At 45.0% G+C, this 52646-nt stretch carries 41 protein-coding genes; 18 read left to right on the top strand and 23 right to left on the bottom strand.

Annotation, left to right across the window (positions count from 1 at the left end):
• Positions 1-529: 529 nt before the first annotated feature.
• Positions 530-1744 (top strand): serine/threonine transporter SstT, encoded by a 1215-nt coding sequence (gene sstT / locus AB6E78_RS13545; RefSeq protein WP_017068938.1) that lies wholly within the window; start codon positions 530-532, stop codon positions 1742-1744.
• 198 nt (positions 1745-1942) lie between these two features.
• Here the strand turns inward: sstT and AB6E78_RS13540 are convergent, their stop codons facing one another.
• The 3 genes from AB6E78_RS13540 to AB6E78_RS13530 form a co-directional block, all read right to left on the bottom strand.
• Entirely contained in the window at positions 1943-3154 is a 1212-nt protein-coding gene (locus AB6E78_RS13540; RefSeq protein ID WP_102320670.1) for a tetratricopeptide repeat protein, read from the bottom strand.
• A gap of 352 nt (positions 3155-3506) precedes the next feature.
• A complete protein-coding gene (locus AB6E78_RS13535) occupies positions 3507-4109 on the bottom strand; it encodes a response regulator transcription factor (RefSeq protein WP_372133787.1) in 603 nt (200 codons plus the stop codon).
• A gap of 11 nt (positions 4110-4120) precedes the next feature.
• The gene (locus tag AB6E78_RS13530) at positions 4121-5992 is read right to left on the bottom strand and encodes a PhnD/SsuA/transferrin family substrate-binding protein (protein WP_372133788.1); all 1872 of its coding nucleotides are present in this window, start codon (positions 5990-5992) and stop codon (positions 4121-4123) included.
• A 221-nt stretch (positions 5993-6213) separates the two neighbouring features.
• On the opposite strand from AB6E78_RS13530, the gene dsrO reads away from it, so the two are divergent.
• The 5 genes from dsrO to AB6E78_RS13505 all read left to right on the top strand — a co-directional run bounded on the left by dsrO (position 6214) and on the right by AB6E78_RS13505 (position 13424).
• Positions 6214-7050 carry a sulfate reduction electron transfer complex DsrMKJOP subunit DsrO gene (gene dsrO, locus AB6E78_RS13525; RefSeq protein WP_136973651.1) on the top strand — a complete coding sequence of 279 codons (837 nt, stop codon included), beginning with the start codon at positions 6214-6216 and terminating at the stop codon, positions 7048-7050.
• Positions 7047-8195, top strand: a complete 1149-nt coding sequence (nrfD, locus tag AB6E78_RS13520) for an NrfD/PsrC family molybdoenzyme membrane anchor subunit (RefSeq protein WP_372133789.1) — start codon at positions 7047-7049, stop codon at positions 8193-8195. The genes dsrO and nrfD overlap by 4 nt, the downstream gene beginning before the upstream one ends.
• A gap of 14 nt (positions 8196-8209) precedes the next feature.
• Positions 8210-11302, top strand: a complete 3093-nt coding sequence (locus AB6E78_RS13515) for a tetrathionate reductase subunit A (protein ID WP_372133790.1) — start codon at positions 8210-8212, stop codon at positions 11300-11302.
• Positions 11303-11711: 409 nt separating this feature from the next.
• Positions 11712-12353 carry a cytochrome c gene (locus tag AB6E78_RS13510; protein WP_372133791.1) on the top strand — a complete coding sequence of 214 codons (642 nt, stop codon included), beginning with the start codon at positions 11712-11714 and terminating at the stop codon, positions 12351-12353.
• 9 nt (positions 12354-12362) lie between these two features.
• Entirely contained in the window at positions 12363-13424 is a 1062-nt protein-coding gene (locus tag AB6E78_RS13505) for a c-type cytochrome (protein ID WP_372133792.1), read from the top strand.
• 141 nt (positions 13425-13565) lie between these two features.
• Here AB6E78_RS13505 and AB6E78_RS13500 read toward each other — a convergent pair whose 3' ends face one another.
• Together AB6E78_RS13500 and AB6E78_RS13495 are read right to left on the bottom strand one after the other, a co-directional pair.
• The gene (locus AB6E78_RS13500; protein WP_372133793.1) at positions 13566-14495 is read right to left on the bottom strand and encodes a LysR family transcriptional regulator; all 930 of its coding nucleotides are present in this window, start codon (positions 14493-14495) and stop codon (positions 13566-13568) included.
• Between the two features lie 26 nt (positions 14496-14521).
• Positions 14522-14962, bottom strand: coding sequence for an Lrp/AsnC family transcriptional regulator (locus AB6E78_RS13495; protein ID WP_009845852.1), 441 nt, complete (start codon positions 14960-14962; stop codon positions 14522-14524).
• A 141-nt stretch (positions 14963-15103) separates the two neighbouring features.
• Between AB6E78_RS13495 and AB6E78_RS13490 the strand changes: the two genes are divergently transcribed.
• On the top strand, positions 15104-15688 hold the full coding sequence (locus AB6E78_RS13490) for a LysE family translocator (RefSeq protein WP_017058847.1): 585 nt from the start codon (positions 15104-15106) through the stop codon (positions 15686-15688).
• A gap of 52 nt (positions 15689-15740) precedes the next feature.
• Here AB6E78_RS13490 and AB6E78_RS13485 read toward each other — a convergent pair whose 3' ends face one another.
• Positions 15741-16130 (bottom strand): DUF1294 domain-containing protein, encoded by a 390-nt coding sequence (locus AB6E78_RS13485; RefSeq protein ID WP_372133794.1) that lies wholly within the window; start codon positions 16128-16130, stop codon positions 15741-15743.
• 156 nt (positions 16131-16286) lie between these two features.
• Here AB6E78_RS13485 and AB6E78_RS13480 point away from each other — a divergent pair, with 156 nt between their 5' ends.
• The 3 genes from AB6E78_RS13480 to AB6E78_RS13470 all read left to right on the top strand — a co-directional run bounded on the left by AB6E78_RS13480 (position 16287) and on the right by AB6E78_RS13470 (position 22873).
• Positions 16287-18059: an alpha-amylase family glycosyl hydrolase gene (locus AB6E78_RS13480; protein WP_372133795.1), complete on the top strand. Its 1773-nt coding sequence runs from the start codon at positions 16287-16289 to the stop codon at positions 18057-18059.
• A gap of 353 nt (positions 18060-18412) precedes the next feature.
• Positions 18413-22111, top strand: coding sequence for a pullulanase-type alpha-1,6-glucosidase (gene pulA / locus AB6E78_RS13475; RefSeq protein ID WP_372133796.1), 3699 nt, complete (start codon positions 18413-18415; stop codon positions 22109-22111).
• Positions 22112-22543: 432 nt separating this feature from the next.
• Entirely contained in the window at positions 22544-22873 is a 330-nt protein-coding gene (locus tag AB6E78_RS13470; protein ID WP_017058851.1) for a hypothetical protein, read from the top strand.
• A 102-nt stretch (positions 22874-22975) separates the two neighbouring features.
• Here AB6E78_RS13470 and AB6E78_RS13465 read toward each other — a convergent pair whose 3' ends face one another.
• On the bottom strand, positions 22976-23803 hold the full coding sequence (locus AB6E78_RS13465; RefSeq protein ID WP_372133797.1) for a MalM family protein: 828 nt from the start codon (positions 23801-23803) through the stop codon (positions 22976-22978).
• A gap of 165 nt (positions 23804-23968) precedes the next feature.
• A complete protein-coding gene (gene lamB / locus AB6E78_RS13460) occupies positions 23969-25189 on the bottom strand; it encodes a maltoporin LamB (protein WP_017058853.1) in 1221 nt (406 codons plus the stop codon).
• A gap of 433 nt (positions 25190-25622) precedes the next feature.
• Here lamB and glgX point away from each other — a divergent pair, with 433 nt between their 5' ends.
• The 3 genes from glgX to AB6E78_RS13445 all read left to right on the top strand — a co-directional run bounded on the left by glgX (position 25623) and on the right by AB6E78_RS13445 (position 30451).
• Complete coding sequence (gene glgX, locus AB6E78_RS13455; protein WP_372133798.1) at positions 25623-27608, top strand: glycogen debranching protein GlgX; 1986 nt, start codon at positions 25623-25625, stop codon at positions 27606-27608.
• A gap of 240 nt (positions 27609-27848) precedes the next feature.
• Positions 27849-29591: a diguanylate cyclase gene (locus tag AB6E78_RS13450; RefSeq protein ID WP_372133799.1), complete on the top strand. Its 1743-nt coding sequence runs from the start codon at positions 27849-27851 to the stop codon at positions 29589-29591.
• Between the two features lie 131 nt (positions 29592-29722).
• Positions 29723-30451, top strand: a complete 729-nt coding sequence (locus tag AB6E78_RS13445; RefSeq protein WP_017069730.1) for a tRNA (adenine(22)-N(1))-methyltransferase TrmK — start codon at positions 29723-29725, stop codon at positions 30449-30451.
• A 105-nt stretch (positions 30452-30556) separates the two neighbouring features.
• Here the strand turns inward: AB6E78_RS13445 and AB6E78_RS13440 are convergent, their stop codons facing one another.
• On the bottom strand, positions 30557-31501 hold the full coding sequence (locus AB6E78_RS13440; RefSeq protein ID WP_372133800.1) for an acyltransferase: 945 nt from the start codon (positions 31499-31501) through the stop codon (positions 30557-30559).
• Positions 31502-31833: 332 nt separating this feature from the next.
• Between AB6E78_RS13440 and AB6E78_RS13435 the strand changes: the two genes are divergently transcribed.
• Together AB6E78_RS13435 and AB6E78_RS13430 are read left to right on the top strand one after the other, a co-directional pair.
• Positions 31834-32634 carry a ferredoxin--NADP reductase gene (locus AB6E78_RS13435; RefSeq protein WP_017072290.1) on the top strand — a complete coding sequence of 267 codons (801 nt, stop codon included), beginning with the start codon at positions 31834-31836 and terminating at the stop codon, positions 32632-32634.
• A gap of 347 nt (positions 32635-32981) precedes the next feature.
• Positions 32982-33974, top strand: a complete 993-nt coding sequence (locus tag AB6E78_RS13430) for a 2-hydroxyacid dehydrogenase (protein ID WP_017063995.1) — start codon at positions 32982-32984, stop codon at positions 33972-33974.
• Positions 33975-34094: 120 nt separating this feature from the next.
• On the opposite strand, the gene AB6E78_RS13425 is transcribed toward AB6E78_RS13430, so the two are convergent.
• The 8 genes from AB6E78_RS13425 to ltnD all read right to left on the bottom strand — a co-directional run bounded on the left by AB6E78_RS13425 (position 34095) and on the right by ltnD (position 43362).
• Positions 34095-34967 carry a patatin family protein gene (locus AB6E78_RS13425; RefSeq protein ID WP_065583767.1) on the bottom strand — a complete coding sequence of 291 codons (873 nt, stop codon included), beginning with the start codon at positions 34965-34967 and terminating at the stop codon, positions 34095-34097.
• Between the two features lie 217 nt (positions 34968-35184).
• Positions 35185-36636, bottom strand: coding sequence for a catalase (locus tag AB6E78_RS13420; RefSeq protein ID WP_372133801.1), 1452 nt, complete (start codon positions 36634-36636; stop codon positions 35185-35187).
• A gap of 199 nt (positions 36637-36835) precedes the next feature.
• Complete coding sequence (locus AB6E78_RS13415) at positions 36836-38005, bottom strand: glycerate kinase (protein WP_372133802.1); 1170 nt, start codon at positions 38003-38005, stop codon at positions 36836-36838.
• A 113-nt stretch (positions 38006-38118) separates the two neighbouring features.
• Positions 38119-39573, bottom strand: coding sequence for a GntP family permease (locus tag AB6E78_RS13410; RefSeq protein ID WP_050620404.1), 1455 nt, complete (start codon positions 39571-39573; stop codon positions 38119-38121).
• A 180-nt stretch (positions 39574-39753) separates the two neighbouring features.
• Positions 39754-40530: a 2-oxo-tetronate isomerase gene (gene otnI, locus AB6E78_RS13405; protein ID WP_137001417.1), complete on the bottom strand. Its 777-nt coding sequence runs from the start codon at positions 40528-40530 to the stop codon at positions 39754-39756.
• Positions 40530-41177, bottom strand: a complete 648-nt coding sequence (locus AB6E78_RS13400; protein WP_372131717.1) for an aldolase — start codon at positions 41175-41177, stop codon at positions 40530-40532. Before AB6E78_RS13400 ends, otnI begins: the two co-directional genes overlap by 1 nt.
• Before the next feature lie 11 nt (positions 41178-41188).
• Complete coding sequence (gene otnK, locus AB6E78_RS13395; RefSeq protein WP_137001416.1) at positions 41189-42445, bottom strand: 3-oxo-tetronate kinase; 1257 nt, start codon at positions 42443-42445, stop codon at positions 41189-41191.
• A gap of 2 nt (positions 42446-42447) precedes the next feature.
• The gene (gene ltnD, locus AB6E78_RS13390; RefSeq protein WP_137001415.1) at positions 42448-43362 is read right to left on the bottom strand and encodes an L-threonate dehydrogenase; all 915 of its coding nucleotides are present in this window, start codon (positions 43360-43362) and stop codon (positions 42448-42450) included.
• A gap of 280 nt (positions 43363-43642) precedes the next feature.
• Between ltnD and AB6E78_RS13385 the strand changes: the two genes are divergently transcribed.
• Entirely contained in the window at positions 43643-44401 is a 759-nt protein-coding gene (locus AB6E78_RS13385) for a DeoR family transcriptional regulator (protein WP_372131713.1), read from the top strand.
• Between the two features lie 180 nt (positions 44402-44581).
• Entirely contained in the window at positions 44582-45043 is a 462-nt protein-coding gene (locus AB6E78_RS13380) for a hypothetical protein (protein WP_017060924.1), read from the top strand.
• A gap of 43 nt (positions 45044-45086) precedes the next feature.
• On the opposite strand, the gene AB6E78_RS13375 is transcribed toward AB6E78_RS13380, so the two are convergent.
• The 4 genes from AB6E78_RS13375 to AB6E78_RS13360 all read right to left on the bottom strand — a co-directional run bounded on the left by AB6E78_RS13375 (position 45087) and on the right by AB6E78_RS13360 (position 49589).
• On the bottom strand, positions 45087-47318 hold the full coding sequence (locus AB6E78_RS13375) for a hypothetical protein (protein WP_372125818.1): 2232 nt from the start codon (positions 47316-47318) through the stop codon (positions 45087-45089).
• Positions 47319-47749: 431 nt separating this feature from the next.
• A complete protein-coding gene (locus tag AB6E78_RS13370) occupies positions 47750-48088 on the bottom strand; it encodes a hypothetical protein (protein ID WP_017060926.1) in 339 nt (112 codons plus the stop codon).
• Positions 48089-48287: 199 nt separating this feature from the next.
• Entirely contained in the window at positions 48288-49262 is a 975-nt protein-coding gene (locus AB6E78_RS13365) for a Gfo/Idh/MocA family protein (RefSeq protein ID WP_372125816.1), read from the bottom strand.
• 3 nt (positions 49263-49265) lie between these two features.
• On the bottom strand, positions 49266-49589 hold the full coding sequence (locus tag AB6E78_RS13360; protein ID WP_372125813.1) for a putative quinol monooxygenase: 324 nt from the start codon (positions 49587-49589) through the stop codon (positions 49266-49268).
• A gap of 106 nt (positions 49590-49695) precedes the next feature.
• Between AB6E78_RS13360 and AB6E78_RS13355 the strand changes: the two genes are divergently transcribed.
• A complete protein-coding gene (locus AB6E78_RS13355) occupies positions 49696-50553 on the top strand; it encodes a LysR substrate-binding domain-containing protein (RefSeq protein ID WP_017064010.1) in 858 nt (285 codons plus the stop codon).
• Positions 50554-50581: 28 nt separating this feature from the next.
• On the opposite strand, the gene AB6E78_RS13350 is transcribed toward AB6E78_RS13355, so the two are convergent.
• Together AB6E78_RS13350 and AB6E78_RS13345 are read right to left on the bottom strand one after the other, a co-directional pair.
• Positions 50582-51790 carry a winged helix-turn-helix domain-containing protein gene (locus AB6E78_RS13350; protein ID WP_372125810.1) on the bottom strand — a complete coding sequence of 403 codons (1209 nt, stop codon included), beginning with the start codon at positions 51788-51790 and terminating at the stop codon, positions 50582-50584.
• Between the two features lie 34 nt (positions 51791-51824).
• A complete protein-coding gene (locus tag AB6E78_RS13345) occupies positions 51825-52472 on the bottom strand; it encodes a DsbA family oxidoreductase (RefSeq protein WP_017060931.1) in 648 nt (215 codons plus the stop codon).
• Positions 52473-52646: the final 174 nt, after the last annotated feature.

The following is a 52646-nucleotide window of genomic DNA, read 5'->3' as shown; positions in this document are numbered from 1 at the left end:
ATGTGTTACCGGTTTTATTGTTAATTTATAGACTCATCTAAGCGGAGAAGAGCCACGCTATTAAGGAGAGCTGATGAGATTCACAGCTAACGCTGCTTAAGTAGGTGGGAATGCCGATAGAAAGATTAGATAACGACAAAACATGGCAAGTCATGCACCAACGTAGAACAAGCAAAGTAGGTGATGTCTATGATGTCTGTTGAAGTGGCTTTTTTACCTATACAAGTTTAGGCAGCTATTTCCGAACACAATGTTTTTATCAGTAATGGTTTACACACCATAAGTACTAGAACATTAAGCCAATGGAACATTATTCAGCAGACTTACACCTCAACAAAAGCACAAAAATTTAACATTTAGCTCTAAAAACACCACGCAACGCAAACAATCACCCTAAAAGTAAACTATTCCTAGACACCCTCTTAGATCCCGCTAATATGACCGCCCATTCCACTAGTGTATAGTTGGATTTGGTACAACTTTATAAAAAAACACATCACTATAATAAATTAACAATTGCAGGTATTTTATGCAAAATCACAACATGCTCGCCCGCATCGCTCGTGGAAATCTCGTTCTACAGATCCTTGCTGGTATTGTTTTCGGTGTCGTTCTCGCCATGGTTTCTCCTTCAGCAGCTCAAGATGCAGGCCTATTAGGTAGTCTGTTTGTTGGTGCTCTGAAAGCTGTTGCCCCAATTTTAGTATTCATTCTTGTTGCAGCTTCTATCGCAAACCAAAAGAAAGGTCAGCATACTCATATGCGTCCAATCATTGTGCTTTACCTGATTGGTACGTTCTCTGCAGCACTAACTGCTGTAGTACTGAGCTTCATGTTCCCAACCACTTTGACACTGGTTGCTGGCGCTGAAGGTGCTAACCCTCCTCAAGGTATTGCAGAAGTTCTTCATACGCTTCTATTCAAGCTTGTAGATAACCCAGTTAGCGCACTAATGAACGCTAACTACATCGGTATTCTTGCTTGGGCTATCGGTCTTGGTCTTGCACTGCACCACGCATCTGCAACAACCAAAGCGGTTTTCGAAGACCTTAGCCACAGTGTTTCACACATTGTTCGCTTCATTATTCGTCTTGCGCCATTCGGTATCTTCGGTCTTGTTTCGGCTACATTCGCAACAACGGGCTTCGATGCACTAGCAAGCTACGGTCAACTGCTAGCGGTTCTACTAAGCTCAATGCTTATCATTGCTCTTGTCGTTAACCCACTGCTTGTCTTTGTAAAGACAAAACAGAACCCATACCCACTTGTACTGCAATGTATTCGTGAGTCTGGTGTAACGGCATTCTTCACTCGTTCAAGCGCTGCAAACATCCCAGTGAACATGAACCTTTGTAAGAAGCTAGAGCTAGATGAAGATACTTACTCTGTATCAATCCCTCTAGGCGCAACCATCAACATGGCAGGTGCTGCAATCACCATCACTGTGTTAACGCTTGCAGCTGTACACACAATGGGTATTGAGATTGATATCTTCACTGCGATTCTACTAAGCCTTGTTGCTGCAATTTCAGCATGTGGTGCATCAGGCGTTGCCGGTGGCTCACTGCTACTGATTCCTCTAGCTTGTGGCCTATTCGGTATCTCAAACGATGTAGCGATGCAGGTTGTAGCGGTTGGTTTCATCATTGGTGTGATTCAAGATTCGGCTGAAACAGCACTTAACAGCTCAACTGACGTAGTGTTCACTGCGGCTGTATGTAAAGCTGAGCAAAACAAAGCTTAACAGCTCTTGGGTATTAGGCTTTAGCTCTAAGCTCTAAGCTCTAAGCTCTAAGCTCTAAAAGCAAATAGCACACAAATAAAAAGGGAAGCATTCGCTTCCCTTTTTTGTTGTCTTGGTTTTCTAGATTACGGTTAGAAGCTATATAGATTTATAGCTTCAGTCATTTTTGTCTAACTCATCAAAGCTAACCAACACGTTTTAGTGGTTGCTTTTCCAGCTTGGATCCACGGCTGCCTGACTGAAGTCTAGAGGGTCACTATTTGGGGTCGCTTGTCTCTCTGTTGATGCTTGCTCGGAATTAGGTTGTTGGCTGTAATCAACATTCGTATCTTGAGCACTCGCCGTTTGAGTATCTAGATGGCTGGTCTCTACACTTAATGGCTCAGCCTCTTCATCAGACGCTTCTTTCACTTTCTTTGGAATCGGTATATTGCGTTTGTAAAGCTTGTTGAGCGCCTTAATAATTGAGTGCTTGGTGATTGCTTGTTGGGTCAGCTTGGTCATGATCGGTTTAGTCAGTGCTTGTAAGCCCACAACCGCATCGACACCTAGCTCACCGCCCACTTTATCTCTCTGCTGCTTAGCTTCTGAGTAGCCAAAATGAGCAGATAGGAATAGCCAGATATAAGCAATTGCATTACCGTGTTCACCATGGTCGATCCACGCTTCACCCGCTCTAAACATTGCCTCTGCACTGTTCTTTTCTGCTGCTGTCTCAAACCAGTACACAGCCTCACCATGGTTCGGCTCTACGCCAACACCATTTAAGTAACTCATACCCAGTTTGATCTTGCCGTCTAGGTTGTTTTTCTCTGCCGCTTTGCGATACCAATCAACAGAGCTTTCTGCAGAGTAGTCTGGATTTTCTTTGTCTAGGCACCAGTCACCCATGAATAGCATCGCTTCGGTATTACCACCAGCGGCAGACTCTTCAATATAGGTGTAGCCTTTGGGGATGTTCTTCACGGTCCCACGTCCATGAACCAGGGCTTTACCCATCTCAAATTTCGCCGACATATCGTTATCTAAGGCAGAGATCGCAAGCTGCCAAAAGTTGGCTTGTTCTCTCAAGATCAGATCTTCTTTGCGCTTCATACTTAAGCGAACAATGCCGTACATGCCGTTGACGTTATCCAAATGCGCCGCTTTATCGTACCAATATAACGCTTCCTTGATATTGTTACGTTCAGCCTCTTTCGCTAAATATAGAATCGACGGGACATGCCCTGTTTCTGCTTTAAAGTGGCGCTCTTTTTGCTCTTGTATGCGCGCTTTTTCAATCGCTTTTCGGTAAGCGACAGCACGAGCCTTACGTTCTTGTTCCAAGCGCTGCTTTCTTAGCGATAAAGAGATCAGCCACACGGCGACAAGTATTAACGAAAGAGCCGTCGCACCAATTGCGATTCCCATTGTACTCATAAAATATTTAACCTAACTCGGCAGATACAAGACTCGACGTTGAGAGTGTGTTCTACCCATAGTGAATGTTATGTTTCGAATTACAGGGTAAAGTGCAGTTACTGGCACGTTCCGCCTTAAAATGAACTTAGTTCAGTATCTCAGGATTACATTGCGATAAGAAGCCTAGGAGGTTCAATCCGTATGCAGTCCATAGACGATGTGATCTTGCTTCAATATAGATAAATTATGAAGGCTGCCTTTCATCAGGAAAGTCCTAAAGCTTGGTGACGAAATTGATGTTTTTCCCATCAACAATTTCGTGCAACTGCCGTACAACTCTCTTACAGGAATAGCTCTATACCTAGGTCAATTGACCGTATATGTAAGCCAACTCGGCAACCGTCTTCGCTGAGAATTTCTTCATCAAGCTTGCTCGGTGTACTTCCACTGTTCTCATGGCAATGCACAATTCATCGGCTATTTTCTGGTTACGCTTACCGTCGATAATTTGTTTGAGGATGTCTATCTCACGCTCGGTTAACGACGCGTACGCTTGGCGATACACATTCATGTGTAAGTGCTTTTCTGAAGCGTCCAAACCTTGCTTGATCGCCTCAGCTAACTCATTGCCTTTAACTGGCTTTTGAAAGAAATTCACCGCGCCGGCTTGTAAGGCTTCAACCGCCATTGGCACATCACCGTGCCCCGTCAGGTAAATCACCGACAGTGGGCTCTGCGCTTTTGCCATCAACTCATGAACTTGCTGCCCTCTCATCTCTGGCATTCGGCTGTCTAAAACCACACAACCCGGCGCACTCAAGTCCACTGAGTCTAAAAAACTGGGGCCATCTTCAAAAGCTGACACAGTGAAATCATGCTCTTCTAATAAGAACACCAACGAATCGCGCATCGACTCATCGTCATCAACCACATAGACAGGAAGCCTTTGATGAAGTTCAGACATAACAAGATTCCTTATGAATCATTTGAAAGAGAAAAAGGTAACGTCACTGCAACGTGACAGCCATGAGGAATCAGTGACTTAATGGTCATTTGACCGCTGTGGTCTTCAATCACGTCCTGGCAAATCGCAAGCCCTAACCCCAAACCGTTTTCTTTGCTACTCACAAAGGCTTGAGTGACTTTCTGCTCAGTAAAATCTAAGCCCGTACCGTTATCGATAACCGACAACATCATTTTATCCGGTTGATACTCGGTAATCACTTTAATTGTCGATGGTTCGTTGTTTTTGTTACCAATATCAGACGTAGCGCTTTGTTCGCGATGCATCTGAGCATTACACGCATCAGTCGCATTGTTGATCAAATTTACAACTACCTGCTGCAATCCGACAGGGTCAACATGTAGCGTGATAGGTTTACCCACGACATAACGTTCAATGGTTATCTTGTGTTTCTGTAATCGAAATTGCAGTAGCTCGATGGTATCTGTAAGAAGAGCTTCTATATCAGTTTGAGATTTATCTGATGAGCGTTTTTTGATCATGTTTCTTAAGCGCTGGATGATCGCATCAGCACGGTCCACTTGCGACTGGATCTTCTCAAATACAGGCTCTATGTCAGTCAGCGGTTTGTTCTTCGAAATCCGCAGTAAACCACCTTCGCTATAATTCCGAATAGCTGCCAAAGGCTGATTAATCTCGTGTGCCAAGCTACTTCCCAGTTCACCAACTACCGCGATTCGTTGTGAGTGCTCTAGCTGTTCACTCTTACTTTTCAGCTTATAAAGCGTCGCTTCTAGTTGCTTTTTGCTGCGACTGAATTTGTATTCTAGCCAGAAGTGGTAAGCATTCAGAGACACGACAAGAATAAAGAACGCCCATGCCCACTGTTGATTGTACTTGAGCCAGATTAACGCTTCTTTCCACCAAGGTTGTTGCAGTGGATGCATGTCGAGTTGTTGATATAGCTTGTCGATCGCCAGCAAGCTTGTCGTTGACGTCCAACCCGATGCATTCGCTGCAATGGCTGGTGCACTGCTCTTTGGCATCGAAAACAGCACCTGACTCATTTGTTTAGCCAGTGCCGAAGAGGCTCGTTCTGTTTTGGCAAACGACCAATTAGAATACAGAGGTGTAGACACTTGGCATCGGAAGCCTTCAGGCGCTTGATTACCGATGATTCGATATTGCCCAGCCACCAGCAAACCTTCACTGATCATGTTCTCAACTAAACAGCTTGGTACGACAGCCGCTTCAATGTGCCCTTCACGTAGTTGATACAAGCTGGCGTCGATCGGGAAACCTAAAAATTGGGTGTTAGAGAAAAAGTGGTTGGGATTAAGCCCTTGTTGCATCACTTGGTAACGCATAGTGAGGTAACCACCAAAAGCATTTTCAGATACTGCCGCAATCGGCTTACCGCTGAGTTGTTCGAGAGAGATATAAGGCGACATTCTTCTCACCACCAAGGCGGAACCAATGCTGCGTGTATTACTAGTGTCTTGAGCTTCAAAGTTATGACTGGTCATGGTCGCCATCCAAGAGAGCGCGTATTGACGTCCTAATCGAACCGCCTGACCGGGGTTGGTGATGACAAAGTCGACCTCAACACCTTTTACCGCATCAGCCATCTCTTCTAAGTTGAAAGGCTTGAGAACAAAGTGTTTGCCGGGAATGCGCTCAGACAGCCAATCCATTGTCGGCTGCCAACGCTGCTGAGCGGAAAGCTTACCTCGAGTCGCCAACACGCCAACTTCTATGATTTGCTCAGACTCAACAGTGCTTGTCGTTGCAATCTCTTGCTCCGATTGAGCCGCCAAACACGCGCCTGCGGTTAGGCTCAACCAACAAAGGCCAACGATTGTCATTAGGTTTCTGACTGTCACTAGAATCTCTTTCTCCACACTGATGGCATGTTCACACTCGAATAACGCATTGACGACACGTTAAATAGAGCCTTTAAACAAAGCATAACAGCTAGATTGGTAAAACCACATTTGTTCTAGATCAACTTTGATCTGGGTATGTGGAAATCCACAATACCCCGCGTACGCCCAAAATCTGACAATGAGCCCAACAGATAGAATACCCATTTATAGGTACCAACATGGACTCATTGAAAAGACGGTTTCTCAGCCAATTCGGCAAGGTTTCCGCTGGTGCTGCGCTCATTCCCATCACCGGAATCAACACCGTAGTCGCAAGCACAGCCATTCGCAATAACAACCAACCTGACCGCAAAGGCGAAGTAGGTAAACGCTACGCCATGGCGGTTGATTTACGTAAATGCGTTGGCTGTCAGGCGTGCACCGTTGGCTGTAGCGTTGAAAACCAAGCGCCAATTGGCCAGTTCAGAACCACCGTAAAACAGTATGAAGTCTCCCTTGATGATGGTTCGACTACTCAACAAGAGGTGAAGTCATTCATGTTGCCTCGTCTGTGTAACCACTGCGACGATGCTCCGTGCATTAAGGTTTGTCCTGTTCAAGCGACCTTCCAACGTGAAGACGGCATTGTAATGGTCGACAACGAACGCTGCGTAGCCTGTGCTTACTGTGTTCAAGCTTGCCCTTACGACGCTCGATTCATCAACAACGACACCCTTACCGCAGACAAATGCACCTTCTGTGCACACCGCCTTGAAGACGGTTTACTGCCCGCTTGTGTCGAAACCTGTGTTGGTGGTGCTCGTGTGATTGGTGACCTCAAAGACCCAAACAGCGAAATTAACCGCCTGCTCAATGAAAACAAAGACGACATAAAAGTGCTTAAACCAGAGCAGAATACCAACCCACATGTTTTCTATATCGGCATGAATGAGCGATTCGTTAGCCACATTGAAGGCCAACCTGCGATTTATGATCCAGCCGCCATCGATAACTCATCCTCTAGCAAACAAGAATTGGCAATCGCGACACAAGGCAAACAAGGAGAGACAGCATGAATATCACTGAGGTGTTAGTTCCCGCTCAAGAGATCGCTTGGCTACCGTGGGCGGTTCAATATTTCTTCTACATTGGTTCGGCTTACGCGGCCGCTATTCTGTTTTTGATTGCACTGATATTCAAGAACTCAACCAGCCACCAATTCCGTTCTGCCCTTGTGCTTGTGATGGCCATTGGCGCGATTGTTGGACCATTAGCATTAACCGGTGACTTGCACCAACCCGGACGTGCGTGGCACTTCTATGCTCATATTACGCCTTGGTCATGGATGTCATTGGGCTCTTTGTTTCTACCTTTGTTTTCTGGTCTGGCTGTTGCGACTGCTTGGGTTTACCTGCGTGATGACATCGCACAGCTCAAAGAGAGTGAAAACCCACTTCTAAAACGTTTGTCTTGGCTGACGCTAGGTCAATGGCAAATATCATCAAAGCTGATGATTGCACTGGCTGCTGTGACGGCTATTTCGGGCCTAAGCATCGCGCTTTATACAGGCGCAGAGATTGCGATTTTGGCGAGCCGACCGCTTTGGCATCAACCGGCTTCTCCACTACTTTGGTTCACGACCGCATTCTTTGCTGCTACAGGTTTAACGCTGTTGATTTGGGCTCTGCTGCCTTCAAGCAAACCAAGCTTAAAACCAACAGACCTCGCTCTAGTACAAAGAACCATTACGTTAACAGGTGGCCTTGCCATCATTCTTACGTCGATTTGGGCATCTAACCATGGTCACTTCAATCTGTATGAGAACGACGCTTGGGGCATCAATTTAGGCATCATGACCACCAGCATTTTGCTGTGCATGATCTTGGTTCTACCACTGCAACGCCTATCGCAAAGTAAGCTAGGAATTATCTGTGTTGCGCTTGCGACCATAGTTTCTGCATGGGCGGTACGTTGGGTCACCATGATGGAAGTTCAAACCATTCCACGTTTCGATGTTGGCCCATTCCCTTATGAACTGCCGATGGGTAGCGCAGGATTACTCGGCATTGTTGGTATGTGTGGTCTTTGGTTAGCACTTGCGTTGTTCGCCTCTGAGATCGTGTCTACTGGTTCTACACGAACAACTGGTTCTGCACCAAAGACAACATCGAAGCCAAACCAAAATACACCTTCACCACTTAACCGCTCACATAGCTTGTAGTCTGAGGAATCATCATGGATAACAAACGTCGTCAATTTTTGAAAACAGGCCTTGCTGCCGGTGGTGCTGGAGCTTTTACTGCAGGTTATGCGACAACCACAAAACACATGGTTCACGGTGCTATCGATGGCACCGCGGGTAAGAAAACCAACCACATCCATCACGGTAATTCGCTAGAGACGGAATACAGTGTCGATGAGCAAGGTAAGATCTCGCCGAATCCAAACCAACGCGTTGCACCATCAATGTGTTTTGGTTGCTGGACACTGTGTGGCTTGCGTGTACGTATCGATAATCGCAATGACGAGATCTTGCATATCTCAGGTAATCCGTATCACCCACTATCAAGTGATCAGCAGATCCCGTTCAAAACACCGGTAAAAGACGCCTACATTGGCTTGTCTGGTGAGTCAGGCATCAATAACCGCTCGACAGCCTGTGCCCGTGGTAACGGCATGTTGGAGATTCAAAACAGCCCATACCGAATCACTCAACCGTTAAAACGTGTTGGTAAACGAGGTGAAGGCAAGTGGGAACCGATCAGCTACGAGCAACTAATCACTGAGATCACCGAAGGTGGTGACTTGTTCGGTGAAGGCGAAGTGGAAGGCTTACGATCGATTCGCGATATCGAAACACCACTTGATCCAAACAACCCTGAATACGGTCCCAAAGCCAACCAATTGTTGGTGACGAATGCTGGTAATGAAGGCCGTGATGACATCTTGAAGCGCTTTGCATTCAACAGCTATGGTACACGAAACTTCGGTCACCACGGCTCTTACTGTGGCTACGCATTCCGTGCAGGTTCTGGCGCGATCATGAACGATCTAGACAAGTTCTCGCACCTAAAACCCGACTTCAACAACGCAGAGTTCATTCTTTTCATCGGCATGTCTCCAGCTCAAGCGGGTAACCCGTTTAAGCGCCAAGCGAGACAATTGGCTGAGGCTCGTACCAACGGAAAACTGAGCTACACCATTGTGACTCCAAGCCTTCCGGCAGGATCGTCAAGCCTTGCGGCGGGCGATCGCAACAACTGGCTACCGATCAAACCGGGCACCGATTCAGCATTAGTTCTGGGCATGATCCAATGGATCATCGACAACCAGCGCTACAATCACGACTTCTTGTCTCGCCCAAGTGCGCAAGCGATGAAGCAAGCAGGCACCACACACTGGTGTAATGCATCTCACCTTGTGATCAGTGACGAGTCGCACCCACAAAATGGGCGTATGCTTCGTGCATCGGATATAGGGTTGCTAGAAACAGGCGAACCGATGTCTGACGATGACGGATTTATTGCACTTGATGTGACAACGTCACTATTAGCATCACATCTTCAGGTGAATGAAGCGGCTCTGTTCGTCGATCAAGACGTAGAAGTTGATGGTCAGACTGTTCGTGTTAAGTCTTCTCTACAAAGATTGAAGGAAGAAGCCTTCAAATATGACCTTGCATACTACAGTGAGCAGTGTGAGATCCCGCAGGACCAAATTATTGCGCTAGCGAAACGCTTTACCAGTTACGGGACGAAAGCAGTCGTGGATACTCACGGTGGCAACATGCACACCAACGGCTTCTACAACTCGTTCTCTATTCTGATGCTGAACGCGCTGATCGGTAACATCAACGCGAAAGGCGGTGCGATGGCGAAAGCGGGTGGCTACCCGACTTCGGTTGCAGGTCCTCGTTACGACTTTACAAAGTTTAAAGGCAAGACCAAGCCACAGGGCGTGTTCTTATCTCGCAGCAAATTCCCATATCACAAGACCAGCGAATACAAACGTCGCGTTGCGGCAGGTGAATCACCTTACCCAACACGCGCGCCTTGGTACCCAATCTCTGCACCGCTGTTAACCGAGCATTTATCAGCGGCGATTGATGGCTACCCTTACCGCGCGAAAGCGTGGATCAACCACATGGCGAATCCACTTTATGGTGTTCCGGGTTTAGACAACTTGCTGGGTGAAAAGCTTAAGGATCCAAAACAGCTTGGTTTGATCGTGTCTATCGATGCCTTCATCAATGAGACCACAGCCTTATCGGATTACCTAGTGCCAGACACAGTGACCTACGAAAGCTGGGGCATGGCAACACCTTGGCATGGCGTCGCGACTAAAGCGATAACCGCTCGTTGGCCGATTGTTGAGCCTAAAACTTCCCGCACTCAAGACGGACGTGCCATCAACCTAGAGAACTTCTTTATTGATGTGGCAAAAACACTGGGCTTAGGTGGCTTCGGCGACAACGTAATCAAAGACAATCAAGGCAACTGGCACGGTATTCATAGCGCTGAAGATTTCTACCTGCGCTCGGCTGCTAACTTGGCGTTCGTAAAAGGTGGTGTGCCGAATGTAGACGCTGAAGATATCGTTTGGTCTGGTCTAGAGCGCCTAGTGCCTGTGATGAACAAAACGCTTAAGCCAGAAGAGATGCTCAAAGTGGCGTATATCTTTGCGCGTGGCGGTCGTTTTGAAGACGCAACCAATGCCTACACCAATGAAACTATGAAGTACAAATGGACCAAACCTTTGGCTATCTGGAATGAAAAGCTGGGTACCTCTCGCAACACCATCAGTGGCGAACAGTACATGGGTTGCCCGACATGGTATCCACAAAAACTGGCAGACGGCACGCCTTTGGCAGAGCAGTTCCCAGCAAAAGAGTGGCCGTTCACCCTGACCAACTTTAAGTCCAACATTCACAGTGCGGTGTCCAACTTGTCACCACGCTTGGAGTCTATCAAAGGCGTGAACCCGGTTTACATTCACCCACAAGACGCCTCTTCTGCAGGCATCAAAACCGGTGACGTATTTGCCATTGAAACACCGAGTTCAACCACACACGCGTTGGCGATGGTGATTGATGGCATCAAACCGGGAACATTAGGCTTTGAACACGGCTTTGGTCATAAAGAGCTCGGTGAGCGTGCGCACTGGATCGGTGACACACAACAACCTGTAAAGATGAAGTCGAACGATGGCGTTAACATCAATGATATTGGCTTAATTGACCCGACGAGAGAAGGCAAAGGCGTCATGTTGGATTGGGTTGTGGGCGCAGCAGCAAGACAAGCGCTTCCGGCTAAAATCTACAAAGTCTAGGCGTTCAAACCTCCCCTATTTCAGTCAAATCAAGACTGGGCAGAGTAGAGCAACTTCGTCATTCGAGGTTGCTCTTCTTTTTAAGCTATTCAACGCCAAACCATCAATTCTTAACATCACTTCCCTGCAAGTTTCTCTCCTAGCCCCATCAAGCGTCTATGCTTATACAATCGGTGCCATAAAGAGCCTTAACAAGCAGTCACACCGAGGCGAACATGGCAGTTCCCTTGCACTTCGTTAACGGCAGCTGGATTCGCCTATTGAAATCCACACTAATACCATTGTGATGATTGAGGTTATTAATGTGAGACTTACCTCAAGTTCCAAGTGAATTAATGTGGAAATCCACAATAGCGCGAACAACCAATTATGTCGAAAATGCGTGCATTACAACCAATAGCGACGCCTCATGATTAAGCTGACCATTAAAACTCAAACTCTAACGCTTTGCATCGCTGCTCTAGGAAGCCTTTCTTTATCCGGTTTTGCACAAGCAGCGCCTAATCCAATGCCAGAAGCTGCAGAAACCTGTAGTGGCTGCCACCAAGCCGACGGGAAAGGCATGCCCAACATCGCCCCTATGCTTGCAGGGCTCAATGCTGACTACCTAGAACATCAACTGGTTCTGTTCTCAAGTGGCGAGCGTCAAAGCGCGATCATGAAAGGTATGGCTGATGGTGTGTCTGATCCTGCGATTCGTCGTGAAGTTGCAGAATACTTCGCTTCACTGCCTTCATATGACTTCACCGATTTAGAACAGCGCGGCTCACAAGCCGATATCGATAATCCCTATCGTAAACTTGTATTCCAAGGCGATTGGGATCGAAATATTCCTGCTTGTGCAACCTGTCATGGACCAAGCGGGATGGGTGTCGACAAATTCCCTCGCCTAGCGAGTCAGCACGCCGACTACATTCAGACTCAGCTCAACGCTTGGAAAAACGGCACTCGTAAGGGTGATGATTTAAACATGATGGGCAATATCGCCGGCAAGTTAACCGACGATGAGATCAAAAACCTCTCTTACTACTTCGCATCTTTCCGATACTAAAGGGCTCGCATGAAAACATTACTTCTAATTACCGCAACCCTTGCCTCTGGAATCACTTATGCCGAAGCTGAGTTGCCCGATCGCCAAACCGAACTGCCCGCCGTTGAAAAACCACAAGATAATAAATATCTGGTGCCACGAGACTTGGTTGATATCCCTGCTGGGGAATTTGGTGACAAAGTAAAACTGGGCTATTCCCTGTTTGTCGATTCACAACAGATGCGTGGTACGTTCGTCGGCAATGAACAAAACTGTGTCAACTGCCACATGCAAGCGGGCATGAAGCCTAACGCTGCCCCTCTTTGGGGGGCGTACATGGCCTACCCTGCGTATCGTTCTAAGAATGACAAGGTAAACAGCTACGCAGAACGTATCCAAGGTTGCTTCACCTACTCAATGAATGGTCTGCCACCGGCTGAGGGTTCAAAAGAGATGGTCGCACTGACGGCGTATTCATACTGGCTGGCGATGGGCGGCATCTTAGACAAGAGCGGCATGCAAGATACACCCGTTCCTGAGATTAGCGATGCCGACTTACAAGTCGGTGGTAAAGCGGAAAGCTTCCCTCTCCCTGAAGAGCTGTTAAGCAAATACCCAATCGATGGCCGCAGTAAGTTGGCAGGGCGTGGCTATCCTAAGATTGATAATCCTGAACAAGAGCCATCGATAGCGCGTGGTGAAAAGGTTTACCAAACCAACTGCCAAACCTGTCATGGTCAAAATGGTGAAGGTATTAAAGGGGCTGACGGACGTTCATACTTTCCACCATTGTGGGGCGAAAACGCGTATAACTGGGGCGCGGGTATGCACCGGGTGAACACCGCTGCCTATTTCATCTATGAAAACATGCCGCTTGGAAAGAGCCAGCAACTTTCGATTCAAGATGCATGGGATGTGGCTGCATTTGTGAATAGTCATGAACGCCCACAAGATCCTCGATACAAGGGTGATGTTGCTAGCAATGCTAAGCGCTACCACAATCACCAAGGTTACTATGGCAAAGAAGTTGATGGTCATGTACTAGGTACCAAAGCTTATCCGAGTGGTAAAGAAGTGATTCATGAGCATTAATAGGTATTAGTGAATATGAGCCGTTCACGCCAGCTATAGCTAAGCTTTACATTGTAAATCAGTGATAGCCGGAACAATTAAAAAGGAGCCAGATCGTGTGACGATCTGGCTCCTTTTTAGTTTGAACTATTAGAAACACAACTAACCTTGCTGCATCTTCTCCCAAATGGTCGGAGAGCCAATATAATCTTGAACTGTAGTAATAAACTCTTTGACCAGCTTGGTCTGTTTACGGTGCGGATACACAGCGTAGATTGCAGTATCAATCGTTGAAATCGGGTAATCTGGAAGCAACGTAACCAAGCCCAGATCTTTCATTGAGGCATACAGGTTTGATTGATCAAGGAAGCCATATCCTAAGCCATCTTTCACACAAGACACCATGGTACGAACATCACTGACCTTATAGTTGCCACGAATCGTTAGGCTTTGGAAGGTATTACCGCGCGGCTCTTCACTAATGCGCAGATGGTCGACCGTCATATCACCATTGGTATAAATCACCGCAGGTAGAGCGAGTAGATCTTGTGGCGTTTTCGGTTCACCGTGCTGCTTCACAAAATCGTTTGACGCGACCAACATGAAATTACTGTCGGCAATCTTCTTCGCAATCAAATTCGATTCAACAAGCTTACTGAAGCGAAACGCGATATCAAACTGCCCTGCAATGATGTTGGCGATCTTATCGTCTAGTGAAAGTACGATCTGAACATCTGGGTACTTTCTCATGAACTGAGTGATGATAGGTTGCAAATATTGCTGCCCAAAATAGATCGGTGAAGTAATTCGTAGCACACCTTTGGGTTCAGACTGGTATGAATCTGCAATTCCTTGGATCTGATTGATAGTGTCTTTCAGCACATAGGTTTGTGCGAGAATATCTTCCCCGGCCGACGTCAACGAAAACGAGCGTGTAGAGCGGTTAAGCAGCTGAACACCTAAATCTTGCTCGAGCTTTTTGATCTGTTTAGAGAGTGATGAGTTGTCCATATCGTGCAAGGTTGCCGCTTTGGTAAACGACCCTTGTTGAACCACATCTAAGAACAATAACAACTGATTGGTATTTGGCACTGCGCCTCTCCTGAAATAAAACTCGACTAGCGTTCGTCTTTAGGGGTATCCATCACAACCATAGTCGTAATAGATTGCACCTGAGCACATTCCCCAAGCACATCGGCATGAAACTTCTTATAGCCCGGTAGATCTTTGGTTTCTACCCTTAGCAAGTACTCGTTGGCACCGGTAATGTTGTGGCACTCCACCACCTCTTTTTCCATACTGACATGCTGTTCAAACTCTAGTTGAGCCGCTTTGCTGTGGCTTGATAAACCAATCGAAACGTAAGCAATAAAGCCAACGCCCATCAGGCCATTATCCAGAACTGCACGGTAACCTTGAATGATCCCTTTACGCTCGAGATCTTGTACTCGCCTTAAGGTCGCTGAAGCCGACAAACCAATTCGTTCAGAAAGCTCAATATTGGAGATTCTGCCGTCCAATTTAAGCTCTTGCAATATCCTTTCGTCAAATCTATCCATAAGTACTTATTATTGTGCATTAAGTGATAATTGAGGAAATAAAAGCACATAATTGCCTCACTTTCCACCTACTATGTTTCTCAACACGTGAAAGTCATGACCGGTCAGTCACTTCGTTCATTTTACTGCTGGAGAACCATAATGCCTTTAGAACAACTTAGCGCACTTGCCTTGTTTGCGTTTGTCTCGACCTTCACACCAGGTCCAAATAACATCATGCTCATGACATCAGGAGCAAATGTTGGCTTTGCCCGTACTATTCCGCACATGCTTGGCATTGCTCTAGGGTTTGCAGCCATGTTGCTGTTGGTTGGCTTCGGTTTAATGGGCATTTTCAACGCTTATCCGGTTACTCACCAAATCTTGAAATACCTAAGCCTTGCTTACCTCGTGTACCTTGCAATTAAGATAGCATTGAGCGGCAAAGCCAAAAGCACCGAGGCTTATAAGCCAATGACCTTCATCGGCGCGGCAAGTTTTCAGTGGGTGAACCCGAAAGGTTGGTCGATGGCGCTGACGGCAATTTCAGTCTATAGCAGCGGCAGTTCATGGTGGGAGCTTGCGATCATCGCAGGTATCTTCACGCTCGCCAACTTACCATCCGTGACATTCTGGACAGCGGCAGGTAAACAACTGCAACACTGGTTAACCACACCCGTCCGTATCAAAAGCTTCAACTACGGTATGGCAGGCTTGCTGTTAGCCTCAACGATTCCGATGTTATAACAAAATAGATTTCCTATGATGGTTAGTAAGTGATTACTAGCCATCAATTTCATTACAAGTATCCAATAACCTCGCTAAGCCAACGTCCAAACGTCGCCTGCCCGCTCGGGGTTAGTGTCCACACAAACGCCGCAACATTCACTGCCACTGTCACCCAATATATGGCTCTGAACGGCTGCTTCTGCGTTTTATGACGCAGCTTATCTTGAGCAATCAACGCCCCTAGCCAGCCACCAGCAACAGAAAAAATATGCAGAGTTTTCTCTGGCACACGCCAATTGCCATTGATCGCTGCTCGCTTGTCCTTCGCGTACACAAAAAACGTCACGAAACCGATAACCAAATACCACACCAACAGCGCTTTAGAACTTTCCGCAAACAACACAGACACCGCCAACAGAACCAAATAGGTGATAACGATTTGAATAGATGAAGACAACATGACTCCTTTTGAGCAACAGCTCACATACTGTAGCGATTACGCCCTGTAGATTTTGATAAGGATGAGCAAGGCATATTGTAATTCGGTTAGCCTGCAAAGAATAAACAAGCCCTTTCATCCCTACATAACATGATGGAAGTTAAAGGAATTATAAATATGTACAACCAAAAGTACGCCATCTACCAAGTTTTTACGCGTTTATTTGGCAATAAAAACACCCAACATGTTCCATGGGGCACAATCGAGCAAAATGGCGTCGGTAAGTTCAGTGATTTTACCGACAAAGCGCTGTCTGAAATCCGCAAACTCGGTATGACTCATATTTGGTATACCGGAGTGCCACATCACGCCATCATCAATGATTACAAACACATCGGGATTTCAGACGATCACCCGAGCGTGGTAAAAGGCCGTGCAGGATCACCTTATGCGGTAAAAGATTACTACTCAGTCAATCCAGACCTCGCTGAGAATCCTGATCGCCGTTTGGAAGAGTTCGAGGCACTCATCAAAAGAAGTCACGACAATGGTTTAAAAGTGATTATCGATATCGTACCGAATCACGTTGCGCGTCATTATAAAGGCTTAAACAACCCAGAAGGTGTCAGTGACTTCGGCGCTCAAGATGACACAACGCTGGAATACCACAAAGACAATAACTTCTACTACATTCCCAACAGCACCTTTGAATTGCCAGACATAGAGCCCGCCTTTACGCCGCTAGGTGGTGAACAGCATCCCAACCTAAACTCCCCGTTTATAGAGACGCCCGCCAAATGGACAGGTAACGGCTCACGTTTAGCCAAGCCTAGTTTCGATGATTGGTATGAAACGGTGAAAATCAATTATGGCATGCGACCAGACGATTCAAAAGACTTCCCTGAACTACCGAGTGACTATGCTCAACGCAATTACATGGATCATTTCCGTTTCTGGGAATCTGTTTATGTGCCTAACTCTTGGGCTAAATTCAGAGATATCGCCTTGTTTTGGTTGAATAAAGGTGTTGATGGGTTTCGCTACGATATGGCTGAGATGGTTCCAGTCGAATTTTGGAGCTACCTTAATTCATCTATAAAGATGAAAAACCAAGATGCCTTTTTAATGGCTGAGGTGTACCAACCGGACTTATATCGCGACTATATCCACTTAGGCAAAATGGACTACCTCTATGACAAAGTAGATCTGTACGACGGTCTAAAAGACATCATGCTAGGCAATACTTCCACGGCTATCATCCCCAAAATCCAACATCAAATGATGGATATTGAACATCACATGCTGCACTTCTTGGATAACCATGATGAACAACGCATCGCGTCTCCTGAATTTGTAGGTGACCCAAATATAGCGAAGCCTGCAATGCTAGTCAGCGCGTTATTGAGTAGTTCTCCAACCATGATCTACTTTGGGCAAGAAGTCGGCGAACCGGGCGCGGAGAATGCAGGCTTTGGACAGCCCTCACGAACTTCCATATTTGACTACATCGGAGTCCCACAACACCAAAAGTGGATGAACCACGGCGCATTCGATGGCGGGCTATTAGACGAAAACGAAAAGCAGCTGCGTCACTTCTATCAAAAGGTAATGAACTTTTCGCTAGAGCACTCATCGATAACAGGTGATTACCAAGACTTACACCAGTGCTGTAACTTAAGTGATTCAGTCTACGCATTTCTGCGCTCTGACCACCAAGAGCTAACCATTGTTGCAGCTAATTTCAGCCAACATACCACTGAAAATATTCACTTAAAGATTCCAAGTGATGTAATCCAAAAACTCAAATTAGTTGATGGTCGTTACATACTCAATGAATATATTGAAGGCATAGCGCAACAAGTGCTCGACATTGAGAACAGTGTTGGCAGTTTTAATATTGAATTGAAACCGCTGGCGTCTTTGGCTTGGGTGTTATCCTTAAATGGATGATATACCTATCAATATAAATTACCGAACAGCTCGCTTTTAGCTAATTGATAAATAACTTAATTTCCACATTAAATTAACACTCTCTCAATTCGATATATTACTCACAATAATAAGGATGAGCTCTCATCCTTATTAACTACGCCTAGCCTCTACGCCTTACATTATTGATATTATGCAAATGAGTCATTGATCCAATTAATTTAACAATAACCAAATACAAAGCGTGATATTGACACTAGGTTTCCTATATTTACGAATTTAAAATAACTTTATACATTGCCATCACAAATAGTTGACCTTGGTTAAAGCTAGGATATTCATCTTCATAAAAAGTGAAATATGGATATCAAAACGTGAACAACATAAATATTAATAAAATTATCTCTCTACGAAATACCTTCAACAATACCAAAAAGAAGAGCTTCAAACGCTCTACATTGGCCAAAGCAATGTTACCGCTCTTCACCGCTACTTTGATCGCGGGTTGTGGTAGTGATAATGATAGCGACAACGGTACAGCCCCTGGCAACAGTGGTTTATACCCTGCAGCTGAAAACGAAGTCGTTATTTACTACAAACGCGATGTTGCCGCTGCCAGCTCATCTGGCTCAACTTACGACGGTTGGGGGCTGCACCTTTGGAATGGTGAAGGCTGTACCAGCACAGATTTAGTCGGCATGGGATTAAGTGAAACCGGAACCGACTGGAACAGCCCTTACGAATATGATGGTATCAGCGATACTTACGGTGCCTATTATGTGTTGAAAGTTGACCCAGATGCCTCTGACCCACACAAATGCATGAACTTCATCTTGCACAATGGTGATGAGAAAGCATTTGGCAGTGCCAATTCTAAAGTCGAGTTAACTAAGCTTGGAGATTCACAAGGCGTATTTGGTTTCCATGGCAGCAGCGAGCTGTACTACGACCCTATTTCAGAGCGACCAGTCAATATTGATGGTCAAAAAGCACACTGGCTAGATGCAACCACAATTGGTTGGGAAGCGGCTAGCAATGCAGACTCTGTGAAGCTTTTCTATGCACTAGACAACAGCATCACAATGAACGATGACAAAGAGATTGTCGGTGGAACTGCAATTGAACTAAGCAAAGACGGAGAACTATCTTCTGAATTGAAAGAGCGTTTCCGACACCTTGCAAGCTTACCTGCCCTAGCTATCGATGTTGACGACAGCACACTTCGCACTATTTTAAAATCTCAGATAATTTTTGTTGCCTACAATGCCAATGGCGATGTTATCTCTTCAACTGAGGTTCAAAAACCTGGTGTGCTTGATGCGGTATTTGCTAGCGAAGATGCTGGTAATGCAATGGCTGAAGAACTAGGCGCAATTGTTGAAGGCAGTGCGGCGACCTTCAAGCTTTGGGCACCAACCGCGCAAGATGTAGAACTCGTTCTATACAGTGAAGATCTGCTAAGTTCACAAGTAATCCCGATGACGGAAAACACTGAGACAGGCATTTGGGCGACTGATGCCGTGTCTAATGCAGTGAACAGTTATTACCGTTACCAAGTGAAGGTTTATCACCCAACCACAGGCAATATCGAAACTCGCCTTGTGACAGACCCATACTCTCTCAGTTTGTCAAAGAACTCAGCATACTCTCAAGTGATTGACCTAAATGATTCAACCTTGAAACCAGCGAACTGGGACAACTACCAACGACCAACCGTAGAAAAAGACGAAGACCACGTACTTTACGAATCACACCTACGTGACTTTAGCTTCAGCGATAAGCTCGGCACAGCTAGCCTAAATGGCAAGTACCTCGCTCTTACAGAAGCCGATCGTGAGTCGGTCAAACACCTACAAGCTCTCCAAGAAGCAGGTTTAACTACGCTGCATATCTTACCAGCATTTGATATCGCTACCGTCGATGAAGATGCCGCGAGCCGTGTTGATATCACCGACACCGTAGGAAAACTGTGTGATGTAAAACCGACAGCTACCTTATGTGGAAGCGAAGACGAAAACAAAGTCATCGAAGACGTACTCGATGGTTATGACCCTTCAACGGGTGACGCACAAGCATTAATGAATGACCTTCGTATGCTTGATAGCTTCAACTGGGGCTACGACCCATTCCATTACACAGTTCCTGAGGGAAGTTACGCGACCGATCCTAATGGTTCTCAACGTACTCTCGAATTCCGTCAGATGGTCAAAGCTACGCACGACATGGATCTTAAGCTGATCATGGACGTGGTATACAACCACACCAATGCGTCTGGTGTGAACGATAAGTCGGTACTGGATAAGATTGTCCCTGGGTACTACCACCGTCTTAACGTCAACACTGGTGGCGTAGAAAACTCGACTTGTTGTGACAACACTGCGACCGAAAACCTGATGATGGGTAAATTGATGGTCGACTCACTTAAGGTGTGGGCTGACGACTACAAAGTGGATGGTTTCCGTTTTGACTTGATGGGCCACCAGCCAAAAGATGTAATGGTCGAAGCATTGGAAGAAGTGCGTAAAATCGACCCGAATACTCTATTCTACGGGGAAGGCTGGGACTTTGGTGAAGTCGCCAACAACGCCCGCTTCGATCAAGCAAACCAAATCAATATGGCAGGTACTGAGATCGGTACATTCTCAGACCGTTTGCGTGACGCCGTTCGTGGTGGTAGTCCGTTCGACGGTGGCGTCGATTCAGCAGGCAACCACCCACTTCGCTTTAACCAAGGCTTTGGTAACGCAGCGATTGCCAATGAAGAAACCAAAGTTGATCAAGATTCGATCAATGGTCGTTTACATAACCAAGACCTTGTTCGTTTGGGGATGGCAGGTAACCTCGCAGAATACGTACTGATTGATTACAAAGGCGATACCAAATTGGGTAAAAACGTTGATTACAACGGCGCGCCAGCTGGTTACACCAAGATGCCTTCAGAGAACATTTCTTACGTATCGAAGCATGATAACCAAACGCTTTGGGATAACAACGCTTACAAAATCGCCACTGGTACTAGCTCTGCAGAGCGTGCTCGCATGCAGTCTGTATCACTCTCTACCGTGATGTTAGGCCAAGGCATACCATTCATCCATATGGGGTCTGAACTGCTACGATCTAAGTCTATGCAGCGCGATTCTTACGATTCTGGTGACTGGTATAACCGCGTCATGTTTGACGGTACTGACAACAACTGGAATGTTGGCTTACCACGTGAAGATAAAGATGGTGCGAACTGGGATCTGATCAAAACTATCATTGCTGACAGCACTGCTAAACCAGACGCAGACGACATTGAACTGACTAAGCAGCAATTCCTAGAACTACTAAAAATCCGTAGCTCAAGTGAACTGTTCCGCTTAGATACAGCAGACGAAGTCATGAAGCGTGTCGACTTCCGTAACGTTGGCGAAGATCAAGTCGAAGGCCTGATTGTCATGTCGATCGATGATGGCGTGTCTGCGGGCGACGATCTTGACCCTGCAAATGATGCGATTGTGGCAGTTGTAAACTCAACTAATAAATCTCAATCATTCAAAATCACAGGAGCAACCGGCTTTACACTTCATGACGTTCAACAAAACTCGGCTGACGACACAGTGAAAGGCGCAAGCTTTGCCGCTGAAACCTTCACAGTCCCTGCGCTAACTACCGCTGTATTTGTACAAGCTCAAGGTGATGCACAAGGTGCTGGCCTGCCAGTTGATAACTCTGGCAAGGATGTATCGAGCATTCCGCCATACGGCCAAACAACCGTGTATGTTCGTGGGGATATGAATGGTTGGAACCCTGTTGATGATTGGGCGATGAGCTTTGTTGCTAATGGGGTTTATTCTGTAACAGGCAATTTGGAAGCAGGTAACTATGGCTTCAAGTTTGCAGATGCTGATTGGAAAACACCTAACTTTGGTTGCGATTCTGTAGAGCTTGCAAGCGTGTCAATCGATATTGGCACAGGTGGCAATTGCCAATTGAGCGTAACGGAAGCGGGCAGCTACACCTTCACCTTGAATGCCATTCACGAGCTTGACGACAATGTAGACAAAGCTGTGGTATCTGTCACTAAGAATTAAGCTCCAAGCTTAGGTTCAAGTAACAGATAATAAAACAAGCGAAAGCTAGCCTTTGGGAGACGTCAGTCTCCCTTTTTTACAACTATTGAGCCCAGCAGATTTAAGCAAATAATAAACAACTGCATCGCCCATTAAAATTCGGGGCATTTCCAACCATACTTTATAGCCCCTACATTCGATTACATGGCTGAAAACTTAGAACTAAAGGGAAAGGATATTCCTTAGAACCGTTAAAACCAAATCTTAACGATATATCATAGTAGGAATGCCGCTCTCCCTTAAGTGAACAGAATTAATCCTGGCAGCCTTTTTTGAAGGGTTACGCCCTACAATTACGATTAAAATACATTCAATTCTCGATGTAATATTCTATCAACAGCAAAACACCGCAGTTGTTTGCGGTGTCGTTAAATTTTGATTAGGAAAACTTCCATGAACCGTAAACATATCATCAAAACCATCCAAATGGGCATCGTGACTACAGCATTGATGGGCGGGATGGCTTTGGCTAATACCACTGATCTTGTAGAATCTACCGACGCTGCTCGCGCCCTGGCACATACTCCTAGCACTGCAACAACGCAACAAATACAAGCTGAAAATGCCGCGCACAAACAGGCACTGCAAACACTTGAAAGCAACGGTAATGTTGATCAATATATGGAAACGGATAAAGCAGGGGAAACGACTACTGGTCACGTATCAAAATGCGAAAATACAGAAGTCCCTTTAGGCGAGAAAGTTGCTGAACATTGCAAATAAAAAGCATATACATTAAAGCGGTATTCGATAGGGTTCCTTAGAAGATGCTAACCGATGCTTAAATTACAAGCATTGCACTTTTAAAGGAACCCTTTATCTATATTACTTGGCGTTGACGGCTCGCACAAAGGCTTCTTGTGCACCTTCAATACCAAGGGCTTTTGCTTCATCTAATAAGCTAAGTGCTTTGGGAATATTGTCTGCGTCTACTGCTGCTTGAATGGCATTATGGTAGTAAGTTTGTGTTTCTGGTTGAATAGTCTCAACCTTAGCTGCTGCCGCTGGTTTAGCGTTAGATTCACTGCTAGAGCCAAATGAGAAGAAGCCCACTCTATCAATAGTCACTTCAATCTTACCGACATTCGCGTTTGGAACGGGGATGTCTTCTACTTCTGGCAGGTAGTTACCGCGGCCTTCCGCATCTAAACGTGCAGGGTGAATGACATCAGTAAAACCACCAAGATCTTCTTGCTCTGTATAGATAACTAAGTAAACAGATTCAGCAGTTGTCGGTGGGTAAAAATCATTTTCTACAACAAGACGGTTGCCCAAATGCAACCTAGGCTTCGCGTATTCGAAGCTCTCTTTGCCATAACGCTCTAACTCGCGACCGTTTTTATCGTAAATCACGGCATTCGGCACAAATGCTGTATCACCGAGCATGCTGGTGATCTTAATAGAGTATTCACCGCGATCCGCTGGTAGCTCGATCGCTACTACAGGGCTGTTTATACCCTGATAGTTTAAAATTTGACTGTCTGGTGTTACATCGAAAATTGCCGAGCTTGGAAGCTTCATCGGGGCAAATTGAAGACCAGCAATAGAGTTAACTTGTTCAGCCTGTGCCACTTGCACTTGCTCGACTACTTGTGCAGATTGACAACCGGCCAACGCAACACAACCACTCAACATTAGAGCTTTAAAATACATAACCCTTCCTTCTTGTTATTTTTTTAAGAAATTTACTAACTTTAATTACCACAAAGAGAACTATTCACCTAGGGAACGATCAACTTAATCGTACATTCCTTAAAAAAATAGCCGACGCGAGCCGGCTATGAATTAGGACAGTTTAGGATTTGTTAAGCTAAGTGTTTACCACCAAGCTTCAGCTTGGATACCGAACACGTACTCAGTATCGTCGCCGTTGAATGCATCTTTGTTTTCAGTATCTAGGATGTAAGAACCGTAAACACGAATTTCAGGACGAGCCCAGAAGCTGTCACCCATAGCCCAAGCTTGAGCTACTGTGAACTTAGCGTTACCGAAATCTTCTTTAGCTAAACCGCTGTCTGAAATTTTCTCACCAGCATTGTAACCTGCTTCGAAGATAGTACGCATAGTGTCGTTCCACTTGAACATTGGACGAGCAACTACAGAGTACTGGTCGATATCAAAGTTTTTGTTTGTGTAAACGCCTGCAGCTTGACCACCGATGTCGCTACCAGATAGGTATGCTAGTTGGTGACCCATTTCCCAAGATTCGCCTAGGTTCATTACACCCCAGTTGATCAAACGGAAACCAGATGCATCGTTGAATGCTTCAGTACCACGAGCGTAGTATGTACCTGAACCCCAGAAGTTAGCCGCCTGAACACCGTAACCGTTAGTACCGTATTGAAGGATAGTTTGGTGGAAACCGTTATCCATACCTTGGTGAATGATCGCAGAAGCTAGTAGGCCATCATCCGCTTCTTCACTCTTATCATCAGAGTCAGTTGCAAAGTTGTACGCTAATGCTAGCTCTAGAGATGCATCTTGCCATAGGCCAATGTTCGCTAGACGAGCATCAAAAATGTAACCTGTAGACTCGTCGTGGTCACCGTCTTGAATCAGCGCAACAGAAAGCTTCTGGTCACCAATAGATAAGTTTTCAATACCACCACCGGTACCTGACGTGTTTAGGAAGTAAAAGTCAGTGATGTGGATATCTTTACGTTGGTAGTATGTTTTACCAGCCCAAAGCGTTGCTTCTTTGTCTGAAGCGATCACGCCTTTAGCTTTAACAGCAAATTGTGCAACGTTGAAATCACCGTCTTCCCAACCATTAGAACCGTTGTTGCCTTGAGCAATCATAGATTCTACGCGCCACGTTTGCTCGCCAGTTTTTAGTTCTTCAGCTAGACCAAACTCGTAGTAGTTGTCATTTTCGTTACCTAGACGACCAATACCGTTTTTATTTACTGATACGTCGCCGTTACCGTTACCGCTAATACCAGTACCAGCACGCATGTAGCCATTAAAATCTACAGCGAACGCAGAGCCAGCAGCTAATGTAGTTGCCACTGCAACAGCAATCAAACTTACTTTTTTCATTCTTAACTCCATTAAGGACGATTTATTTTAGGTTTTTATATTTTTGCTCTCTTGCGGCAACCAAAGGCAGTAATGGTAGTCGTAAGATAGAGAGGTTTAGGGTTTCCCCTGATTCGTTTCAACGGGGTCAATATTAAGAGGGGATGACAAGTTTGACTTCCTCCGCCCCTAAGTTAATTAAGGGGGACTAGAGGGGAGTAGAAAATATACAGAATGGTGTTTTAAAGAGGTAGATCACTTAATATAGGAGGAGTAGACAGCACACAGATCTAATTATTCAACATAAGTGAGATCTAGCTCAAATATATAATTTGAACTTCATCGATGAATTATTTTTTTACCGTAATTAATCTGTGAAGTTGCTTGACCTTACTGTGACAAAGCCTTTTACTAATAGTTCACTGATGTTGATAAACGAACAAGAAATCAAGCAATGACTAGAACGCTCGCTCGCCCTTATCCGCTAGGCGCAACGCTAGGTAACACTGGCTGCAACTTCTCTATTTATTCTCCTGACTGTAAATCTCTTTCACTCGCTCTTTTTGACGAGAACGACGAATTCACCACTTATAAATTGGAAAATGAATACGCTGATATCAGATATGTCTTTATTGATGGTATTAAAGCGGGGCAAAAATACGGCTTCATTGCCGAAACGGACAATGGCCCTATCCTGCTTTCAGACCCGTATGCCAAAGCAATAAGCGAACCGCTCGATTACGTCACGCCATATACCAATGAAAAAAGCTTTGCTATGGCGAAATGTGTCGTTGTTGATGACACCTTCGATTGGCAAGATGTAGAAAAGCCACGCATTAGCCGCGAAGATACCGTTCTTTTTGAAACGCATGTAAAAGGTCTATCTCAACTGCACCCAGAAGTGGCTGCCAATACTAAAGGTCGTTACTTAGGGTTAGTGAGCCCTGAAATGCTTGCGTTCTACAAACAACAAAATATCAACTCGCTACAGCTTCTACCCGTTGCTGCGTGCATGCATGAACCTCATCTATTGGACATGGATAAAGTGAACTATTGGGGTTACAACCCATACTTGTTCATGGTGCCAGACCCACGCTACGCAGAAAAAGACGCTGTTAATGAACTCAAAACCGCCATTCGTGAACTTCACCGAAATGGCATCGAAGTCATTCTAGACGTGGTGTACAACCACACAGCAGAAGGTGGCGAAGGTGGTACAACCTTCAACCTCAAAGCGCTAGATAGCCGCTACTACATTAAACATGGCTGCCATTACGCGAACTTTACTGGTTGTGGTAACACCGTTGATCTCACCCACCAGCCAGCACTCAACTTAGTGATGGATACGCTTCGCTATTGGGTAAGTGAGTTCCAAGTCGACGGCTTCCGTTTTGATTTGGCTGCAACACTGGGGCGCGAAGGTGACAACTACAACCCTGAGGCTGCATTCTTTAAAGCTGTGGCTCAAGACCCTGTACTTAAAGAAACCAAGCTCATTGCAGAACCTTGGGACATCGGTCCGAATGGCTACCAAGTGGGTAATTTCCCGCTAGGCTGGAATGAGTGTAACGACAAACTACGAGACATCACACGTAGCTTCTGGCGCGGTGATCAGGGTTACCTAAAAGAGTTTGCTACACGCCTAATGGGCTCTCGTGATATCTACAGTGCAGCGCACTGGCCTTACAAACTCACCGTCAACTACATCACTTACCATGATGGCTTCACCATGCAGGACCTTGTCTCGTACAAGCACAAGCACAATGAAGAAAATGGTGAGAATAACCGCGATGGGCATGGTGATAACCGTTCTGAAAACTACGGTGTTGAAGGTGAAACCGAAAACCTGTTAGTTATCGCAACACGTGAAAAGCAGAAACGCAACTTCATGGCGAGCCTGCTGTTTGCTTTTGGTATTCCTCATATTTTGACGGCCGATGTGTTATCTCATACTCAAAAAGGTAACAACAACGCTTACTGCCAAGATGGCGTGACCAGCTGGCTTAACTGGGAAGATTCAGAGCGCAAGACTTACTTCAAGACTTGGTTATCTGAAATGATCTCTGCTCGTCAGCAATACATGGTGCCGTTTATTAAGGCATTCAGTGGCGAAAAGCGTAACTCTAACCGCATCTTCTGGAGCCGTGTCGATGGCACACTTATGGAGCATGACGACTGGAACCGCTTAAGCTCAGTCGCTTTGCATTTAGGTATTGGTAAAGATGGCGACGAGTTAATTTATCTTATCAACCAAACCAATGCGCCAGCACGTTTCTCGTTACCGAATGACCGTGAACAAAACTGGGTAACCATCTGTGATACCAACTCGCGAAACGTTAAACCCGGTCATGCAGAAGGTGAAATGTTGTTGTCGCCAACTTCGATGGCAATTTTGCACTATTCGCCAGATCAGGCTGATTTGATTAAAGCAAAAGCTTAGTCAGCTTAATAAAACACCGAAAACCATAGAAGCCAGTTATATTTACAGCTGGCTTTTTTGTTAGCTGAATATCACAAAAATCATTCATCCATATGGAATCATTTGCATTGATATGGTTAATGAAACTGTTTAGTATTGCCGTACTATAAAAATGAATCTATAACGTCTTTGGATATCATGGCTTTACCTAAAACATTAATTCGGCTTTTTAAACCATACATTATTTTATTAACTGGAGGGATGCTCTATCTTGCTATGACTCAGCTTGAAAAAGTAGAAACAGCAGCAACAGAACAATCATCATCAAACATTCGTATCGCAAGCTCTACCATTCGTTCCAACATCGAAGCCACATTCGGCAAACTCTATTTTTTAGAAACCAGTCTAGGCTTGCCTAAAACGGCTCCAATCGGTGATAAAAAATTCAGAGAATTGAGTGATAATATTCTAAGAAGAACACCAAATTTCTCCGATATCGTTCGATACCAACCTAACTCCCAACATTATGTCTCCACTCGTGGCCTTCCTCTTTCCAATGAACAAATCGCCACAATACAATGGCATTCAATAGACGGTGTTGTAGAAGATTTTTACATCTCTTCCGTTTACCAAAAAGCCGATGGACGATGGGTTTTCGCCGTTAAACACACTGCAGAAAAGCTCAACGAAGAAATATGGATTGAGTTTAATTTAATGCATACCACGCAAGGTTTAAGAGATTTAAAAACGCTTAATAATGGCTATGTATTTGTTGTAGACAGAGCAACAGAGCGACTGGTATTCCACCCGGATCCACAGCGTATCGGTTCTAAATCCATCAGCTTCCATGCAGGGATCAGCCACCAACTCTCACAAGGTGAAACCGTTGGTAAGCACGAATATTACTATCAAGATAACTTCAAAATATCGGTATTTGACGCAGACAACAGCTTAAATTGGGTGTTCATTGCGGGCACTGACCGCCATGACATCTTAACCAGCTCACATCAATTTACGTTGACGGGCTTAGTACTGGGCTCACTCCTGCTATTGTGGATTGGTGCCAACTATCTGGCTTATCGTTTGAACGTGTCCTTGTCGCAACTGAATAAAGTCGATGACCTTGTAAGCTTTAAGCGAGAGTTAAAATCCATACTGGATAGTTTCACCTACCAAAAAGGCATTCAATTCTGTCTCTATCAGCTTGAGAACCACGCATTCAGTACCATCGACTATCACGGAAACAAATCCACGGTACATTGTGACAAAGCCCTTGCAGAGCGATTTACACCGGACACTATGGCTTACCGAAGCGGAAAGTACGCAGACCCATTAGCGTGTAAACTCAAAATACACCAACGTCATTACTGTATTCCTTTGCACTCTCGTCAGCAGTTGATCGCAGTGTTGTACGTAAACGCAAACTTACCGATCAGCCAGAGTATTCTACGAATGATCCGTGATTACACTGAAGTCTCTTTGTCTAACTTACTGCTTCAACATCAATTGAGCAGCAAAGATCTGATGACGCAGTTAGACAATAAGAGCAGTTTCAGCATCGCCATCGAAAACTACGTGAGCGAGCCCGATACCTATGTCGCTCTGCTTGATATCGATAACTTCGACCACGTAAACCGAGCCTACGGTGAAGCGGTGGGCGACAAGATGATCAAGCTGACTGCAGAATCGATACGCAGTTACTTCCCCAAGCCAAAGGGACTTTGCTTGGCTCGTGTTGGAGGAAAGGAGTTCGCAGTATTATTCAAAGCCAATGATGTGAAAGATGCCAAATTCCAGCTAGACCAGTGCAGAGTCGCAATCGCGGAGAAAACCATCGTCACTCCAGATATCACCTTATCGCTAGGGGTTAGCGTGGGATACTCGCAAATAGAGGGTGAAACAGACTCAGCTTTAGCGCTGGCGGAACAAGCGAAACTTATCGCGCAACAACTTGGTAAGAACCGAGTGGAAGGCCATATCAGAGCCGTTGCCAAAGCATCGTAAACCTATACTTACATTTCTGTAGCCATTACAAAGCACCTAGGATTCATACCCTAGGTGCTTTTGTTTTTATGGAAAGTCATTACAATGCGCGTTCAACACGACAATACCCCTTTTCTAACGACACGAGCCTTATGAAGCTAAGTAACCGACTGCAAACTCTCCATTCCCTTGTCAGCAATGACTACCAACATATTTGGGACTGTTGTTGTGATCACGGCTTCTTGGGTGTTCAACTGTTGTCGGATAACAAAGCACCTCAGCTTCACTTTGTCGATATTGTCCCGTCTCTTATGAGCGATTTGGAAAGCAAACTTACGCGTTACTTTCCGCAAGGTGCAATAGCAGAACAGAAAGTGACTAGCCAATGGCAAGTCTACTGTATGGATGTCGCCGCTATCCCGCTTGAGAAACATACTGGCAAACACCTGGTGATTATTGCGGGCGTCGGTGGCGATCTTACTCAAAAGCTCGTCGATGATATTCATCGTCAACACCCAGACAAAGCGATCGATTTCTTGCTTTGTCCGGTGCATCAGCAATTCGAGTTGAGAAGCCATTTAAAGGCGATCCATTTTGGTCTTATTGATGAAGTGTTGATTGAAGAGAACCGTCGTTATTACGAGATTTTATTGGTGAGTAATAGTCGCGGTGATTCAGAAAAGAGCCAAACCGTTAGCGAGATATCAAACGTCGGTGACAAGATCTGGACACCAAGTTGTGATGAACAAGTGAAGGTATCACAGCAATACAAAGCCAAAACATTGCAGCACTACTTACGTATCCATCAAGGACAAGAGAAGCAAGGCAAACCTAGCCAAGTAAAGCATATTATTGATGCTTACCAGGCGGTTAAGCCATAGTAAGTACTAACTTAATTGTTTGAATATTAAGAAAGTCAAATTAATAAAAAAGCCGATAGTTCAATGAGCTATCGGCTTTATTAATGCTATCGATTCAGTTTTAGCTTACTGTTCTTGTTTCTTATAAGCCACATCAGGCTCGTCAACTGTCTCTACCTCAGAAGGCTTATCAACCCCATAAACCGTATCAAGGTAGACGTCTTTCTCTTTCCACGTGCTGTTCAACCAATTGTGGAAGCGACGTTTAAAAGCCTTATCTTCAAAGTAATTACCGTTCACGTTCTCATCCATTGGATGCAATTTAATACGCACAACGACCTTAGTCATTTTGCCCTTCAGCATATCTTCAAACGGAGAGGTTTGGTTTTCAGGGTAAGCTAAGGTCACATCCACGATGCCATCCAAAATTGGGCCCATTGCAGATAAAGCAAATGCCACGCCCCCAGTTTTCGGCTTCAATAAGTGGCGATAAGGGGTCTTTGCTGACGCCAGTTTCTCGTGGTTTGCACGAGTCCCTTCAACAAAATTGACCAATGTTGTCGGTGCTAATTTGAACTTAGTACACGCTTTATTGATTGCATTAAAATCATCATTACGGCGTTCTGGGTTGCGTAATAGGAACTCACGAGAGTGGCGTCTCATGAATGGCATATCTAAGCCCCAGCAGGCCAAGCCAACAAATGGTACGTACAACAATTCATGTTTCAAGAAGTACTTCGTCATCGGCATTTTGTCTTTTAGGATTGAAGACAAAATCACAATATCTGCCCAGCTTAGGTGGTTAGACATCATCAAATACCACTGCTTGGTCGAGATATCTTCCCCCCCTTCCACTTGCCATTCGATATCGTTATTGGCGTTCAACATCCATAAATTAAGAGAAGCCCAATACCAGAATGTGAAGTTAGCTAAGCGAGTGCATGATTTTTGAACGACAGAAATTGGCAAAATAAGTTTGATTAGGGCAAACAGGATCACAGCCAATGCGGTGAATGCAGTATTAATGGTCACGAACAATACGTTCAAGGCCATACGAAGATTATCAAGCATAAAACACAGTTATATTGAGAACGAAAGCCGCCATTATACGCATCTATAAATTATTCTCTTCAGTAATTGATTGAATATCCTAGGGGTCAAACCACTCAACCTATGTTAACGATGTTCAACCAGCTAAAGTCTATTAAAACGAAACCAAAAACACATGTACGAGTCATTTGGACTCAAATAGTATATTTTCTTTTTGACAACATTCGACCCAATAATTAACCTTCAATAAGTATTGATAAGCATTCTCATTATTGGCATGGTACATGCAACTCTAAAGTGTAAATAGTTGAGTATCCTTAATGAGATAACTTCTCTTCTTAAAGGTGGATGATATGACAGATATTCCTCATGGTTTAGTTACAGGCAAAGTCCTAAACAAAACAGAATGGACAGATCAATTGTTCTCACTCCAGGTTAGTGCACCTGTCTCTTCTTATCAGGCAGGTCAGTTTACTAAGCTTGGCTTGCTCAATAACGAAGGTGAGTTTGTGAGACGCGCTTATTCTATGGTGAATGCACCAGAGCACGAACAAGGTCATCAACATCTGGAATTTTTGATTATTAAGGATCAGAACGGTCAGCTTTCACCTCAACTTCATGAGTTGAAGATGGGCGATGACATCTTTGTCGGCAAAGACCCAAGTGGCTTTATGACCTTAGATGAGATCCCAGAGATCGCCGACGATCTATGGATGCTTTCAACCGGAACCGCGGTAGGCCCATTTATCTCAATACTTGAGAGCATGCAGATACAGCAAAATGAGTTGGCTTCAGACAAAGCCTCTTCATTCAAGAATCTGGTTCTAGTGCATGCTGTAAGAACAGAGCAAGACCTGACTTATCGAGATCGTATCACTCAACTCGTTAATCACTTTCAAGGGAGACTTAAATATGTGCCAATTATTTCTAGAGAATCAGTTACCGGAACTTTGCGCGGACGAATCCCAAATTTGTTACTTGGAGGCGACCTCGAGCAAGCCGCGTCTGTCGCTTTCAATCAAACCCGCAGTTTTTTCTACCTTTGCGGCAATCCGCAAATGGTTCGTGACACAAGCGAAGCGCTAACTAGCTTAGGTTTCGAAAAGCACTTACGCAGAAAACCCGGTCAATTCAGCAGTGAGAACTACTGGTAAATAACAACCGCCACTCGTTAGACAGAAGCACAACTTTCAAAGAACAGTTAGAGAAGAGGTTTTATATGAGTCATTTACGTATTCCGTCACACTGGAAAATTCAACGTTCCACACCCGAAAGTAAGATTCATTCAATATTGATGAACTTATAAGCAAGCAACCTCGTAATGTGATTTTTAATGTTCAATAAGTGAAGACAAAAGATCAAATAACCATAGCAATTACAATGACTAATGGTGATAGACAAGAGAAAAAAACTCTAGCACACTGAACAGAGTTATTAGTTTTAATCCCGTCTCAGAGAATGAATTAGTGGGTTATTTATATTTTAGGTAAGAAAGGAAGCCATGCTCAACATTGCTTTTTTTAGCTCAAAATCATACGACGAAAAATCCTTCGAACTGGCAAAAGGCGAACTCAACGCTGAGTTTCATTTTCACGATTTTCGACTCACCACAACAACAGCAAAAATGGCGCACGACAACGAAGTGGTTTGTGCGTTTGTAAACGATGACCTATCGCGAGACGTGTTAGAGATTCTTGCTCAAGGCGGCACCAAGTTAATCGCGATGCGCTGTGCGGGCTTTGACAAGGTCGACCTAGACGCAGCCAAAGAGTTTGGCTTGCAAGTGGTACGCGTTCCTGCTTATTCACCAGAGTCAGTAGCAGAACACACGGTCGGCATGATGATGTGTTTAAACCGCAAGCTGCACAAAGCGTATCAGCGTACTCGTGATGCAAACTTCTCTCTTGAGGGCTTGGTAGGCTTCAACTTCCACGGTAAAACTGTAGGTGTGATAGGCTCTGGAAAAATTGGCCTAGCGACCATGCGAATTCTGAAGGGTTTAGGCATGAATATCCTATGCTATGACCCATATCCAAACCCGTTAGCTGTTGAGTTAGGCGCTAAATACGTTGAACTCGACGAACTTTACCAAGAGTCTGATGTGATTTCTCTACACTGCCCAATGAGTAAAGAGAACTACCACCTATTAGATGCGACTGCGTTTGAGAAGATGAAAGACGGCGTGATGATTGTCAACACCAGCCGTGGTGAACTACTGGATTCCACAGCTGCTATCGAAGCGCTTAAACAGAGTAAGATTGGCGCACTTGGTCTTGATGTGTATGACAACGAGAAAGAGCTGTTCTTCCAAGACAAATCAAATGACGTGATTGTCGATGATGTGTTCCGCCGTCTATCTGCTTGTCACAACGTGCTGTTCACAGGTCACCAAGCTTTCTTAACCAAAGATGCTCTGTTCAATATCGCCAATACAACACTCACCAGTGTTGATGCTTTCTTTGCTGGCAACACCAGCGGCAACGAACTCGTTTAATAACAGATTGAGTTAACAGCAGGCTGAGTTAAAAACAAACTAGGTCTACAGATACAAAGCCACGCTATTCTGAAGTGAACAGCGTGGCTTCGTCGTTTATTCAGTATTCTAAAACTGTTCCTAGACGCAGAAATGACAATCTTCAGTGTCTAAACCATAAACGCCTTTTCTAATAGCAAGGTGCTCTTCACCGGCTTTGACGCCCATCTCGTAACCTGTATTAAGAGTACTTTGATCCATAGTTAAACGCTTAACCGCGAAGGCTTCAGGTGGCGCTATCACTTTAATAGTCGCATCTTTGGGTGGGTTACGAATGAACTCCAGAGACTGGTTGTAGTTTTCAGCACGTACCGCCATCGACTCAGCAATATTCGGGAATTTCTTTAATAGTTTCTTCAGCATCCATTGGTGCTTTTGAGGCTTCATTCGGTAGCTCAATGGGTGAGACAGAATCACGGTAATATCGCGTGCGCCACGGCGATATGCTTCACGAACCGGAATCGAATCGGCTACACCGCCATCGGTATAACAGCCACCAGAGAAACACGGAGTTTCACGGTAAGCGATAGGTAAAGCCGTTGTTGCTTCAACAACATTAGAAAGGTTTTCTGGCTTAATATGGTAGTAGTCTGCACTGCCCGTATCGACATTTGTGACAGCAGCAATGAGTGGGATACTTGAAAACAACTCACCACAATCCAGCGGATAACGTTGATTGGATTCGTTCCATAACCATTTAACATCTACCAAGTTACCGCCTTTGGCAAAGCGAGCAGGATTAAAGAAAGTTTTATCCGTCGCCATCGTGGTGATCACATCATAACTGCGTTTTGGTGCATGAGATAAGTAGCCAACCAGATTCGACACACCTGCAGATACGCCGATGGCAAAATCATAAGGACGGAAATCGTCTTGCATGAAGGCGTCTAAAACTCCAGCAGCAAAAATACCTCTCATTGCTCCACCTTCAACGATTAATGCGCTCTTATTCATCTCAAACTCTTCTACTTTATAAACTGATAGTCGTAGAATAATCCCATCACTCTTACAAAGATAATGGGATAGATTTATCAATTCGATAGGTAAAAACTATCAATGTGGATTATTAAATTTTTCAATGATTTAGGGTTGCTTAATAAACAGCGAGATCAAAAAAGGCCGTTGAGTGATTCACTCAACGGCCTTTCAATTAACGAATCAAGATGATTGATTACGACTTAAATTCGCTCACGTCGATTTCAAGCAGTTTACCAATGCCTTCACCGTATGCAGGGTCAGCTTTGTAACAGTGTCTTAGGTGACGCAATTGAATCTCTTTTGGCACGCCGCCTAGGTTGCGAGCAGTGTTATCAAAAAGAATCGCTTGCTTCTCTGGTGTCATTAGGCGGAACAAGTCACCCGGTTGCGAGAAGTAATCTTCATCTTCGCGGTGATCCCAGTGTGCTGCTGCGCCATCTAGGTTCAGTGCTGGTTCAGCGAAATCTGGTTGCTCAGCCCATTGACCTTCGTTGTTTGGCTCATAACCTAATGTGCCATCGAAGTTACCATCGACACGCATCGCGCCATCACGGTGGTAGCTGTGTACTGGGCAACGAGGCGCATTCACTGGAATGTGCTGATGGTTTACACCCAAACGGTAACGTTGTGCATCACCGTAAGCAAACAGACGACCTTGCAGCATCTTGTCTGGCGAGAAGCTGATACCTGGAACTACGTTCGCTGGGTTGAATGCTGACTGCTCTACTTCTGCGAAGAAGTTTTGCGGGTTACGATTTAGCTCTAGCTCACCCACTTCGATCAACGGGTAATCTGCATGAGGCCAGATCTTAGTCAAATCGAAAGGGTTGTATGGAACCTTCGCTGCATCCGCTTCTGGCATCACTTGTACTTTCAACGTCCATTTCGGGAAATCTTGGTTATCGATGCTGTCTAGCAAATCACGTTGGTGGCTTTCGCGATCATCACCGATCACTTGTGCCGCTTCTGCATCAGAAAGGTTCTTAATACCTTGCTGAGATTTGAAGTGGAATTTAACCCAGAAACGTTCGTTGTCAGCATTGATGAAGCTGAACGTGTGACTGCCGAAACCATGCATGTGGCGGTAAGTCGCAGGGATACCACGGTCACTCATTACGATAGTAATTTGGTGCAGAGCTTCCGGCAAAGAAGTCCAGAAATCCCAGTTGTTTTTCGCGCTGCGCATGTTGGTGCGTGGGTCACGTTTCACCGCGTGGTTTAAGTCAGGGAACTTAAGAGGATCACGAAGGAAGAATACTGGCGTGTTGTTGCCCACCATATCCCAGTTGCCTTCTTCAGTATAAAACTTCAATGCAAAGCCACGAATATCACGTTCAGCATCGGCAGCACCGCGCTCACCCGCAACTGTTGTGAAACGTGCAAACAAGTCGGTTTTTTTACCTATTTCAGAGAACAATTTTGCCTTGGTGTATTTTGTGATGTCGTGTGTAACGGTAAATGTGCCGTAAGCACCTGAGCCTTTCGCGTGCATACGACGCTCTGGAATCACTTCACGATCAAAATGGGCCAATTTCTCCAAAAACCAAACGTCTTGAAGAAGTTGTGGACCACGTTTGCCCGCCGTTTGAACATTCTGGTTATGAGCGACAGGACAACCCGCAGCTGTGGTCAGTTTTTTACTCATGGTCTATTCCTTAAGGTTAAAGATATCGCATCGTTGCCACATCTTAGATTTAAGTGGATTCAATACTTTAAAAACCACTAAAACAATATGGATAAAGAATAGACCTGAGTTGGCAGAAAATATAATCGTTTATATTTATCGTTGTTATCTATGAAACCTATTGAACTTCACTGCGAATAAGCCTATGTATAACTTCGGTTTATTTAAAAATGGCATGGCCTAACCTCAGAGTTGAGGCAATGTTCCTCGCCGTTCTGGTTAGGTTCAATTCAGCTTCTCGCAGTACTTGCTCGAGTGACTGAGGAGAGCGCACTGTACCAAACAAGCTGTTCATTTCACCATATAAGGCTTCGACTTCTGTACCTAAAGAACCTGCAATCCCTATGGTCGGAATGCCTTGTAAGCTCGCACGTTTGGCAATGCCATAAGGCGTCTTTCCTTGCAGAGTTTGATTGTCCATTTGCCCTTCACCGGTAATCACAAGATCTGCGACTTTCAATACTTCATCGGCTTGCAAAACATCAAGCACCATCTCAATACCCGGTTTAATCTGCATGTTAAACAACAAACCAAGCCCCATTGGAGCACCACCAGCCGCGCCATAACCAGTACGCTTGTGAACGGGATCATCCCCACGAACACAACCTTGCGATTCAACTACTTGAGCAAAATTCTCAAGCGCCTTATCAAGCATCACAACTTGTTCTGGGCTTGCGCCTTTTTGTGGGCCGAATATATGGCTAGCACCGTTATCACCACACAACGGATTATCGACATCGCACGCCACAATTAACTCGATATCAGCATAGCGTGAATCTAAACCAGTAAGATCAATCGATGATAAATCAGCTAGTGCAACGCCACCTCGGTTAAGCTCTTGCCCTGCATTATCTAACAGTGTCCCACCTAATGCTTGAACAATACCTGCACCGCCATCATTAGTTGCACTGCCACCCAATCCAAGAATAATCGCTTGAGCGCCCTGCTCTATCGCCTCCAAAATCAATTGCCCCGTTCCGAATGAAGAAGCAATCAATGGATCACGCTGCTCTGGTTTCAACAAGTCCAAACCCGATGCAGCAGCAATTTCAACCAGTGCCGTTTTGTTCGGGTTGCTATTGGATGACTCAAGCATCGCCCATTCAGCATTAACTTGTTGCCCTAACGGCCCTTCGACTTGCCTATGTCGCTTTTCACCAACAAGCCCTTGGAGCAATACATCCACAGTCCCTTCACCACCATCAGCCAAAGGCAATGTTACGTATTCAGCGTCTGGGAAGATTTCACGAAAGCCCTTTTCAATACACGCCGCCACAGATACAGCCGATAGAGATTCTTTAAACGAGTCTGGTGCAATAACAATTTTCATACTGAGAGATCCAAAAGATTAGTAATTTTGATGAGTGCCCGATCCAAAAATGCCCCTATTGAAGATCAGCAAGCTAATCACTTAATAGGGGCAGTATATAAAGGTAAGTAGTATTAGTTAGTAACGGCTGTCTTTACTTGTGATTTCTCTTTGCTTTTTAGCCACACGAATACAGCACCTAGAACCGCAATTGGAATCAGTGGGTCGATCAACGTACCGCCTTTACCAAACACTAAGTTTAGAATCATGATGATGCTTGCACCAATCGCCCATGCGATAGTTGAAGACACAGACCAGATCTTAATTTGGTCAGCAAGTTCAGTAATACCTAACGTACGGTTGATGATGTGGAAGTATGAATCGTTCAAATGAGAGAAGCCAACCGGACCTACCGCACATGCAAGTGCTACGAATACTGGGTCTAGACCTAACGTTTCAACCAATGGCAGCGTCATCGTTGCTGCAACCATCATTGATGCCGTTGCTGAACCTTGGATTAGACGAAGCATTGAAGCAATTGCTAGTGGTACAAGTAGTGGTGGAATACCGCTGCTCGCGATAGCTTCGGCTACTTGAGGGCCAGCACCTGATGCTTTAAGTACTGCACCCATTGCGCCACCACAGCCAGTTACCACAAGAATTAGACCTGTAGTAGACAGAGCATCATCCATAGAGCTAACCATGTCTTTGCGCTCAATATGACGAGTAAGACCGTATAGCGCCATAAGAACACCGATACCAACAGCAACCACTGGGTTACCAATCAACGAAATAACGTTGTGCATTGCAGTGTCACCTTGACCAACAAGCGTGTTGATTAGGATGAATGCGATTGGCAGCAGAATTGGACCGAATGATAAAAAGTTACTTGGTAGCTCTCTGTCATCTGTTTCTTTTACTTTCTCAAGGTTTGCCCAATCAGCTTGGTTCGTAATCCATGTTTCACCGTTTGGTACGCGGTAGTACTCGTTACCTACTCGGCGAATATAAATCATAGAAAGAAGCATCATAGGGATAGAAACCATCAAACCCCACAACATGTACTCACCTAGATCTACACCTAGAATTCCAGCCACAGCAACTGGGCCCGGTGTTGGTGGCACAAGTGCGTGAGTGATAAGCAAGCCAAGTGCTAGAGTCACACCAAGGCCAACCGCTGACTTACCCGTATCACGTGAAATTGCGCGAACAAGAGAATGCAAAATGATGTACGCAGAGTCACAGAAAACTGGGATAGCGACAAGCACCCCTGTAAAACCTAGTGCTAAGTCTTCACGACCTTTACCACACAGCTTTACAAACGTTTTTGCCATTCGAACAGCGGCTCCAGATCGTTCGAAACACGCGCCCATGATAACGCCGAATGCGATGATCAAACCAATGCCACCAAGCACGCCACCAAAACCAGCTTTAATTGCATCAATCAACTCTGTTGGCGCCATACCCGCAAAAAGACCCATGATGATACTTGCAATAACCATAGCAAGTGCGACTGGGATTCTCGTTTTAATGATCATACCCATCATGGCTAAGATGCCAATTACGATGCCTATCAGTGCTCCATCCATTTTTATATTCCTTTTGTCTCTTTCTTCATTTTTATGAAAATTGTAGGGTGGTGCATATAGGTGATATCGGGATCACCTATTGCACTTTATCGTTATGTGTTGGCTTACCTGTAAGACGTGTTATCTAAATCAGTTCTTTACTTTTATGGTTCGTTACATATAAACGGCATTCACACCGCGCTATAAATAACTTTTTACCCAGCTAAGCCCCTCTTCTGTCGTGCCTCTTGGGTTATATTCACAACCAATCCAACCTAGGTAACCTGAATCATCCAGAACATTAAATAGATGTGGGTAATTCAGTTCGCCTTCCGATGGTTCATGCCTTTCTGGTACAGAAGCAATTTGGATATGACCGGTATAAGCAGCCACTTCACGAATCAAAGTACTTAAATCACCATCCATGATTTGCGCGTGATAAAGGTCGAGTTGCAGCTTCACATTTGGCCTATCGACTAACTTAATAAGTTCAACAGCGTCACGTTGGTGAGCAACGAAATAATTAGGAACATCACGGCTATTTAGCGGTTCAATCATCAATTCGATGTTATGCTCAGCAAACTTATCTGCGGCAAAACGAATATTTGAGATAAAGGTTTCAACGTGTTGCTGCCTCGTGAAATTCGCATCATGTAGACCCGACATCGCGTGAACTTTCTTGCAGTTCAGCGCTTTAGCGTACATAAGCGCCGTATCAACACTAGCTTTAAACTCTTCTTCACGGCCAGGAATCGCTGCGAAGCCTCGTTCACCTGCGTCCCAATCACCCGGAGGCATGTTGAACAGCGCCTGTTCAAAGCCAAATTTTTGCATTTTTTCGGCAAGCTCTTCGGCCTCAAATGCATAAGGGAATAGGTATTCAACTGCTTTGAAACCGACTTGATGTGCTTTTTCAAAGCGATCTAAAAATGGTACTTCTGTGAATAACATCGTTAAGTTTGCTGCGAACTTAGCCATTATTTGCCTCTCCCTTTTAAATCCATAACTTCTTCGTCCGTTAGGTAACGGATATCATTCCCTTTCAATAAGAATGCTAATTTGGCGGTCTCTTCTAGCTCTTCAGCGTTATCAACGGCATCAACAAAGTCAGTGCCTGTTACTACTGGGCCGTGGTTTGCTAACAAAAATGCTCGATAATCACCTGCTCGTTTTGCCAACTCTTCAGCGATTTGCGGGTCACCCGGACGTAGGTAAGGAATGACTGGTAACTCGCCAATTCGCATCACGAAATACGGTGTGAAAGCCTTAATCGCGTTGTTACGATCCAACCCTTCAAGGCAAGATAGTGCAGTTAGGTATGTAGAGTGCAGGTGTACAATCGCATTGCACTCCGCATTATTTCTATAAATCTCTAGGTGGAATGCCGCTTCTTTAGAAGGCTTCTTACCTGAGATGTGGTTGCCATCGATATCAACAACCGACAATTCTTCAGCGACAAGGCGGCCAAATGAAGAGCCTGTTGGTGTTGCTAGAAAATACCCATTAGGTAATTTGATAGACAGGTTACCTGCACCACCAGTGGCGTAACCTCGTTCAAACATTGAACGAGCGAGCGTGACCATTTGCTCTCTTAACTGCTGCTCGTTCATCAAAACTTTACTCATTTGAATCTCGCTTATGAAAAGAATGATTGAGCTTTAGCGAAGAAGTTTTCATCACCAAAATTGCCCGATTTTAGCGCTAGTGATAACTCACCTTCGACCGATTTAACCCAAGGCACACCTGGTGCAATTTGAGGACCAATATGAAAACCTTTCACAGCTAGGCTTTGCGTCACGACGCCTGATGTTTCACCACCAGCAACGATGAAGTTTTTCACGCCATGTTGTTGTAGTTTGATAGCGAGTTGACTAAAAAATTGTTCAACTGCGTGGCTTGAAGCTTGTGCGCCGTACTCTTCTTGAATTGCTTTTAGTGCGGCAGCATCTGCGGTTGCATAAACCAAAGGAGCAAACTCGCCTTGGTTATTGGTCATCACCCAATCGAACACTTCATTGGCGTATTGATCATTGGTTAAGCAAGCCTTCACATCGATAGCAAAGTGAGGAGCAAGCTGCTTGTATACCGCAACTTGTTGGTTAGTCATCACTGAACAAGAACCAGAGAACACAACGGTTGGTGCTTTGACTGGGCTACCGGCATGTTTTGCATCACTTTGGTCAGCAAGATGTTCTGTCCAGTTTTTAGCGATACCAGCAGCTAGGCCTGAACCACCTGTGATTAGTTTCAAAGATTTAGCCGCTTGACCTAGCGTCACCAAGTGATCTGCATTAAATGCGTCTACCACGGCGTAGCGACTACCTTGAGCTTTGAGTTCGTTAAAACGAGCGGTAACCGCATCAGCGCCCTGTTCAATCGTTTGAAAGTTAACTAAACCGGAAACACCTTCTGATTGTGCGTCCATCATTCGAACCACACTTGAATCCGTCATTGGTGTAACAGGGTGATTACGCATACCTGAATCACTGAGCAACTCATCAAAAACAAACAAGTGACCGTTGTAAACCGTGCGACCATTTACTGGCAATGCAGGGCAAACCATAGTGAAAGATTCTCCAAGTTCAGCCAAAAGTGCATCTGTTACGGGACCAATATTGCCCTCAGCGGTACTGTCGAACGTTGAGCAGTATTTAAAGTAAAACTGTTGGCAGCCTTGATATTGAAGCCATTTAAGCGCAGTAACCGAATCCGTCACCGCTTGGTCAGCTGGGCAAGAGCGAGATTTAAGGCTGATCACCACAGCATCTGCTGATGTGTCAAACTCTCCCGTTGGAATCCCATTCAATTGAACAGTGCGCATACCGTTTTCAACCAAGAAACCAGCAATGTCTGTAGCACCTGTAAAGTCGTCTGCAATAACACCTAATAACATGATTATTTCTCCGCCTTTGATGTGTTTACACCCGGTAGGTCAATACCTTGGAAGACTTTTATCACTGCACTGTCGTCTTCTTGACCAAATCCAGCATTACTCGCGCTAACGAACATGTTCAGTGCTGCACTTGATAATGGGAGTGGGAATTTCAGGTCTTGAGCGGTATCTGATACCAAGTTCAAATCCTTCACAAAGATATCAACCATAGATTTTGGAGAGTAATCACCATCGACTACGTGCTTCATGCGGTTCTCGAACATCCAAGAGTTGCCCGCTGCATTCGTAACAACGTCGTACATCAAATCAAGCGGAATGTTTGCGCGTGCGGCTAGTGCCATCGCTTCAGCGCCCGCAGCAATATGAACACCTGCTAGTAACTGGTGGATAATCTTAACGGTCGCACCAAGGCCAATGGTCTCACCGATGTTGTAGACTTTAGCTGCAGTTGCATCAAGTACCGGAGCCAGTACTTCAAATGTGGTCACCGCACCTGAAGCCATAATCGTCATTTCGCCCGCTTCTGCTTTTACTGCACCGCCGGACACTGGCGCATCCAGCATCACAAGATCATGTTCAGCAAGCTGAGCTTCGATTTGTTTCGCGTCTTCTGCTGAGATCGTTGCCGAGACCATAACTGGCGTGTTAGGTCTTAGTGCCGCCGCAAGACCAGTCTTAAACAGTACCGTGTTAACTTGAGCTGCATTCACAACCAATACCAAAACTGAATCAAGTTTGTCGGCAAACTCAACCGCGCTTGTAGAGACCGCTTTTGCGCCATATTCACCCAAGGTTTCAAGCGCTTGCGGATTCAAATCGAAACCATATACATCAAGGCCTGCACGGACGCATGACTTCGCTGCGCCCATGCCCATAGAACCTAAACCGATAACACCAACAGATTGAACTTCATTCATAGCAAGATGCCTTTCACGTAATTATTTAATTCTAGATTTGTTAATTCTTGTTTATGTTTGTGATTATATGTGAAGCAATCGAATGCGACTTAGTGATAAGTCACACTTTTAACAAAAGTTAACACACCTGAGTAATTTAACCCTTTAGAGGCATTAGGTAAGGGTAATTTCGGCAGCAATCACAGTTCTAATTGCTATTTCACAACAGATATTCACAGATATTCACAAAATAGCTAAAGATTGATAGGATGATGAAAAATAAGAACATAGAAGAAGAATCATGATTCCAGCGGAACGTCAGAGAACTATTTTGTCACTATTATCACACCAAGAAGTGATCAGTATTTCTGAGCTTGTTGAGCACTTAGAGGTGTCTCATATGACCATTCGTCGAGATATCGTAAAGCTAGAGACATCAGGGAAAGTGATTTCAGTTTCGGGTGGCGTTCAACTGACTAAAGCACTTCACTGCGAATTGTCACACGACATAAAGGTAGAACAGCAAGCAAGCGAAAAAGCTCAAATAGGTCAACTAGCTGCTCAATTGGTTCCTGAGTATTCGACTATCTACTTAGACGCTGGAACAACCTCTTTGGAGATCGCTCACCAACTTGCAGGGCGAGATGATCTGCTTATCATCACCAATGACTTCGCGATTGCCGCGTACCTAATGAACAGCACACAATCTGAGATTTACCATACTGGTGGCAAGATTGACCGTGAAAATCAATCAAGTATTGGGGGCAAAGTAGCTGAGTTCTTGGCAGGGATGAATATTGATATTGCGTTTATCTCATCTTCATCTTGGAATCTAAAAGGGCTCTCGACACCTTGTGAAAATAAGGTGTTAGTCAAACAAGCCATTGTTCAAGCAGCTCATTCAAACTATCTGATTTCAGACTCAACCAAATACGGACGTATCGCTACCTTCCACGCCTTAGATTTAAGTGCGCTTGATGGCGTAATCACCGACATTGATCTTTCGAGTAGTGTGATTGATGAGCTTCAAGATAAAGGCATCAAGGTCATTAATTCGTAACGGATCCCTCATCAAATTTCAGGCTCACCAACCAAACATTCAGAGCCTGAATGCCACAACTCCAAAATCATCTATTTATCTACTCGATAAAAATAATTCTTACAATTAAGCGTTTATATTGATTAATAATATTGGCGGCGGGCGGCATAATAGCCGCGAATCCTTCTAACGAGTTTGGTTATGTTCTACAAGCGTCTTTTGGTATTGGCTTTACCGCTTACTTTTGTGTTTCCCATCCATGCTGAAACGTTTGGTGAGCGAATGGCGCGCATCGAACAAGAGAATGTACTGGCGAAAACCATGAGTGAAGAACAAGTTGAATTGATACAAAAAGTCGTACAGACCAACCACTGCGCTAAAGTGGCGTTAACCCATCACCAACGCATTTTGGGGCAATATAAGGTTGAGACGTCTTCTTCGGAGTTATTCGTAAAATGGCGTCAACTCGGTAAGCAGTTAGACGCTCAATACGAGACAGATTACCCCGGCTACCCTAAGCACGCTTTTCAAGAATATCCAGCAGCTTCAAGCAAAGTCGATGGCTACCTTTTTGCTCTAATCGACAATGGTTTAAACGAGCAATCGTGGATCGCCAAAGAGTTTAAGCAGTGTAAAAAGAATAAGCTCATATCCCGAACCTAAGCTCTAGTCTGCTCTGGTTCGAGAGCACTCACTCGCATTGGTTCTAATAAAGTAAGAACAGCCCTTCATAACCGCCAATTTCGATTTCACTCACATAGTCACCAACGTTACCGTTAGCATCAACAGGTTTCATTGGGACATCCAGCGCAATGGTGAGTTTTGCCGCGTCATAAAAGCTCGGATTCTTACCGTGGAAATCCGTGCGATACAACACACGACCATTGCTGAACTCTCTCGCTAACACCATGTCCTCAGGACCACCAGCAACCACCTGATTTTCAGATTGATACATAAAGTACGTGAACGTCGGTAGAACGTGAGTCATGCCATTGGGCAGATCAGCATGCACCATTTCGTTCATCGAGGCATCGCCAACGATGGTGTAGTCAGCGGGCTGAGGTGTCGTTGTCGATAGCATCAAAGGAATCGGCGTAAAGCCTTGTGGGATTTGATGACTCGGCTCTCCCAAATCAACAGCCAATAACGAACTTGGTTGGTAGGCGATGTTTTTAGGGACACCACTTTGCCAGAAAATCTCAGCCGTCGTATTGCCACTTCCATAGACGTAACCATTGTTCCACTGATTAAAGTAGCTATGTTGAGCGTGTCGATTGAGGTGGTAGATCGCTAGGGTCGAGTATTGGTCTTGCTTCCAATTATCTTCACTATTTCCAAGATACTGAACTCGCCCATAACGCGTTGTCGCCTGAAAAATAACACTTTGCCCATTGTAGGCGAGCGCAGAATTATCCCAGAATTTTGAGATCCCCGAGTAACCACTAAACCCAGTAGACGGAAAAATGTAGTGCTCGCGTAAATACAGAGAGCCCGCCTCGCTAAGATGAGACTGTCCATTTCGACCCAGTAAGTTCGCGGTTCCGATATTCAACCCAATCGACGCATCACTTTCTAAAGCAGAAAGATTTTTGAGAAACGCTGAAAATTGTTGCTTGTAGAGATCATCCGCTTGATTCGAACCCGCAACAGCTCCTAACTCTTGAACATGCCCGCCAGAGTGAACATAGAACTGGTTCGAGCCAATGAGTTTATTTGTGTCGTCGTTGTACGCACCATTCAAACCTTGGCTTGCCCAGCTTTGCTTGTAGTAGCGATGAATGGCAGATAGATAATCCGCGTTTGCGACGTTTGTTAGCGACCAAGACGAGTTAGCGCTCCACATTCGACCAAATGGCACCACTCTTGATTCCCAACGAAAACGCGCTGTTGCGTTCTTATTGGTTCGATTTCGATACTCGCTTGGCGACAAGTAGTTATCACCATCTAGATCTGCAGACACATCAAAACCACGGATTTTTCGCCATTGGCTGATAGCATTGCCGTCCGGGGTTGAAGTCGGAGCATCGGTTAACTTGACGGTTGGAAAACTGTTTTTGAGTTTTACTTCTTTTAAACGCGGCCTGTCGTCGGCATTCTCACTTTGCCAACGAACTCTCACAACGTATAAGCGCCCACCATCTCTCAAAAAGGTTGAACCAAAATACTGGCCGCCGCCATAACTCGCACCGCTCCCATCATGAGTTGTAGCTCTTAACCAGTTATCCGGAAGGTTCCAGATCACCGATTGGTTTTTGGTCATATTGAGCGTTTTGTCTTTCTTTACATCAAGCCTTTCCCATTGTGAAACCCTACCCTGAGAATCAATAGCAGTTGGGTATTCAATCCAAAATTCACCGCTGCCAGCAAACTGTGAGAACTTAAAGGTCAGCCGTTCGAACTGTTCAGCATGATAGACATACAAAGCCCCACCCTGTTCGAAATTCTCAAACACATCGGCATCCCACGGAGGCTCTTGATACAACCAAAAACCAGCATGGTCTTCACTGGCTGTATAACCCAAGATCATAGGTTTTCGGTTTAAAAGGGTCTTTTCGCCATGAGTTTTATCAACTTCGGCAATGACAGTATCTTCAGAAAAGTGCAGGAAATAGTCTTCGAAATTGAGGCCTTCTAACTCAGCTTGGTTACGGAGATCGTTCTCCAACCAACCCGAGTTCATCGCCATGACTTGGTTGTACATATAACCAATTGTCGTGGCCCGCTCATTGTCGGCTTTGTCGGCATACGCTCCGAACACAATGTCACTGTTGGTAATTTCCCAATCAATGACAGCATTCGCAGATAGTGGGGAGCCCGAAAGATCAACACCCGCTTCATGTTGCCCTGGCAGCACAACTGCTGTACCAACAGCAAAAGCGTAGCCAGCGATTAAACATGACGGTATGAGTGCGAGCAGCCCAGAAATGTAGGTTTTCATGATTCAAATTTCCTAATCGATACTGTCATGCCTTAAATCACAAGACGAAAAGTCAGCCAACTTACGTGTCAATTTAGGAATCAAAATACGAAAAAAGTATCGACTACATGGCTCTATTGTTCAAGTGCTCGTCTGTCTTGTTTCATCGGTGGCAAGTAAAACGAGCAAATGCCGATTCAAAATCAATGCATTAAGGAAAATATAAGTTTTTGTGATTTTAATTTTATTTGGAAACCAAGTATCTCCGGCTAACGAGAAATCAGCTCAGATTTTCTCAAAATGAGAATAATACGGTTTGGAAGATGAGAAGTTATCAGAGCCTAGAACTCAGAATAGGACTTGGATTTGCTGTATCGAATCTCAGTTTGAGCGCCACACTATTGAAACTCAATTTGGATAGGCTGTCTAAACAAGAACGATGACAACGCTCCTTAAAGCCTCTTGTTCCACTTCCCTTGATGGTCGCGATCGCAATTTTCTTGCGTATCGTAGCTAACATGCTTATCGATATTCTTCAGTTGAATTCCAACTTGATTGAACGCTTGTTGAATAGCCCCTGAGACACTCTGTTGACCTTCGCCACTTAAGAAGTTCGTTCTATCCTGATTGGTATCGAATACACAGACAATTTTCAAACTTTGCGGAAAAGAGGAAAAGTTGACCGAGTGAGTCACCCACAAAAAACCATCGAAGCCTTTCAGCGTGTCTTCACAAACGTCAGTTAACACGTCTCTGATTTGATTCTCGATTTTCTTATCTGATTTACGCATGCGGCAAAGGTCCTATTTAACACCTTAAAAAATAAGGTTTTTCGGTCAGTTTCGTACTACCTGATATTGGACACTGTGGCGGTTTCAAATGCAAAGTATTTATTGGGGAGAGTCGACTGGAAGATATAGAGGAAACGCCTCATGTTTGATAGCTTACGAGGCGATCAAACATGAGACGAGTATAGAATTTACTAAAACATTAGCTCGCCGCTTGTTCCCAATCAGTTAATAACTTCATGATTACGCGAGAGTCTTGGTGGGTTGCCATCGGCGCAGCAAGTTGTGTGTCACCTTGCTCAACCGCTTGGCGGATATTGCGCACTTGATAATGGAAACCATCGCCTTGCGCTTCGACTTTCACTTCACGTGTCGACGTCTCATAGATCTCTACCGTAAACGTGTTTTCTGCCGTCGGTAGCCATGGATTAGTATCTAGCGTGATACAGCCTTTGCTACCTAGGATCGTAAAACCATGCTTTAAGCCGTGATCTTCAGCAGTGTGGATTTGCGCGGTAAAACTGCCGTTGAAACGCATCATCGCCGACGACTCACAGATATTGCCATCTTCGCCTCGTCGGCCGATTGCTGAGATCTGCACATCATCAAACACACTCTCACCAAACTGGTGTTGTGCGACAGAGTGAATCAAAGACATTGGGTAACAACCCAGGTTGTACAACGCGCCTTTACTTGCAGGGTTCACGAACTGATCAATCGCCGCAACGTAGGAACCTTGAATTGAACGCACTTCGCCAATCTCACCAGTAGCTAATTCTTGATGAAGCTTGGCGATCATTGGGTGGTTTAAGTACATCAAACCTTCAGCAAAGAATACGCCCGCTTCTTTCACGGCTAGTAAAGCTTGCTCGGTTTTTTCCATATCTACCGACAAAGACTTCTCACACAAGATCGCTTTGCCTTTTTGAGCCGCTTTAATCACATACTCATGATGAACGTGGTTTGGTAGAGCAATGTAGATAATGTCGACCGACTCATCTTCAATCAAGGCTTCATAGTTGTTGAAGGTTCGTGTTGGCTGGTATTGGGCAGCAAACTCATTGAGTGTTTTCTCTGTGCGTCCAGCAACAGCATACAGCTCACTTTGAGCATCGCCTTTAATCGCATCCGCCATTACGCCTGAGATAAAGCTGGTTCCTAGGATTCCCCATTTCATGTCTTAGATCTCCTGCTCTTGTGCTTTGATAGGCCCACGTTGCGTTTCGAATGCTTGAACCAACTCGGTAATATCACGCTCAATAAACGCTTGGGTATGAGGCATCACAAAGTGCTGATTGATCGCCTCGCGGTTTACGTATTGCTCAAGCAAGATCACACGATCGCTTTGGTTTTGGTCATAGGTTGCAATCGCTTGTAGGCAGCCCGGTTCGCTTTGCATGTCTAAACAAAACTGTTCGATAGCTTCGAGCGCAGCTGCTCGTTCTATGTTGGTTTTGATCTTAAGTTCGGCAGTAACAAAGATAGTTTCATTCGTTTGAGGCATTGCACACTCTTATTTTAGTTAATTATCGGTTTGCCATTAATATAATTAACCCCTAATAATTGATAAACTCACCTTTTGTTTATTGTTTATCAACCAAGAGTGTTCAATGGATAAGTTAACCAGCATGAAAGTCTTCGTCTATGTGGTGGAACAAGGTAGCTTTCGCAGCGCCGCAAACCACTTCAACCTGTCGGCGACCATGATAAGCAAACATGTCCATTCCTTAGAAACCAGTCTGAACTCTCAGCTGATCCACCGCACCACGCGTAAGCAATCGTTAACCGACTCAGGGCAGCTTTACTATCGTGAGTGTAAGCGAATTCTCGAAGACATCAGCAATGCAGAGAACCTGATTCAGACCTTGGAAAATCAACCGCAAGGCACGGTAAAAATTAACTGCCCAGTTACCTATGGAAACAAGGTGCTCGCCCCTATCGTGGCTAAGTTTCTCGCGCATCACCCAACCATTAACGTTGAGCTGATGTTGAATAATGACCTTGTTGATCCTTACTCATCCGACATTGATTTGATTGTGCGAATTGGTGACCTATCCGATTCAAGCTTGGTCGCAAGGTATTTAGGGGATTATGAGATGTGTTACTGCGCGGCGCCCGCTTACCTAAACCAACATGCTGAAATCAGAGTATTGGAAGACTTGGCGCAGCACCCATCGCTTGGATTCAGTTACAGCAGCCAAGCTCCTCACGCCACACCGAATAAAGAACGTGTGCGCTTGATGTCGAATAATGGTGATGTGTTGCGGTATGCCGCCCTGCAGGGTGTGGGCGTGTTGTTGCAACCGACTATCTTAGTCGCAGAAGAGATTGATCGTGGAGCGCTGTTGGAAATCCTACCCGGCATGGCGCCGTTACCAAAGCCGATTCACTTGCTCTACAAAACCAAGCAACTGTCGTTGAAGAACAGAACCTTTGTCGAGTTCTTGTTAGCTGCGTTTGCTGAGTAACTAAGCGCTTTCTAAACAACAAAGACCGCTAGACTGTTTGCCATTGGCTCATCAAGCGCTTGCCAAGATCAGAGGGCGTGGTGTTATGGACGATCATCTCATCACATTGGTTGAACACCATGAAGTGTTTTAGTTCATCGCATAAAGCATGAACCAACGACTCATGGTTTTTAATTCGCTCTTCCACAACCAAGTTACGGATATTGAGCAAACCACTCTTCCTGTCGACCTTGCAATCCATTCGTGCCACCAGCTCACCTTGCCACAGAATCGGTAAGCTAAAATAACCAAACTGACGCTTGGCCTCTGGAACATAGCATTCTAGGAGGTAATCAAAGTTGAACAATGATTGCATTCGCTTTCGTTGAATCAGCAGGTTATCAAACGGAGACAGTATCTTAAGCTTGGTTCTGGAAAGAGGTTGATTCAGCAGTTCAAAAGCACCTGGCAGGACATAGTAATCAGAGCCTTGAATATCTACTTTCAGAACCTGCTTATCTTCAAGCATCTGTTGGAGTGCTCTCTGAATCAAAGGCTTTGTGTTCTTGAGTAGGTAGCTCATTTCCGACGCTATTCCAACTCCGTTAGCCTCTAAATAACGTGTTATCAGATGCTCGATGTACTCTTGTTCTGTCGGCTCAGAGGTATCAATTCCGCTCGGTAAAACTCGCTCGGTTAGGTCATACACCTTATGAAAGTTAACTCGGCTTGGCACCATTAAGTCGCCTTGCATGAACAATGTTTCTAATGCTTGCTTGGCCGGTTTACCGCCCCAACCGCCGGGGTTTGGCCTATCCCCTTCAAAATCTTTCGCCATCAACGGCCCTTCATTCTCAATACGTTTGAGAACATGAGCCATCAGTGCGTCATTCTTTTTATACCAATGCTTGAGCTTACCGCTCGCAAAGCCATTCTTGCGGTGTAGGCTGAATCGGAAGTCACGCATGGGTAAATACGCGGCGGCATGCGACCAATACTCAAATACTTCTCGACGCTCTAACAGCTTATCAAGATGGTTCAGTTGGTAATCTTGATTGCGATTCCAAAGCGTGTGGTGGTGAGCTCGCTGAATCACAGAGATGGTATCAATTTGCACATAGCCAAGGTTTTCAATCGCAGACAACGTGTTCGCCAAAGCGCCCCCATTGCGTTGCTTTTTAGGTGGCAACTTCTTAGGCGGCAGCTTTTGCGAAAGCAATACCAGTTTTTGCGCTTGAGCGAGTGACAGTGATTCCATGAAATTCAGACTCTAATTGATAGCAATGATCCGTTTATGATTCAGCAATAAGCTCTTGAAGAATCTGCTTGTAGGTTTCTACCGTCTGCGCGCCCGTTACTGCACTCTTACGGTTGAACACCACAGTAGGAACCGCAGAGATCCCCATGCGTTGCCATTCAAACTCTTGCGCTTCAATTTGCTTCAAGTTGTCGGTGTTCTTTAGGCGCTTCAGTGCCTTCGTTGAGTCTAAGCCAACCGCTTCAAGCTCTTGTGCAATGACTTCAAGATCGGACAGGTCTTTTTGCTCTGTGAAGTGAGCAGCAAAGAAGCGTAGCTTTAACTCAGTCTGTTTGCCGTGCGCTAGTGCAAAATCGAGAAGTACATGTAGATGACGTGAATTGACCATTCTCATACTGTCATAGAAATTGAAATCGAAACCAACCGCTTGGCCGCGAGCCGAAAGCTGTTCTCGTGAACGTTGGCTCTCTTCTGCGCTAGAACCGTATTTTCTCATGATATGGGCACGCAGGTTTTCGCCCTCTTGCGGCATGTCAGGGTTAAGCTCAAACGGCTGCCATTCAAGTTCAATCTGGTCTTCTAAACCAAGTTCCGCAACGGCTAGCTCTAAGTTTTTGTAACCGACTACGCACCACGGGCACATTACGTCAGAAATAATATCAAGTTGAAGTTTCTTGCTCATAATCATTCCAAATATCGTTACTAAGGCGTATCCAATTCAAAGTGAATACCCATCTTTCTGGTTAGACTACAACAAGCTGAACACTCGTTCAAATTTAACTCAATACAACAGCAGCCAACAAAAAAGGTTCATCGCGGCTTTCCGGGGAAAGCCGCTTTTATCTTCAAGAAGAAG

Source organism: Vibrio sp. 10N.247.310.98 (genome assembly GCF_041467395.1).
Lineage (GTDB): Bacteria > Pseudomonadota > Gammaproteobacteria > Enterobacterales > Vibrionaceae > Vibrio > Vibrio crassostreae_C.
This window is presented reverse-complemented; position numbering and strand designations above follow the sequence as displayed.

Excerpts from the sequence above, each read along its gene's own strand:
- AB6E78_RS13375 (WP_372125818.1), bottom strand. The coding sequence starts at position 47,318 with ATGAAAACCTACATTTCTGGGCTGCTCGCACTCATACCGTCATGTTTA.
- AB6E78_RS13510 (WP_372133791.1), top strand. The coding sequence starts at position 11,712 with ATGATTAAGCTGACCATTAAAACTCAAACTCTAACGCTTTGCATCGCT.
- AB6E78_RS13420 (WP_372133801.1), bottom strand. The coding sequence starts at position 36,636 with ATGAGTAAAAAACTGACCACAGCTGCGGGTTGTCCTGTCGCTCATAAC.
- sstT (WP_017068938.1), top strand. The coding sequence starts at position 530 with ATGCAAAATCACAACATGCTCGCCCGCATCGCTCGTGGAAATCTCGTT.
- AB6E78_RS13430 (WP_017063995.1), top strand. The coding sequence starts at position 32,982 with ATGCTCAACATTGCTTTTTTTAGCTCAAAATCATACGACGAAAAATCC.
- AB6E78_RS13370 (WP_017060926.1), bottom strand. The coding sequence starts at position 48,088 with ATGCGTAAATCAGATAAGAAAATCGAGAATCAAATCAGAGACGTGTTA.
- AB6E78_RS13490 (WP_017058847.1), top strand. The coding sequence starts at position 15,104 with ATGCCTTTAGAACAACTTAGCGCACTTGCCTTGTTTGCGTTTGTCTCG.
- AB6E78_RS13470 (WP_017058851.1), top strand. The coding sequence starts at position 22,544 with ATGAACCGTAAACATATCATCAAAACCATCCAAATGGGCATCGTGACT.
- AB6E78_RS13365 (WP_372125816.1), bottom strand. The coding sequence starts at position 49,262 with ATGAAATGGGGAATCCTAGGAACCAGCTTTATCTCAGGCGTAATGGCG.
- AB6E78_RS13515 (WP_372133790.1), top strand. The coding sequence starts at position 8,210 with ATGGATAACAAACGTCGTCAATTTTTGAAAACAGGCCTTGCTGCCGGT.
- AB6E78_RS13495 (WP_009845852.1), bottom strand. The coding sequence starts at position 14,962 with ATGGATAGATTTGACGAAAGGATATTGCAAGAGCTTAAATTGGACGGC.
- AB6E78_RS13445 (WP_017069730.1), top strand. The coding sequence starts at position 29,723 with ATGAAGCTAAGTAACCGACTGCAAACTCTCCATTCCCTTGTCAGCAAT.
- AB6E78_RS13360 (WP_372125813.1), bottom strand. The coding sequence starts at position 49,589 with ATGCCTCAAACGAATGAAACTATCTTTGTTACTGCCGAACTTAAGATC.
- AB6E78_RS13540 (WP_102320670.1), bottom strand. The coding sequence starts at position 3,154 with ATGGGAATCGCAATTGGTGCGACGGCTCTTTCGTTAATACTTGTCGCC.
- AB6E78_RS13380 (WP_017060924.1), top strand. The coding sequence starts at position 44,582 with ATGTTCTACAAGCGTCTTTTGGTATTGGCTTTACCGCTTACTTTTGTG.
- AB6E78_RS13355 (WP_017064010.1), top strand. The coding sequence starts at position 49,696 with ATGGATAAGTTAACCAGCATGAAAGTCTTCGTCTATGTGGTGGAACAA.
- dsrO (WP_136973651.1), top strand. The coding sequence starts at position 6,214 with ATGGACTCATTGAAAAGACGGTTTCTCAGCCAATTCGGCAAGGTTTCC.
- AB6E78_RS13400 (WP_372131717.1), bottom strand. The coding sequence starts at position 41,177 with ATGAGTAAAGTTTTGATGAACGAGCAGCAGTTAAGAGAGCAAATGGTC.
- otnI (WP_137001417.1), bottom strand. The coding sequence starts at position 40,530 with ATGGCTAAGTTCGCAGCAAACTTAACGATGTTATTCACAGAAGTACCA.
- AB6E78_RS13350 (WP_372125810.1), bottom strand. The coding sequence starts at position 51,790 with ATGGAATCACTGTCACTCGCTCAAGCGCAAAAACTGGTATTGCTTTCG.
- AB6E78_RS13435 (WP_017072290.1), top strand. The coding sequence starts at position 31,834 with ATGACAGATATTCCTCATGGTTTAGTTACAGGCAAAGTCCTAAACAAA.
- AB6E78_RS13505 (WP_372133792.1), top strand. The coding sequence starts at position 12,363 with ATGAAAACATTACTTCTAATTACCGCAACCCTTGCCTCTGGAATCACT.
- ltnD (WP_137001415.1), bottom strand. The coding sequence starts at position 43,362 with ATGAATGAAGTTCAATCTGTTGGTGTTATCGGTTTAGGTTCTATGGGC.
- AB6E78_RS13440 (WP_372133800.1), bottom strand. The coding sequence starts at position 31,501 with ATGCTTGATAATCTTCGTATGGCCTTGAACGTATTGTTCGTGACCATT.
- AB6E78_RS13480 (WP_372133795.1), top strand. The coding sequence starts at position 16,287 with ATGTACAACCAAAAGTACGCCATCTACCAAGTTTTTACGCGTTTATTT.
- nrfD (WP_372133789.1), top strand. The coding sequence starts at position 7,047 with ATGAATATCACTGAGGTGTTAGTTCCCGCTCAAGAGATCGCTTGGCTA.
- AB6E78_RS13345 (WP_017060931.1), bottom strand. The coding sequence starts at position 52,472 with ATGAGCAAGAAACTTCAACTTGATATTATTTCTGACGTAATGTGCCCG.
- AB6E78_RS13450 (WP_372133799.1), top strand. The coding sequence starts at position 27,849 with ATGCTCTATCTTGCTATGACTCAGCTTGAAAAAGTAGAAACAGCAGCA.
- AB6E78_RS13385 (WP_372131713.1), top strand. The coding sequence starts at position 43,643 with ATGATTCCAGCGGAACGTCAGAGAACTATTTTGTCACTATTATCACAC.
- lamB (WP_017058853.1), bottom strand. The coding sequence starts at position 25,189 with ATGAAAAAAGTAAGTTTGATTGCTGTTGCAGTGGCAACTACATTAGCT.
- AB6E78_RS13465 (WP_372133797.1), bottom strand. The coding sequence starts at position 23,803 with ATGTATTTTAAAGCTCTAATGTTGAGTGGTTGTGTTGCGTTGGCCGGT.
- AB6E78_RS13535 (WP_372133787.1), bottom strand. The coding sequence starts at position 4,109 with ATGTCTGAACTTCATCAAAGGCTTCCTGTCTATGTGGTTGATGACGAT.
- AB6E78_RS13415 (WP_372133802.1), bottom strand. The coding sequence starts at position 38,005 with ATGAAAATTGTTATTGCACCAGACTCGTTTAAAGAATCTCTATCGGCT.
- otnK (WP_137001416.1), bottom strand. The coding sequence starts at position 42,445 with ATGTTATTAGGTGTTATTGCAGACGACTTTACAGGTGCTACAGACATT.
- AB6E78_RS13485 (WP_372133794.1), bottom strand. The coding sequence starts at position 16,130 with ATGTTGTCTTCATCTATTCAAATCGTTATCACCTATTTGGTTCTGTTG.
- glgX (WP_372133798.1), top strand. The coding sequence starts at position 25,623 with ATGACTAGAACGCTCGCTCGCCCTTATCCGCTAGGCGCAACGCTAGGT.
- AB6E78_RS13410 (WP_050620404.1), bottom strand. The coding sequence starts at position 39,573 with ATGGATGGAGCACTGATAGGCATCGTAATTGGCATCTTAGCCATGATG.
- AB6E78_RS13425 (WP_065583767.1), bottom strand. The coding sequence starts at position 34,967 with ATGAATAAGAGCGCATTAATCGTTGAAGGTGGAGCAATGAGAGGTATT.